Origin of the sequence: Kitasatospora sp. NPDC057500 (genome assembly GCF_042802195.1) — a bacterium.
Lineage (GTDB): Bacteria > Actinomycetota > Actinomycetes > Streptomycetales > Streptomycetaceae > Kitasatospora.
The window spans coordinates 1-40,772 of the sequence record NZ_JBHVER010000056.1; the positions used below are offsets into that span (position 1 = coordinate 1).

Consider the following 40,772-nt stretch of genomic DNA (forward strand, 5'->3'; position numbering starts at 1 on the left):
GCGGTGCGCGGCAGGGCCCCTTCTCACAAGTCAGCGGCGGAACGGACCGGTGACCTCGTAGGTGATGCCGCCGGAGGAGCTGCCGCTGGTGCCGCGCTGGCTGGAGAAGTACAGGCGGGTGCCGTCGGGGGAGAACGCCGGGCCGGTGATCTCCGAGGAGGACTGGCCGGTGATCCGCAGGAAGGGCGCGACGACGTCGTCCGGCGTGATGACGCAGATCTCCATGTTGCCGCCGTCCTCGGCGACGTACAGGTCGCCGAAGGTGGAGCCGGTGACGTTGTCCACGCCGGTCAGCGGCGCGGTGCCGGGGCTGACCAGCGAGTCGTCGTAGGCCAGCTCGTAGGTGCCGGCGGCCAGGTTGACCTGCCAGACCCGGTTGTCGCCCTTGGTGGTGAACCAGACCGTGTCGTTGGCGTAGTGACAGCCCTCGCCGCCGTTGAAGCGCTTCGCGCCGGTGACCTGGTTGCGGGTGGTGGTCGGGGCGCCGTCCGGGTCGGGGACGGTGGCCCAGGTGAAGGTGCCGGAGGTGGCGGTGCCGGCCTTGAGGACCTGCAAGGTGCCGGCGGACAGGTTGCCCCAGGTGGTCGGGACGAACCGGTAGAAGCAGCCGTCGCTCTCGTCCTCGGTCAGGTAGACCACCCGGCGGACCGGGTCGGCGGCGGCCGCCTCGTGCTTGAACTTGCCCATCGCGTCACGGCGGACGGCGGCGTTCACGCCGAACGGGTCGGTCTCGTAGACGTAGCCGAGGCTGACCTCCTCGCAGGACAGCCAGGTGTTCCACGGGGTGGCACCGCCCGCGCAGTTCTGCCGGGTGCCGGACAGGATCCGGTACGCGCCGGTGACCGAACCCGAGGAGTTGAACCGCAGGGCGCTCGCACCGCCGGAGGGGTTGATCTCCGAGTTGGAGACGTAGATCCAGCCCGTCCCGTCGGTGAAACAGGCACCGCCGTCGGGCGCGCTGTGCCAGGCGTACGAGGTGCCCGTGACCACCTGGCCGGAGCGGGCGACGACCCGGCTGGTGAAGCCGGCCGGAAGCTGGATGCCGTTGGCGTCGGCGGCGCCGAGCGCCCCGTACGGGCCCGGCCCGTTCTGCGCGGGGGCCGCGTAGGCGGCGCCCTGCGTCAGGGTGCCGACGAAGGCCGCGGCCGAGGCACCGGCGACGGCGCCGCGCAGGAAGGTACGTCGTTCCATGCTGACTCCCAGGGGGAAGCGTATGGTCCGCCGTCCGGTCGGACGGCGGGGACGCGCGCCCGAAGGCTAGGGAGCGGGGGTGGCCGTACCGGCAACGAGCGGTGAACGGCTCGCCCGTCCCCCGGGAACAGCGCTGTTCACCGTCCACCGACAGTGCGGCCACGCAGTGTCACCGAAAGAGGGGCCGCGGACACCGGAAGGGCCCGCCCCACCGGTACGTCCGGCGGGGCGGGCCCTTGGTGCGTGACGCGACCGCCCGGGATCAGCCCCAGGTGATCAGGCGCTTCGGGTACTCCAGGATGCCCGCGATGTCGGCCAGCACCTTGGAGCCCAGCTCGCCGTCGACCAGCCGGTGGTCGAAGGAGAGCGCCAGCGTGGTGACCTGGCGCGGGACGACCTTGCCCTTGTGCACCCACGGCAGTTCCCGGACCGCCCCGAAGGCGAGGATGGCCGCCTCACCGGGGTTGAGGATCGGGGTGCCGCTGTCGACGCCGAAGACTCCGACGTTGGTGATCGTGACCGTTCCGCCCTGCATGTCGCCGGGCGCGGTCTTCCCCTGCCGGGCGGTGTCGATCAGCTCGCCGAGCGAGACGGCCAGGGCGGAGAGGGTCTTCGCGCCCGCGTCCTTGATGTTGGGGACGATCAGGCCGCGCGGGGTGGCCGCGGCGATGCCGAGGTTCACCTGGCCCTTGATGACGATCTCCTGGGCCGCCTCGTCCCACTGGGCGTTGATCCCGGGGTTGCGCTTGATCGCGGTGAGCAGCGCCTTGGCGACCAGCAGCAGCGGGCTGACCCGGACGTCCCGGCCCAGCTCGCCGCTCTCCTTGAGGCGGCGGACGAACTTCATCGTCCGGGTGACGTCGACCTGGACGAACTCGGTGACGTGCGGGGCGGTGAAGGCCGAGGCCACCATCGCCTGCGCGGTCGCCTTGCGGACGCCCTTGATCGGCACCCGGACGTCGCCCGCACCGGGAACGGCCACCGGGGCGGCGGCCGGCTCGACGGCCTGCTCGACGACCGGTGCCCCCGCCGGGGCCGGGGCGGCCGCCGCCGCGTGGGCGTGCAGGTCCTCGCGGGTGATCACGCCGTCCGGACCGGTCGGGGTGACGGCCCGCAGGTCGATCCCGAGGTCCTTGGCGAGCTTGCGCACCGGCGGCTTGGCCAGCGGCCGGTCACCGCCCACCGCGACCGGCGCGGGGGCCGGGGCGGCGACGGGGGCGGCAACCGGCACGGGGGCCGGAGCCGCGACGGGGGCGGCGGCCGTACTGCGCCGGGCCCGGCGCTGGCTGCCGCCGGTCCGCGGGCCGTAGCCGACCAGCACCTCGCGCCGCTCGGGCTCGGCCGCCTCCGCGGGAGCGGCAGCGGCAGCCGGAGCCGGGGCGGCGGCCGGAGCCGCGGGCGCACCCGCCTCGCCGGCCACCGCGACCGAGATGATCGCGGTGCCGACGTCGACCGTCGCGCCCTCCGGGAAGAACAGCTGCTCGACGACCCCGTTGAACGGGATCGGCAGCTCCACGGCGGCCTTGGCGGTCTCCACCTCGCAGACGACCTGCCCGTCGGTGACGGTGTCACCGGGCTTGACGTACCAGCTGAGGATCTCGGCCTCGGTGAGGCCCTCGCCCACGTCGGGCATCTTGAACTCGCGGAGCGAGCGAACTTCGGTGGTCATCATCGCTCCCCTGGATCAGTACGCGAAGGCGCGGTCGACGGCGTCGAGCACGCGGTCCAGGTCGGGGAGGAAGGCCTCCTCGACCCGCGACGGCGGATACGGCGCGTAGTAGCCGCCGACCCGCAGGATCGGCGCCTCCAGGTGGTAGAAGCACCGCTCGGTGAGCCGGGCGGCCAGTTCGGCGCCCATGCCGAGGAACACCGGTGCCTCGTGCACCACGATGCCGCGCCCGGTCCGCTTCACGGACTCCTCCAGGGCGGCGAAGTCGACGGGGGTGAGCGAGCGCAGGTCGACGACCTCCAGCCGGCGGCCGTCCTCCTCGGCGGCCGCGGCGGCCTCCAGGCAGACCTTGACCATCGGGCCGTAGGCGATCAGCGTGGCGTCGGCGCCGGGGCGCACGATCCGCGCGTCGTGCAGGCCCAGGTCGGCGGCGTCGCCGACCTCGCCCTTGTCCCAGTAGCGGCGCTTGGGCTCCAGGAAGATCACCGGGTCGTCCGACTCGATGGCCTGGCGCAGCATCCAGTGCGCGTCGTGCGCGTTGGACGGGCTGACCACCCGCAGACCGGCGGTGTGCGCGAAGTACGCCTCGTGCGACTCGCTGTGGTGCTCGACCGCGCCGATGCCGCCGGCGTAGGGGATGCGCACGGTGACCGGCATCTTGACGTGGCCGAGCGCGCGGGCGTGCATCTTGGCCAGCTGGGAGACGATCTGGTCGAAGGCCGGGTAGACGAAGCCGTCGAACTGGATCTCCACGACCGGGCGGTAGCCGCGCAGCGCGAGGCCGATCGCGGTGCCGACGATGCCGGACTCGGCGAGCGGGGTGTCGATCACCCGGTCCTCCCCGAAGTCCTTCTGCAGACCGTCGGTGATCCGGAAGACGCCGCCGAGCTTGCCGATGTCCTCGCCCATCAGGACGGTCTTCGGGTCGCTCTCCAGCGACTTGCGCAGAGCGCTGTTGAGCGCCTTGGCGATGCTGAGCTGACCGGCCATCAGAGGTTCTCCCCCGCCTCGAAGGAGGCCGCGTACTCGACGTACCCGGCCCGTTCCTCATCGACCAGCGCGTGCGGCTCGGCGTAGACGTGGTCGAAGATCAGGGTGGGGTCCGGGTCCGGCATGCCGCGCACGCCCTCGCGCACCCGCAGCCCGAGCCGCTCGCTCTCGGCGTCGACCGAGGCGAAGAACGCCTCGTCGGCCAGGCCCTCCTTCTCCAGGAGGGTGCGCAGCCGGGCGATCGGGTCCTTGGCCTTCCAGGCCTCGGTCTCCTCGGCGAGCCGGTAGCGGGTCGGGTCGTCGGAGGTGGTGTGCGCGCCCATCCGGTAGGTGAACGCCTCGACCAGCACCGGGCCGTTGCCGCTGCGGGCGTGCTCCAGCGCCCAGCGGGTCACCGCGAGGCAGGCCAGCACGTCGTTGCCGTCGACCCGTACGCCGGGGAAGCCGAAGCCGGAGGCGCGGCGGTACAGCGGGATCCGGGTCTGGGTGGTGGTGGGCTCGGAGATCGCCCACTGGTTGTTCTGGCAGAAGAACACCACCGGGGCGTTGTAGACCGAGGCGAAGGTGAAGGCCTCGTTGACGTCGCCCTGGCTGGACGCGCCGTCGCCGAAGTACGCGATCACCGCGTCGTCGGCGCCGTCCTTGGTGATGCCCATCGCGTAGCCGGTGGCGTGCAGGGTCTGCGCGCCGATCACGATGGTGTACAGGTGGAAGTTCTTCTCGTTCGGGTCCCAGCCGCCGTGGTTCACGCCGCGGAACATGCCGAGCAGGTTCAGCGGGTCGACGTCGCGGCACCAGGCGACGCCGTGCTCGCGGTAGGTGGGGAAGGCGTAGTCGCCGGGCCGCAGCGCGCGGCCGGAGCCGACCTGGGCGGCCTCCTGGCCGAGCAGCGAGGCCCACAGGCCAAGTTCGCCCTGGCGCTGCAGGGAGGTGGCCTCCGCGTCGAACCGGCGCACCAGCACCAGGTCACGGTAGAGGGCTCGAAGCTCGTCCGGCTCCACGGTGAGCGGGAAGTCCGGGTGCTCGACCCGCTCGCCTTCCGGGGTGAGCAGCTGCACGAGCTCCGGCTGGGCGTCCTTACCCGTGGCGCGGAGGGTGTCAGGGACGCCGGGGGCCGCCTTCTTGCGAGCCCTCGCCGTGCTTTTGACGGTCACGTTCACTCCTCGGTCTGTCCGGCCGCCCGGGGTCGCCGGTGACCGGTCCGGTCACCGCCTCGCGGGGCGCGCGTGGGTGTGCGCTCCCATCTGCGGGGCAGGTGGTGATCCTGTTCCGACGGCGTCCCTCACGAGAACGTTACCCAGCGTCCGCCCTTGGCGCGTCTGCGCTAGGACGTCCTACTTGTTCGGGGCCTACAAACGCTTATGTGGCGCAGCTCTCAATTCGGTCGCCTTCAGGACACCTGCGCACGTTATCCGGGCAGAGGCTCCCGCGTAAGGGGGTTACCGGCATCGGTTTCCACCGCTCTGGCCGGATCGTGACCCCGGTCCGGTGCGGGCGAGAGGTCTTTCGTAGGGTGATATGGGAGGCTTTGCGCGTGACTGATAAGGGACAAATCAGGGTATTCCTCCTCGACGACCACGAGGTGGTCCGCCGGGGCGTCCATGAACTGCTCTCGGTCGAGGACGACATCGAGGTGGTCGGGGAGGCCGGCACCGCCGCCGAGGCGCTGACCAGGATCCCGGCCGTCGGCCCCGATGTCGCGGTCCTGGACGTCCGGCTGCCGGACGGCAACGGGGTGGAGGTCTGCCGGGAGATCCGCTCCCGGCTGCCGGGGATCAAATGCCTGATGCTGACCTCGTTCTCGGACGACGAGGCGCTGTTCGACTCGATCATGGCGGGCGCCTCCGGCTACGTGCTGAAGGCGATCCGCGGCACCGACCTGATCACCGCGGTCCGGGACGTCGCGGCCGGGCGCTCGCTGCTCGACCCGGTCGCCACCAGCCGGGTGCTGGCCCGGCTGCGGGACGGCGGCGAGAAGGAGGACGAACGGCTCTCCCAGCTCACCAAGCAGGAGCGCCGCATCCTGGACCTCATCGGCGAAGGGATGACCAATCGTCAGATCGGCAACGAGCTGCACCTCGCCGAAAAGACGGTGAAGAACTACGTCTCCAGTCTGCTCTCGAAGATGGGGATGGAGCGCCGCACCCAGGCGGCCGCCTTCGTCGCCCGGCACCAGGCGGACCACCAGCACGGATAGGGCGGATGCACAGAACTGACGAGCTGTCAAGGACCCCCGCCGAGAGGTCCTAACCTCTGGCTGTGACTTTCAGCCAGACCCTTGCCCTCGCACCAGCCCGTCCCGACCTCACCGCCCCCCCGATAGGAACCCTCAGCCCGCCCGTCCCCCACGCCGCGCTCGCCGAGGTCCTGCGCCGCTACCGGGTGGGACGCCTGCTCACCGCCGAACCCGTCGCCGAAGGCCTGCTGAACCGCGGCTACCGGGTCACCACCGAGGCCGGCGGGTACTTCCTGAAGTGCTACGTCGACGCCGCGACCGCCGGCCGCGAGGCCGTCGCCGCCCACCACCGCGCGATGGCCGCGCTGGCCGCCCTGGGCCTGCCCGTCGCTCCCCCGCTGCCCCTCTCCGGGCGGTCCGGCACCATCGCCGCGTTCGGCGGCCGGCTGTTCGCGCTCTTCCCCTGGGTGGAGGGCCGGCACCGGCACGGCACCGAGCTGGCCCCGCCGAGGTGCGCCGAACTGGGCACGCTGCTCGGCCGGCTGCACGGCGCGCTCGACGAGGTCTGCGCGCCGGTCGCACAACCCTCCGGCTACCGCAGCGCCGACCCGATCGACAGCTCCGTACTCGCCCGCGAGCTGCGCCGCCGGGCCCGCGAGCACCAACCGCACGGCGAGCTGGACGCCCTGGTCGAGCGCCGGCTGACCGAACGGCTGGACCTGCTCGCCGAGCACGCCCACCGCCGCCCGCTCCCGCAGGCCGCCCCGCCCACCGGCTGGACCCACGGCGACTTCCACGGGCTCAACCTGCTGCACCGGGGCGAGGCGGTCGCGGCCGTCCTGGACTGGGACAAGCTCGGGCCGCAGCCGCGCGCCGAGGAGGCCGTCCGCGCGGCCACCCTGCTGTTCAACGACCGCGTCACCGGGGTGCTCGACCTCGTCCGGGTCCGGCACTGGTCGCAGTCCTACCGGGCCACCGGCGCCGCCACCGCCGAGCACCTGGCCGCCGCCGCGCACCGGGTCTGGTGGGAGCGGCTGAACGACTTCTGGATGCTCCAGTGGCGCTACCAGCGGGCCGACCACCGGGCCGACCCGCTCTACCCCGCCTCGGCGGGCCAGTTGGCGTGGTGGTGCCAGGAGTACGAGCAGGTCCTGGACGCCTTCGCCAACTGACCCGACGGGTCAGGGCGTCGAGGTACCACCGGCCGCCGGCTGCGTCGGCTTGGGCGTGGTCCCGCTCCCGCCGCCGGCCGGCGGCGGCGTGCTCCCGCCCGTCGGCGGCGGGTTGGTCGCCGGCTGCGTGGCCGGGGCCGTCGTCGCGCCGCCGCCCGTCCCCGTGGTCGGGGCCGTGGTCGGAGGGGCGGTGGCCGACCCGGTCGTCGTCGTGGACGGCGTCGGCGGCTTGCTGTCGGCCGTGGTCGGCGGCGCCGTCGGGCTCGGGGTGTTGTGCTTGCCGGTCTGCTGGGTCGGCTGCTGGTTCTGGTTGCCGCCGCCGCCGTTGTTGTTGTTGTCCGTCGGCTGCTGCGTACGCCGGGGGCTCTGGGAGGTCGGACCCGGGGCCGTGGTCGTACCGGAGCTGGGCGCGGTGGTCTCCGGCGCCGTCGACACCACCCCGGCGGACGGACTGGTGTCGCCCGTCTTCGGGTCGGGGCCGTCGCCGCCGCCGCTGAGCGCCAGGGCGATGCCGGTACTGGCCGCGACGAGCACCGCCGCGATGCCGGCCACCCAGCGCCACGGCCCGCGCCCGCCGGAGCCGCGCCCGTGCCCGCCGCCGTGCGCGTCGCCGGAGTCGCCGCCGCCGTACGGCCCGCCGGCCGCCGGGTAGGGCGAGGCCGGCGTGTGCGGTCCGCCCGGCACCTGGTAGGGCAGCACCGCCGTCGGGTCGCCCGGGACACCGGCCCCGAGCACCGCCGTCTCGTCCGTGCCGACCGCCGGCAGCCCGCCGCCGTGGACCGGCCCGCCGGCCGCGCCGACCGGGGCGCCGATGACCCAGCCGCCGGTGCCGCCGGTCAGCTCGCGCAGCGCGTGCTCGATGTGCGCGCGGAACTCGTCGGCGTCCTGGAACCGGTCGTCCGGGTTCTTCGCCAGTGAACGCAGCACCAGCGGGTCCAGCCCGGCCGGCACCCGCGGATTGGCCTGCGAGGGCGGCACCGGGTTGTCCTGCACGTGCTGGTAGACCACCGACAGCGGGGTGTCGCCGGTGAACGGCGGGCGCAGCGTCAGCAGTTCGTACAGCATGCAGCCGGCCGCGTACAGGTCGGAGCGGTGGTCGACCGGCTTGCCCAGCGCCTGCTCCGGCGAGAGGTACTGCGGGGTGCCCATGACCATGCCGGTCTGGGTCATCGTCGAGGCCGTGCCGGTGAGCGCCCGGGCGATGCCGAAGTCCATCACCTTGACCGCGCCGCTGTTGGTGATGATCACGTTGGCGGGCTTGATGTCACGGTGCACGATGCCGTGCCGGTGGCTGTAGGACAGCGCCTCCAGCACGCCCGCGATGATGATCAGCGCCTGGTCGACCGGCGGCTCCGCCTCGTCCACCAGCAGCTCGCGGACGGTCCGGCCCTCGACCAGCTCCATCACGATGTACGGCGTCGACTCCTCGCCGACGAACTCCTCGCCGGTGTCGTACACCGAGACGATCGCGTGGTGGTTGAGCGCCGCGACGGCGTGCGCCTCCCTGGTGAAGCGCAGCCGGGCGATCTCGTCCTGCGCCAGTTCGCCGCGGAGCAGCTTCACCGCCACGGTCCGGCCGAGCCGGACGTCCTGGGCGGCCAGCACCTCGGCCATGCCGCCCCGGCCGAGCCGGTGGGTCAGCCGGTAGCGGCCGTCGCCGACCGTGCCCAGCGGGGCCGTGGTGCCGCGGCCGGGCGTCTGCGGCCCCGGGCCCCCGTACGGCGGGAACGCGGTGGTGGCGGCGTCGCTCCCGGGCTCGGGCGTCCTCGGGGCCCCGCCGGCCGGACCGGCCGCCCAGGCCCCGTCGTCGTCCGGATGATGCGTCTGTGCCATCGCTCCTCGCCCCGGGCCTTCGCTCGGATCGCGGTGCCCTGTCGCTCGTGTCCCCGAACGCTACCGTCTCCGGCCGACGCCTGTAGCAGGCGCGATCCGGACGGAACGCGTCAGAGCAGGCCATTCCGGTCGGCCGGACCGTCCAGGTGCAGCACCGTGGCGATCTCGCCCGAGACGCGCGAGTTGGTGTCGGAGGTCGTGTCCCGCTCGGCCCGGTTGACCACGATCGCGATGATGATGACCGCCAGCACGATCACGCCGACGATGATGCCGATGATCACCAGCGCGGTCGAGCAGCCGCCGCTGTTGGACGCCGGGGCCGGCTGGAACGGCGGCGCCGGCATCGGGTGCGGCGGCGGGGTGTGCGCCTGCTGCGGCCCCTGCTGGTGCAGGAACTGCGGCTGGGGGGTGTGCGGGGCCTGGAAGGCCGGGGGCGGGGTCTGGAACGGCTGCGGCTGCGGCGCGGCGAACGGCTGCGGGGTCTGCGGCGCCTGGAAGGCCTGCGGCGTCTGGAAGGGCTGCGGCTGCGGGAACGGCTGCGGCGTCTGCGGGGCCTGCGGCGCCGCGTGCACCGAACGCGGCCCGTCGGTGATCACCAGCGGGTTGCTGGCCGCCAGCGGGCTGCCGCCGCCCTTGGCCGCGCCGATCAGCCGCTCCGCCTCGTCGCGCATCGCCGCCGCGCTCGCGAAGCGGTGCGCCGGGTCCTTGCGCAGCGCCGTGGCCACGAACTCGTCGACCGCCGGGCTGATCCGCGGGTTGAGCGTGGACGGCGCCGGCGGCTCCTCCTGGACGTGCTTGTACGCGATCGAGAAGGCCGAGTCGCCGTCGAAGACCAGCTGCCCGGTGAGCATCTCGAAGAGCATCACGCCGACCGAGTAGAGGTCGGAGCGGGCGTCCACCGGCTTGCCCAGCGCCTGCTCGGGCGAGAGGTACTGCGGGGTGCCGACCACCATGCCGGTCTGGGTCATCGAGGTGACCCCGGTCTCCAGCGCGCGGGCGATGCCGAAGTCCATGACCTTGACGACGCCCTTGCGGTCGAACATGACGTTGCCGGGCTTGATGTCGCGGTGCACCAGACCGCGGTCGTGGGAGGCCTCCAGCGCGTTCAGCACGCCGACGGTGACGCGCAGCGCCTCCTCGGCCGACATCGCGCCGTGCTGGGCGGCCGCCTCGTTGATCGCGTCCCGCAGGCCCTTGCCGTCGATCAGCTCCATCACGATGTACGGCGTGCTGGAGCCGTCGGGCGCGACGTCCTCGCCGCTGTCGTAGACGCGGACGATGTTGCCGTGCTCCAGCTTGGCCACGGCCTGCGCCTCGCGGCGGAAGCGCTCCTTGAACGAGGCGTCCCGGCCCAGCTCGGCGTGCATGCTCTTGAGCGCCACCGACCGGTCCAGCACGCTGTCGTACGCGAGGTGCACCGAGGCCATGCCGCCTTCGCCCAGCACCCGCTGCAGCACGTACCGCCCGTTGCCCAGGGAGTAGCCCTCGACCGCCGCGTTGCCGTGCTCGCTCATGGTCCTCTGCTCCCCCTCGGTGCGGCCCTGCCGCCGCGACCGTGACGTTCGGTCTCGTCCGTGCGTGTGCGGGCCCGGCCCGCTGGCCTGCCCGGCCCCTGTCGTGGCGTTCGCCCGGCCCTCGACAGGGGCCCAGGGTATCGGCTCGCGACGACACCGACCGGTCCAGGGCCGACACTGTGTCCAGGTCGCGACCCGGTACCGGCCGGTAGTGCGTGCGGCACCGGGACGCCCCGTCGCGCCCGGTGCCCCACGGTCCCGGCGGGACCGTGGAGGTACGGGTACGGCCTACAGGTACGGGCCGGAGCGGATGCCGCGGCCCTCGCCCGGCTCGTCGCCCTCCGGCTCCCCGCCGTGCAGGCCGGGCGGCAGCGCCCGCCGCATCTGCTCCAGCTGCGCCCGCGCCGCCATCTGCTGGGCGAACAGCGCCGTCTGGATGCCGTGGAACAGCCCCTCCAGCCAGCCCACCAGCTGCGCCTGCGCGATCCGCAGCTCGGCCTCGGTCGGGATCGAGTCCTCGGTGAACGGCAGCGACAGCCGCTCCAGCTCGGCGACCAGCTCGGGGGCCAGGCCGAGCTCCAGCTCCTTGATCGAGCTGGCGTGGATGTCCTTCAGCCGGGCCCGGCTGGCCTCGTCGAGGGGGGCCGCCCTGACCTCCTCCAGCAGCTGCTTGATCATGCTGCCGATCCGCATGACCTTGGCGGGCTGCTCGACCATCTCGGTCACCGGCAGCTCGCGCGGGCCGTCCCCGTCGTCGCCCCCGCCCATGCCCATGCCGACCGTTCCCTGGCCCACCGGCAGCCCGTCCGGTCCGACGATCAGCACCTTCTGGCCGTCCTGCGGCTGCCCGCCCATGGCCTGGTGGAACTCCTGCGACGAGCGCTCGTTCATCGGATTCGTCATGAACCACATTCTCCCTCACTGGGGTTGCCCGGGTGGAGGCCCCCGGCCACCCGGGCACGACGCTACGCCCCGGGAGCGGGCGGCGGTATCCGTACGGATACTCAGTCCGCCCGGGTACCGGGACGGAGTTCGGCAGGGCGGCTCGGCGGGGCGGCTCGGCGGGCGCGCGGTCAGCCGCGCCGCAGCCGCAGGCCGATCAGGCCCAGCCCGAAGCCGATCAGGCCGAGGCCGGCGCCGAGCGGGAGCTGGCGGGTGGAGGCGTCGTCCCACCGGGTGGGCAGTACGACCGGGCCCACCGCCACGGTCGGCTGCCCGGGCCGGCCGAGCGCCAGCGTCTCGCTCCCGGTGCCGTCGGCGGGCTCGGCCGGGGCCGGGGTGTCCGCGGCGGGCTCGGCCGCGGTACCGGCGGGCCGCTCCGGCGCCTGCTCGGCGGGCCGCTCGGGGGCCCGCTCGGGCGACTGCTCGGGTGCCCGCTGGGTGCGCTCGGGGGCGGAGGCCGGGTGGTGCCGCTGCCGGCGCTGCTCCCACTCGGCCCAGGGGACGCCGGGGCGCAGGTGCCCGGCCCGCTGCCGGTCGGGCGCACCGGCCGGCACCAGCGCGGAAGCGCCGACGGTGCTGGACGTGGTGGACGTACTGGACGTACTGGTCTCGGTGGACTTGGTGGCCGCGGTGTCCGTACCGGCGGTCGCCGAGTCCTCGGCGGAGGCCCCGGGGGGAGGGGACGCCTCCACGGAGGCCTCCGCAGGCGCCTCCGCAGGCGCCTGCGCCGGTGCCTCCGGGGAGGCCCCCACGGACGGCGAGGCGGACGGCCGCCCGGCCGGCCCGGTCGGCGCGGCCACCGCCGCCGCCGGGCCGACGGCCAGCGGAACGGCGAGACCGAGCGCCGCCACCACCAGCAGCCGTGCACGCCACTCGGCACGGCGGGAGGACGGCGGCGGCGGTGCTGCGGGCAGCGGCCCGAGGAACGCGGACGAAGGTGCGAACACGGTCGAGGTCCTTCCGCGACGGCCGACCGCGCGGGGCGGGGTCGGCGGCGGGACAGCTCCCGTCCAGCGTCACACAGTCCGACATTCCAGGCATGTCGGATGGTCCGGACCGGCACCCCGCCGCCGCCCGCCGGGCGGGCTCAGGCCCGCAGCACCACCTTGCCGACCTGTGCCCCGGCCTCCAGCACCCGGTGCGCCTCGGCGGCCTCGGTCAGCGGCAGCACCCGGTCGACCACCGGCTTCACCACCCCGGAGGCGACCAGCGGCCAGACGTGCTCGCGCACCGCCGCCACGATCGCCGCCTTCTCGGCCAGCGGCCGCCCGCGCAGATTGGTCGCGATCACCGCGCCGCGCTTGCGCAGCAGGGTGTTGAGGTTCAGCTCGCCGCTCACCCCGCCCTGCAGCCCGATGATCACCAGCCGCCCGTTGACCGCCAGCGCGTCCACGTTCCGCTGGAGGTACTCGGCACCCATGATGTCGAGGATCACGTCCGCCCCGGCGCCGCCGGTGGCCTCCCCGAGCACCTCGACGAAGTCCTGCGCGCGGTAGTCGATCAGCACGTCGGCGCCCAGTTCCGCGCAGCGGGCCAGCTTCTCCGGCCCGCCCGCCGTCACCGCCACCCGGGCGCCGACCGCCTTGGCCAGCTGGATCGCCATCGTCCCGATGCCGCTGGCGCCGCCGTGCACCAGCACCGTCTCGCCCGGCCGCAGATGCGCGGTGAGGAAGACGTTGGACCACACCGTGCAGGCCACCTCGGGCAGCGCGGCGGCCTGCTCCGGGGTCAGCCCCGGCGGCACCGGGAGCAGCTGGCCGACCGGCACCGCGACCCGCTCCGCGTAGCCGCCGCCGACCAGCAGCGCGCAGACCTCGTCGCCGACCGCCCAGCCGGACACCCCGGGGCCCAGCGCGGCGATCCGGCCCGCGCACTCCAGACCGGGGTAGCGGGGGCTGCCGGGCGGCGGGTCGTAGAAGCCCTGCCGCTGCAACAGGTCGGCGCGGTTGACGGCGGTGGCCGCCACCTCGACCAGGACCTCGCCCTCCCCGGGCACCGGGTCCGGCACCTCGGCCCAGACCAGTGCCTCGGGCCCGCCGGGTTCAGGAATCGTCATCGCATGCATGGCCCGACGCTACTGCGCTCCGACGGCCCGACGGGCGGGCGACCCGCCCCGTCAGCCGGCCAGGTCGGGCAGCGCCACGGCGCCGGGCAGCGCGGCCACCGCCCGGCCCGGCAGGATCAGCTTGCCCCGCCGCCGCCCGCTGCCGACCAGGACGAACGGGGCCGCGGCCACCGCCTCGTCGACCAGCAGCGGCCAGCCGGCCGGCAGGCCGACCGGGGTGATGCCGCCGTACTCCATGCCGGTCGCCTCGACGGCGGTGTCCATCGGCGCGAACGAGGCCTTGCGGGCCTCCAGGTGCCTGCGGACCGTCCGGTTGACGTCGACCCGGGTGGTCGCCAGCGCCAGGCAGGCGGCCAGGGTGGCCTCCCCGCCGCGCTTGGCGGCGACCACCACGCAGTTCGCCGAAGCCTCCAGCGGCACGTCGTAGGTCTCGCAGAAGACGGCGGTGTCGGCCTTCTCCGGATCGGTCTCGACGTACAGCACGGACCGGGCGGCCTCCCGGTCGTCCCAGTTCTTCAGCGCCTCCGCCACCGGGACGGCCAGCCGGTCCACCACCTCCAGCGCGGGGGCGGCGAAGTCGAACGTGCCGAACGGGAGCTGCGGTTGACCGGTCATGACGGGAACCCTACGCCCCCTCGGCGGACTTGATGACGATCACCCGGTCGGTGAGCTGGAGCGTCTGCGCCTCCGCCTCGGTGTAGTTGATCACCCGCCGGCCGCGCACCACCGCCACCACCACGTCGTCGAGTTCGCGCGGGTTGTGCCCTGCCTCGGCCCGGGTGATCGGGCGCTCGACCACGTCCAGGCCGTTGCCGTAGGTGAGCAGGTCCTCCATCACCGCGCCGGCGTGCGGGCTGAGCATCGACATGCCCAGCAGCCGGCCCGCCGAACTGGAGCTGGTGACCACCACGTCGGCGCCGCTCTGCCGCAGCAGCGGGGCGTTCTCGTCCTCCCGCACCGCCGCGACGATGGTCGCCGAGCGGGTCAGCTGGCGGGCGGTCAGGGTGATCAGCGCGGCGGTGTCGTCCCGCTCCGGCGCGACCACCACCCGGGCGGCGGTGGGCAGTCCGGCGCGCAGCAGCGTGTCGGTCCGGGTGGCGTCGCCGACCACGCCCACCAGGCCCTGCTGGGCGGCCTGGTCGATCACCTTGCGCTGCGGGTCGACCACCACGATCTCGTCCTTGCGCACGCCCTGCCCGAGCAGGGTGTCGATGGCGCTGCGGCCCTTGGTGCCGAAGCCGATCACGACGGTGTGCTCGCGCACGGTGGACCTCCAGCGGTTCAACCGCCACTGCTGACGGGTGCGTTCGGTGAGCACTTCGAGGGTGGTGCCGACCAGGATGATCAGGAAGATCACCCGCAGCGGGGTGACCACGAAGATGTTGGTGAGCCGGGCGCTGTCGCTGAACGGGGTGATGTCGCCGTACCCGGTGGTGGAGAGCGTCACGGTGGCGTAGTACGCCGAGTCCAGGAAGCTCAGCCCGCCGCCGGCGTTGTCGTTGTAGCCCTCCCGGTCCAGCCAGACGATCACCGTGGTGGCCAGCAGGACGCCCAGCGCCAGCAGCAGCCGGGAGCCGACCTGCCGCACCGCGGGGGCGGTACGGCGGGCGGGCAGCACGATCCCGGAGTCGGCCCAGGGCTCGGTGCCGGGCGTGACCGGCCCGGCCAGCCGCTCGCGGACGCGTCGGACACTCACGGGGCCTCCAGCAGTTCGATCTCGTCACCGGCCGCCGCGCCGCCCGGCGGCACCACCGCGAGCGCCTCGGCCAGGGCCAGGCCGCGGAGCATCGCCGGCCCGTCGTACGGGAGGTGGACCACGCCGCGGGCGGTCCGGCGGACCGGCAGCAGCCGGGTGTCCACCGGGTGTCCCGGCAGCGGATCGACGGCGGCGGCCAGCACCGGCTCGCCGGCGCTCCGCCCGGCCAGCGCGTGCAGCAGCGGCAGGGCGAGCGTCACCGTGCCGGCGACGGCGGCCAGCGGGTTGCCGGGCAGGCCGACCAGGAACCGCCCGCCGGGGAGTCCGGCCAGCACCATCGGGTGGCCGGGGCGGACGGCGACGCCGTCCACCAGCAGTCGGGCACCGCACTCGGCGAGCGCCCGGTGCAGGAAGTCCACCGGGCCGGCCGCCGTCCCGCCGGTGGTGACCAGCACGTCGGCGGCGGAGTCCCGCAGGGCGTCCCGGAGCAGCCCGGCGTCGTCGCGGACGGCGCGCGGGTCACCGGTCTCGGCGCCGGCCGCGCGCAGCCACGGCGGCAGCAGCGGACCGAGCGCGTCCCGGACCAGGCCGGGCCGGGGCAGACCGGAGCCGAGCAGTTCGTCGCCGAGCACCAGCACCTCCACCACCGGGGCGCGGCGGACGGCCAACCGGTCGTGGCCGCAGGCGGCGGCCAGCCCGAGCACCGCCGGACCGACCGGGGTGCCGGCCGGCAGCAGCAGCTCGCCGCGCCGGCACTCCTGGCCGCGCGGCCGGACGTCCTGGCCGGCGGTCAGCGCGCCGGGGGCGCGCTCGGACAGCAGCGGCCCGCACGGCTCGCCGTGCTCACGGCGGAGCACGGCGGTGGCGCCGGGCGGCAGTTGGGCGCCGGTGGCGATCTCGACGGCGGAGCCGTCGGCCAGCGGGCCGGCGGCGGGGCGCCCGGCGAGCAGCCGGCCGGTCACCTGCCAGGGGCCGGGGCCGGCGACCGCCCAGCCGTCCATCGCCGAAGTGTCGAAGGCCGGCAGGTCGGTGAGCGCGGTGAGCGGCTCGGCGAGGGTGCGGCCGAGCGCGTCGTCCAGCGGCAGGCTCAGCGGCGGCAGCGCGGGACGGCCGGCCCGGCGGGCGGTCTCCCGGGCCGCCGCCCAGCCGACCGGGCGGACCGGGGCCGGCACGGCGCGTTCCTCCATCACCCTCACGGCTGCCCCGGGTCGTCGGCCCCGGCCGCGGCCCAGCGCTCGGCGAGCGCGGCGGTGCGCCGGGACGCCTCGGCGACCGCCTCCGGGCCGCCGCCGTGCCGCGCGGCGGCGTAGCCGATCAGGAAGGCGGTCAGCGGGGCGGCCGGCCGGTCCACCCCGTGCGCGACCACCCGGGCCAGGTCGAGCAGGCCGCGGACATCGACGTCCAGGTCGATGTCCAGCTCGGCACGGACCTCGGCGATCCAGTCATCCAGCGTGCGCTCCATGCGAACATGCTGCCCGATCGACGGTTTCCCCGGGATGTTTGTCCGGTGAGCGGCGCGCGTCGTTTCGCTCACGTCCGGATGCCGGCCCGGTGAGCGGGCCGGTCCGGACGCGGGGTCAGTCCCGGGCCCCGGCGCGCTCGCGGGCCCGCTCCAGGTCCTCCCAGGTGTCGCAGTCGCGGCCGGCGTCCCCGGTGTCGGCCAGCCGGAGGGTGGGCAGCGCACCGGTCAGCCGGCGCAGCGGCAGCCCGGCGGGGTCTCCGGCGGCGGCCAGGGCGGCGCGCAGGGCGGCGGTGCGGTAGGCGGCGGCGAGCGGCTGGTCCCGGCCGGCGGAGTCGACCAGGACGGCCGCCGCGGTGTCCGGTCCGGCCGCGTCGAGGGCGGCGACCAGCCGGTGGACGGTCCGCCGGTCCAGGAACGGCAGGTCGGCGGCGAACAGCAGGACCAGGTCGGCGGTCACCTCGGCGAGGCCGGCGGCGACGGCCGCCACCGGGCCGCCACCGGGCGGGCGCTCGCGGGTCCACCGGATCCCGGGGCGGGCGGTGGGGCGGGGCGGGCCGACCACCACCGTGGTCCGGGCGTCCGCGCAGGCGGCGAGCACCCGGTCCAGCAGGGTGGTCCCACCGACGGTCAGGCCGGGCTTGTCGGCCCCGCCGAGCCGCCGGGCGGCGCCCCCGGCCGGGACGATCACGTCGTAGGGCGTCATGCCGCCAGTATCCGTCGGCGGGCTCAGCCGGCGGCCCCGTCCTTCCCGGGCTCCGGCCCGGCATCCGCACCGTCCGCGTCGTCGGGCTCCTCGGGTTCCTCGGGCTCCTCGGGCTCCTCGGAATCGTCCGGCCCGCCGGGCTCGGGGACAGTTCCCGGCTCGGCTTCGGCGTCCGGCTCCCCGTCGGCGCCCTCGACGGCCGGGGCGGCCGTGTTGGCGGCGGCGCTCAGCTCCAGCACGACCGGCAGGGTCAGCTCCCCGTACCGCTGGTTCACCGCCGCCACCAGCGCCTCCGCGTCGTCCGGGTGCTCGGCCAGCAGCCGGTCGAAGTCCTGCAGGTACTCCCCGGTGAACGCCAGCACCCGGTCCGCGTCGTCGCCCTGGTCGGGCGCCCGGTGCCCGGCGATCACCCGCTCCGCGCCGAGCTCACCGATCCGGCCCAGGTTGCGGACCCACTCGGTGCGCTGTTCCGGCGTGGTGTCGGCGGTCCAGACGTGGGTGCCGTTGTACGCGAAGTCGCCGGCCACCACGGTGCGGATGCTGGGCACGTGCACCACCGTGGAGCCGCCGCAGTCGCCCTGCCCGAGCAGCAGCACCGGGATCACCTGCCGGTCGACCATCAGCGGCTGGGGCAGCAGCGGCGCCGGGACCAGCGGGTGGTCCGGGATGTCGTCGCCGAACACCGGCTTCCACTGGGCCACCTTCGCGGCGGCGGTGCGCAGGATGCCGTCGACGACCGGCGGGGCGGCCAGCAGCCGCGCCTCGGGGAAGAGCCGCAGCACCTCCTCGGCGCCGAAGTAGTGGTCGGGGTGCTGGTGGGTGATCACGATGGCGAGCAGGCGGCGGCCCTTGCCCGCCACCCACTCGGCCAGCTCGCGGCCGGCGCTGCGGGTGAGCTGGGCGTCGACCAGGATCGCCGTCTGCTCGCCGAGGATCAGCGTGGAGGTGGCGAAGAAGGCCGACTCGGGGCCGGTGAAGACGTCGATCTCCAGCGGCCGGACCGGCGCCCCGGCGGCGGACGCCGCGTCGACCGGGTCCGCGCCGGCGTTCTCCTCGGACTCCTCGGACGGGGACGACGTCACTGGCTGCTCCCTCTGGTTCGGCGGCTCGCGCCCTACAGCATGGGAGCACGGCGTGCGGAAAACGCGGGAGGCGCGCCCGGCGGGGGCGCGCCTTCCCGATCACGTGTCCGGATGGTGACCTCCGCGGCGGAGGTCGGCCCCCCGGCTCAGCCCTTGCGGCCGGTCAGCCTGGCGAAGCGGTCGGCGACGCCCCAGGAGGTGACCCGCCAGAGCGCCTCGACGACGATGTTCCGGCTCATCTTGGACGCGCCCAGCTCCCGCTCGACGAAGGTGATCGGCACCTCGGCGACCTTGAAGCCGGCCTTCACCGTCCGCCAGGCCAGGTCGACCTGGAAGCAGTAGCCGGCCGAGGCGACCTGGTCCATGCCGAGGCCGAGCAGGGTCTCCTTGCGGAACGCCCGGTAGCCGCCGGTGACGTCCCGGATCGGCACGCCCAGCATCAGCCGCGAGTAGGTCGAGCCGCCGCGCGAGAGCAGCAGCCGGGACTTCGGCCAGTTCACCACCCGGCCGCCGGGGACCCAGCGCGAACCCAGCACCAGGTCGGCGCCGCGCAGCGCGGTGAGCAGCCGGTCCAGTTCCTCGGGGCGGTGGGAGCCGTCGGCGTCCATCTCGACGAGCACGTCGTAGCCCTCGTCGATGCCCCAGCGGAAGCCGGCCAGGTAGGCGGCGCCCAGCCCCTCCTTGCCCTTGCGGTGCATCACGTGCACCTGGGGGTCCTCGGCGGCCAGCTTGTCGGCCAGCTCGCCGGTCCCGTCCGGGCTGTTGTCGTCGGCGACGAGGACGTGCACCTCGGGGACGGCGGCGCGCACCCGGCCGACGATGCGCTCGACGTTCTCCGCCTCGTTGTAGGTGGGGATGATCACCAGCACCCGGCCGAGATCGGCAAAACCCTGCTGGTTGACGGTCACGTACTAACCTCTCGGCCGGTGGCGGGACGTGCCGGTCACCATTGCCCGCACTCATCGGAAGACACAGTCCCGGCCGACACCCCGCCGGCCCGGACGACACCGTGGAAAACACTGGGTCCTGGCATCCTACTACCGCGTCCTCGGGCCGACCCTCCTCCCGAGGCACTCCCGGCCCGCGCCCGCCGTTTCCCCCGGGGAGGTGCGGGTCGGCTAGGGTCGATGCCCGACCTTTGCCCGGATGCCCGAATCCGTCCGCCCCCGCCCGCGGCCGCCCGACGGCGGCGAGGCCCACCAGCCACTGCAGCAAGGAGCAGGACCGCGCCCATGGACAAGCTCGTCAACACCGTCCGCCCGTACGCCTGGGGTTCGGTCACCGCGCTCCCCGAGCTGCTCGGGCAGGAGCCGACCGGCGAACCGCAGGCCGAGCTGTGGATGGGCGCCCACCCCGGCGACCCCTCCCGGGCGGACCGGGGCGACGGGCCGCGCCGGCTGGACGAGCTGATCGCCGCCGACCCGGCGGGCGAGCTGGGCGCCGCCTCGGTGGCCCGGTTCGGCCCCACCCTGCCGTTCCTGCTCAAGGTCCTCGCCCCGGGCATCCCGATCTCCATCCAGGCCCACCCCTCGCTCGACCAGGCCCGCGCCGGGTTCGCCGCCGAGAACGCCCTGGGGATCCCGCTGGACGCCCCGCACCGGAACTACCGGGACGCCAACCACAAGCCCGAACTCATCTGCGCGCTCGGCGACTTCGACGGCCTCTGCGGCTTCCGCCGGCCCGCCGACGCGGCCGCGCTGCTGGCCGGTCTCGGGGTGCCCGCGCTGGCGCCGGTGATCGCCCTGCTGGGCGCCGAGGACGAGTCCGAGGCGCTCAGCGGCGCGCTGGCCGCCGTCCTCACGCTGTCGGGACCGGCTGCCGCGGAGGCGGTCCGGGACACCGCCGAGGCGGTCGGCAAGGCCGCCGCCGACGACCCGGACGGGCCGTACGCGCCGTACACCCGGATCGCCCGGGACTTCCCCGGGGACGTCGGGCTGATCGCCGGACTGCTGCTCAACCACGTCCTGCTGCGCGCCGGCGAGGCGCTCTACCTGGGCGCCGGCGTCCCGCACGCGTATCTGCACGGCGTCTGCGTCGAGCTCCAGGCCAACTCGGACAACGTGCTGCGGGCCGGGCTCACCCCCAAGCACATCGACGTGCCGGAACTGCTCAAGGTGGTCGAGTTCGCCTCCTGCTCGCCGTCCCCGCTGCTGCCGGTCGCGGTCGGGGGGACGCCCGGCGAGGAGCTGTACCCCGTGCCGATCGACGAGTTCCGGCTCTCCCGGTTCGTCCTGGACGGCCGGGAGCGGACGGTCGGCGGCGACGCCCCGCAGATCCTGCTCTGTACCGCCGGAGCCGTCCGCCTGACCTCGGCGGACGGCTCCGTCCTGGACCTGCTGCGCGGCGAGTCGGCCTACCTCGCCGCCTCCGGTGCGGCGACCGTGCTGAGCGGCACCGCCGCCACCGTCTTCCGGGCGACCGTCACCCTCTGACGCCGGCGCCCCCGGGCGCCGCCGGCTCGGGCTCGGCCTCGGGGGCCGGTTCCGGCGCCGGAGCGGCCGCGCGGTCGGACGGGACCGCCGTGCCCGGCGTCCCGCCCGCCGCCGCGAGCCGCTGCGCGGGCCAGCGGGCGTCCACCGCCTTGGTCACCCGGCGGCCCAGCTTCTGGAACGGGATCTCGACCAGCCGGTACAGCAGGTAGCTCGCCAGCACCGTGGCACCGAGGAACTCCGCGGTCCAGAGCACCTTGCCGAGGGTGTCGGTCGGCAGCGGGGGCACGCCCAGGATGGGCCGGATGGTGTGCAGGATCGGGTTGTGCAGGAGGTAGACCGAGAAGCTGATCGCGCCGAGCCAGGTCAGCACCTTGGGGAACCTGCGCTCGCGCAGCGCCATCCCGATCCCGAAGGTGAGCCAGGCGCCCAGGTACGAGGCGGTCCAGGCGATCCAGCTCGCGGTCCAGGTGTTGTTCTCCATGCCGTCCTTGTTGTACATCCACCCGACGGCCGCGCCCGCGACGATCACGAAGCCGATGCAGAACCAGGCCGGGAGGCGCTCCATCTGCCGGTGCTGGGCCCGGTAGACCACGGTTCCGGCGAACATCGTGGCGAAGATCATCCAGGTCTCGTAGGCGGGCGCCCGGCTGTTGAGGAGCACCAGGACGAGACCGAGGCCGGCCAGCAGGAGCGCACCGGTGCGGGCCAGCATCGCGTTGCCGCTGAGCATGCAGGCCAGGCCCATCACCACGATCAGGCCGGACGCCGCGACGAGGTTGCGGATCTCGCCGATGCCCCCGGTGAGCTGCGCGCTGGCGATCGAGGTGCCGAAGACCAGCGCCACCGCGGCGAGGCCGACCGCGATCGCACCGCTCCTGCGGTGCCAGTTGACGGTGAACAGCGCGGTGACCACGAAGTAGAAGACCATCTCGTAGCAGAGGGTCCAGGTCACGGCCAGGCCGTTGTACACGCCCAGGAAGTCCTGGAGCATCGTCCCGTTGGCGATCAGGGCGATCAGGTTGTGGCCGGTACGGAAGATCGTCACCGAGCCGTCGTCCGCGGGCAGGATCAGCATCGAGACCGCGATCCCGAGGATCAGCGCCGGATAGATCCGGAAGATCCGGCCGATCCAGAACGCCCTGACGTCACCGCGCCGTTCGAGCGAGGCCGGGATGATGTAGCCGCTCACGATGAAGAACAGCATGACCCCGTAGAGCCCGAAGTCGAAGTGCCACCAGATCTGCCCGCCCAGCGGGGACGGCAGGATGTTGACAAGTTCGAAGTGGTGAAGGGCCACCATCAGCGCGGCGATGCCGCGCAGCGCGTCGAGCCAGCCCAGTCTGCTCCCGGCTGCCGCCCGGAGCGCCGTGCCCTTGTCGCCCGCTGCGGGGCGTGTTCTCCGTATCCTCACAGGTGCGGACCCTAGCCGCCCACCCGGTCCGCACCACAAACCGGCCCCCCCGGCGGCGGACCGGGTGACCGGCCGTCAGTCCCGGGTCATGTCGACGAAGCGGGAGTAGTGGCCCTGGAAGGCCACGGTGATGGTCGCGGTCGGACCGTTGCGGTGCTTGGCGACGATGAGGTCGGCCTCGCCCGCGCGCGGGGACTCCTTCTCGTAGGCGTCCTCGCGGTGCAGCAGGATGACCATGTCGGCGTCCTGCTCGATCGAGCCGGACTCTCGCAGGTCGGAGACCATCGGGCGCTTGTCGGTGCGCTGCTCGGGACCTCGGTTCAGCTGGGAGAGCGCGATCACCGGCACCTCCAGCTCCTTGGCCAGCAGCTTCAGGTTTCGCGACATGTCGGAGACCTCCTGCTGGCGGTTCTCGGCCCGGCGGGAGCCGCCGGACTGCATCAGCTGGAGGTAGTCGATGACGACCAGCTTGATGTCGTTGCGCTGCTTGAGCCGGCGGCACTTGGCGCGGATCTCCATCATCGACAGGTTCGGCGAGTCGTCGATGAACAGCGGCGCCTCGCTGACGTCGGGCATCCGGCGGGCCACCCTGGTCCAGTCGTCGTCCGTCATGGAGCCGGAGCGCATGTGGTGCAGCGCCACCCGGGCCTCGGCGGAGAGCAGACGCATGGCGATCTCGTTGCGGCCCATTTCGAGCGAGAAGATCACGCTCGGCAGCTTGTTGTGGATCGAGCAGGCCCGGGCGAAGTCCAGCGCCAGGGTGGACTTGCCCATCGCGGGACGGGCCGCGATGACGATCATCTGGCCGGGGTGGAGCCCGTTGGTCAGCGCGTCGAAGTCGGCGAAGCCGGTCGGGACACCGGACATCTGGCCGTTGCGGGAGCCGATCGACTCGATCTCGTCGAGGGCGCCCTCCATGATGTCGGCGAGCGGCGCGTAGTCCTCGTTGGTGCGCTGCTCGGTGACGGCGTAGATCTCAGCCTGGGCCGCGTTGACGATCTCGTCCACGTCGCCCTCGGCGGCGTAGCCCATGCCGGCGATCCGGGTGCCGGCCTCGACCAGCCGGCGCAGCACCGCGCGCTCGTGCACGATCTGCGCGTAGTACTCGGCGTTGGCCGCGGTCGGGACGGAGTTGACCAAGGTGTGCAGGTAGCCGGGGCCGCCGACGCGCTGGAGCTCGCCGCGCTTGGTCAGCTCGCCGGCCACGGTGATCGGGTCGGCCGGCTCGCCGCGCGCGTACAGGTCGAGGATCGCGCCGTGGATCAGCTCGTGCGCGGGCCGGTAGTAGTCGGCCGGCTTGAGCACCTCGACCACGTCGGCGATGGCGTCCTTGGAGAGCAGCATGCCGCCGAGGACGGACTGCTCGGCCGCGAGGTCCTGCGGGGGGACGCGCTCGAAGCCCTCCAGGCCGCCCTCGGAGCGCTCGTCCTCGCCGTCCTGGCGGCGCTTGCCGCCGTCCCGCTTGAAGCCGCCGGAACCGCCGGGGCCGCCCTTGCCGCCCTTCTGGAAGCCGCCGCCCTGGCCCTGGCCGTTGCCGCGGCCTCGGGAGACCGGCAGCCGGTCGCCGGGGCCGTCCGGGAACGGGGCGTCGGCGAAGGCGCCGACCGGGAAGGGGTCGTCGGCGCCCTGCCAGTCGTCCTCCGGCGGCGGGGCGTCGTGGTCGTCGTACTGGGGGCCGGTCACGCGTGTTCCCCGATCAGCGAGTGGTGCGAGTTGGAGCGGGCCTTGCCGGTGGCTGGGACGGTGCGGAACCCGACTCCGCGCCACCGCATTTTCTACGCCACCGCACCGACAAATCGGACGCCGGGGCGGATGGGAGTGTCGGACGGAGGGCCCACGCTAAGGCGCCGGACGGCCTTCAGCCAAGGCGGTTATCCACAGGGGGTGTGGACGAGTGGCCCCTGACTGTGGAGAAGTGCCGCAAACCTGTGGACGCCCCTGTGGAAAGCCCTGTGGATAACCAGACCATCGATCCACCGTCAACGCGCTGACCTGCGCTTCCCCCGTCCCGGGCCTGTGCATGAGAAATTCTTCACACACAGCCGGGTGGCGGTGGACACACACACGGACGGCCCAGTCGTTCGCCCGTACGAGTAAGTGGTCCAATGCCATGGTGTCTCTTACCTGTGGATGAGTAGCCTGGTTCCCATGACCCTCACCACCGACCGCCGCCGGCACGACCGGGAGATCCTCGCCCTCGCCGTCCCCGCCTTCGGCGCCCTGGTCGCCGAGCCGCTCTTCCTGATGGCCGACTCGGCGATCGTCGGCCACCTCGGCACCGCCCAGCTGGCCGGCGTCGGCGTCGCCTCGGCCGCGCTCACCACCGCCACCGGGGTCTTCGTCTTCCTCGCCTACGCCACCACCGCCGCGGTCGCCCGCCGGATCGGTGCCGGGGACCGCCGGGCCGCGATCCAGCAGGGCATCGACGGCATCTGGCTGGCGCTGGCGCTCTCCGCCGCGGTGGTCGCGCTGACCCTGCTGCTCGCCCCGCAGGTGGCCGACCTGCTCGGCGCCTCGCCGACGGCCGCCCCGTACGCCGTGACGTACCTGCGGATCAGTGCGCTCGGCATCCCGGCGATCCTCATGGTGATGGCCGCCACCGGCGTGCTGCGCGGCCTCCAGGACACCCGGACGCCGCTGTACGTGGCCGTCGCCGGGTTCGCCGCCAACCTCGGGCTGAACGTCGGTCTGGTCTACGGCGCCGGGCTCGGGGTGGCCGGCTCCGCCTGGGGCACGGTCATCGCCCAGACCGGCATGGCCGCCGTCTACGTGGTCGTGGTGGTCCGCGGCGCCCGCCGGGAGCGGGCCTCGCTGCGGCCGGACCCGGCCGGGATACGGGCCAGTGCCCGGGCCGGCGGACCGCTGATGATCCGCACCCTGAGCCTGCGCGCCATCCTGATGATCGCCACCGCGGTGGCCGCCGGGCTCGGCGACGACGAGATCGCCGCGCACCAGATCGCCATGACGGTCTTCCTGTTCATCGCCTTCGCCCTGGACGCCATCGCGATCGCCGGCCAGGCCATCATCGGCCGCTACCTGGGCGCCGGGGACGTCCCGGGCACCAGGGCCGCCACCCGGCGGATGATCGAGTGGGGCATCGGCTCCGGCGTGCTGCTCGGCCTGCTGGTGGTGCTCGCCCGGCCGCTGTACGTCCCGCTGTTCACCCCGGACCCGGCCGTGCAGCACCAGCTCAACACCGTCCTGCTGCTGCTCGCGCTCTGCCAGCCGGTCTCCGGCCTGGTCTACGTCCTGGACGGGGTGCTGATGGGCGCCGGGGACGGCCCGTTCCTGGCCTGGGCGATGCTCGCCACGCTGGCGGTCTTCGCGCCCGCCGCGCTGGCCGTGCCGGCCAGCGGCACCGGACTCGCCGGGCTCTGGTGGGCGATGAACCTCTTCATGCTGGTCCGCGGCGGCTTCCTGGCCTGGCGGGCCCGCGGCGGCAGGTGGCTGGTCACCGGCGCCGTGCGGAGCTGAACCGCCCCGGGCCCGGGAACGACCGAGGGCCGGCCCCCCGGGAAGGGGGCCGGCCCTCGGGCCACTGCTACGGAGCTGACGCTACCGAGGCGTGGTCGTGGCTCAGGCGGCGACGACGGCGACGTCCAGGTTGGCCTGGACGTCCGAGTGCAGCTTGACCGAGACCTTGTGGGTGCCCACGGTCTTGATCGGCGAAGCGATCGCGACGGCGCGCTTGTCGACCGCCGGGCCGCCGGCGGCCTTGATGGCCTCGACGACGTCGGCCTGGGTCACCGAGCCGAACAGACGGCCGGCCTCGCCGGAACGAACGGCCAGCTTGACCTGGACGCCCTCCAGCTTGCCCTTGACCTCGTTGGCGGCCTCAAGGGTCTGGATCTCGTGGATCTTGCGGGCGCGACGGATGGCGTCGACGTCCTTCTGACCGCCCTTGGTCCAGCGGATGGCGTAGCCACGCGGGACCAGGTAGTTGCGGGCGTAGCCGTCCTTGACCTCGACGACCTCGCCGGCCGAGCCCAGGCCCGGCACCTCGTGGGTGAGGATGATCTTCATTGTTCGGTCACCCTCTCTTAGCGCGCGGTGCTGGTGTAGGGCAGCAGCGCCATCTCACGGCTGTTCTTCACGGCCGTGGCGACGTCACGCTGGTGCTGGGTGCAGTTGCCGGTGACCCGGCGGGCACGGATCTTGCCGCGGTCGGAGATGAACTTCCGCAGCAGGTTCGTGTCCTTGTAGTCAACGTAGTTGACCTTGTCCTTGCAGAAGACGCAAACCTTCTTCTTCGGCTTGCGAGCAGGCGGCTTCGCCATTGTGTGCTCCATTGGGGTTCACGGCCGGGCGGGCGTCTCGCGACGCCCGCGGCCAGGCCGCACGAAATCTGTCAGCTCTTAGAACGGGGGCTCTTCCGAGAAGCCGCCACCGGACGACGGGGCACCCCAGCCGCCGCCACCCTGGTTGCCACCAGAGGGAGCGCTGGACGCCCAGGGGTCGTCGGAGGGGCCGGACTGGCCGCCGGAGTTTCCACCCCAGCCGCCGCCCTGCTGGCCGCCGCCACCGCCCTGGCCGCCCCAGCCGCCGCCCTGGCCGCCGCCCTGCGGGCCGCCGCCGAAGCCGCCGCCCTGGGGACCGCCGGACCGGTTGGCACGGGTGACCTTCGCGGTCGCCGAGCGCAGGCTCGGACCGACCTCGTCGACCTCGACCTCGAAGACCGTCCGCTTCTCGCCTTCCTTGGTCTCGTAAGACCGCTGGCGCAGGCGGCCCTGCACGATGACGCGCATGCCGCGCTGGAGCGACTCGGCGACGTTCTCCGCCGGCTGCCGCCAGACGTTGCACGTGAGGAAGAGGCTCTCGCCGTCCTTCCACTCGTTGGTCTGGCGGTCGAAGGTGCGGGGAGTGGACGCGATGCGGAACTTCGCGACCGCCGCACCCGACGGGGTGAAGCGCAGCTCGGGGTCGTCGACGAGATTGCCGACGAGGGTGATGACGGTCTCGCCTGCCATGGTGGTGATGACCTCTCGGGAAGATGTCCGTTCACCGCTGTTTCACGTGAAACAGCGGTCGCGAGCTACCCGAGACCCGAAGGCCTCAGAGGTGGCTCAGTGGGTGTCCGGGCGCAGGACCTTGGTCCGCAGAACCGACTCGCTCAGGCCCAGCTGGCGGTCGAGCTCCTTGACGACCTCAGGGGTGGCCTGAAGGTCGATGACCGAGTAGATGCCCTCGGACTGCTTGTTGATCTCGTAGGCCAGACGGCGGCGACCCCAGGTGTCGATCTTCTCGACCTTGCCACCCGCGTTGCGGACGACAGCCATGAAGCTCTCGATCAGGGGGGAAACGGCGCGCTCCTCGACCGAGGGGTCGAGGATCACCATCACCTCGTAGTGACGCATGAGTAACCCACCTCCTTTGGACTCAGCGGCCACGGTCTCTCCGTGGCAGGAGGGTTGTGCAGCGTCGGCACCGGAGCAGTGACGACACGGCCACCGTAGCGGCCGGGTACGACAGCCCGTCCACGTTCACCCGGAAGAGGGCAGAGGAGGGCACAACTACACCAGTGCAGACGACACACCCTACCCGCACCCGGACGGACGAACAAAACGCATAGGGGTTGTGAGACCCGCCCAACCGCCGCAATCTGGACGGAACGGGTTTCCCGCCCGTTCGTCTCCACGCCGGAGGTGGGACTCATGGCCCAGACCGTCCACCGCATGCCCGCCCTCACCCTGAACACCGACGGACACCCGCACCCGCGGGAGAACACCCTGGTCGGCCTCACCGCCGTCCTCGGCGCGATCTCCTTCATCACGTCGTTCTTCCACAACCTGCACCTGCTGACCTCGTGGACCGGCCTCTTCGGGATCGTCACCGGTCTGCTGGGGATGTACGTCTCCGTCACCACGGCCGAGCGCTTCGTGCTGATGATCACGCTCGGCGCCTCGGCGATCGGCTTCTACCTCGGCATCGCACGCGGCGGTCTGTGGGGTTAGCCCCGCCTCCGCGAGGAACCCCGGGCGCCCCCGTGGCGTACTTGTCTTCAGGTGACGGGTACGCGGCGGGGGCGCCGCCGTGCCCGCCGCCGCCGGGAACCCGGACGATAGGGTCACCCCGAGAAGACGGGGCCCACCGCAGCCCGACCGACGAGGAGCACCGAGCATGAGCCTGCGCCTGAGGACGATCACCCGCGAGGAGCACCTCGCCTTCATCAGGAGCCGCGCCTCGGCGAGCCACATGCAGGTGCCGTCCTGGGGCGACGTGAAGGCCGAGTGGCGTTCCGAGTCGATCGGCTGGTTCGACGAGGCCAACCAGCTCGTCGGCGCCGGCCTGGTGCTCTACCGGCAGCTGCCCAAGCTCAAGCGCTACCTGGCCTACCTGCCCGAGGGCCCGGTGATCGACTGGTTCGACCGCGACCTCGACCGCTGGCTCCAGCCGATGCTGTCGCACCTGAAGTCCCAGGGCGCGTTCTCGGTGAAGATGGGCCCGCCGGTGGTCATCCGCCGCTGGAACGCCCCGACCATCAAGGAGGCCATCGCCGCCAAGCAGGCCAAGCGGCTGCGCGACGTCGAGGCCGACTGGTACGAGCCGCGCGCCTTCGAGGTCGCCGACCGGCTGCGCAAGGCCGGCTGGCTCCAGGGCGAGGACGGCGGCGCCGGGTTCGGCGACGTCCAGCCGCGCTACGTCTTCCAGGTGCCGCTGGCCAACCGCTCGCTGGACGACATCCAGAAGGGCTTCAACCAGCTCTGGCGCCGCAACATCAAGAAGGCCGAGAAGAGCGGCGTCGAGGTGGTCCAGGGCGGCTACGACGAGCTGCCGGTCTTCCACCAGCTCTACCTGGTGACCGCCGAGCGCGACAAGTTCACCCCGCGCCCGCTGGCCTACTTCCAGCGGATGTGGAAGGCCCTCACCGCCGAGGACCCCAACCGGATGCGGCTGTACATCGCCTACCACGAGGGCGAGCCGCTGGCCGCGACCACGATGCTGGTCGTCGGCGAGCACGTCTGGTACTCCTACGGCGCCTCGGCCAACCACAAGCGCGAGGTGAAGCCGTCGAACGCCATCCAGTGGCGGATGATGCGCGACTCCTACGCCCTGGGCGGCGGGGTGTACGACCTGCGCGGCATCTCCGACACGCTGGACGAGAACGACCACCTGTTCGGCCTGATCCAGTTCAAGGTCGGCACCGGCGGCCAGGCCGCCGAGTACCTCGGCGAGTGGGACTTCCCGCTCAACAAGCTGCTGCACAAGGCCCTCGACCTCTACATGTCGCGCCGCTGAGCAGCCCGCTCCGAGCCACCGAGCAGCCGTGCCCAACACCCCCTGGGAGATGACCCGATGACGCTGTCGCTCTACCTCGACACCGAACGCTGGCGCACCCACCAGCGCTCCGTCCTGGCCGAGTTCCCCGGCCTGGTGCCGGTGGCGAAGGGCAACGGCTACGGCTTGGGCAACCACCGCCTGGCCGAGGAGGCGACCCTCCTCGGCACCGGGGTGCTGGCGGTCGGCACCGCCTACGAGGCCGCCGACGCGGCCGAGTGGTACGGCGGCGAGCTGCTGGTCCTCACCCCCTACCGGCTGGGCGAGGAGGCGCTGCCGCTGCCGCACGCCCGGGTGATCCGGACGGTGGCGAGCGTGGACGCCCTGCGGGCGCTGCACGGCGCCCGGGTGGTGCTGGAGTGCATGACCACCATGCGCCGGCACGGCGTCTCGGCGGCCGACCTCACGACCGTCGCCGCCGAACTGGACGGCGTCGCCTTCGAGGGCCTCGCGCTGCACCTGCCGATGGACCGGCCGGACGGCTCCAGCCCGGTCGAGGAGGTCGCGTACTGGGTGGAGACCGCCCGGGCCGCCGGCGTCCCGGTGCACACCGTGTTCGTCAGCCACCTCGGCGCCGCGGGCATGGAGCAGCTGGCCCAGCGCTTCCCGGACACCGTCTTCCGGGCCCGGATCGGCACCCGGCTCTGGCTGGGCGACCACGGTGCGCTGGAGGTCCGGGCGACGGTGCTGGACGTCACCCCGGTGCGCAAGGGCGACCGCTACGGCTACCGCCAGCACCCGGCGCCCTCCGACGGCCACCTGCTGGTGGTCGCCGGCGGCACCGCGCACGGCATCGGCCTGGAGGCGCCCAAGTACGTGCAGGGCATGTCCTCGCGCGCCAAGGGCATCGCGCGGGCCGGTCTGGCGACCGTCAACAAGACGAAGTCGCCGTACCACTGGGCCGGCAAGCAGCTCTGGTTCGCCGAGCCGCCGCACATGCAGGTCTCGCTGCTCCTCCTGGACGGCGAGGCCGAGCCGCCGGCGGTCGGCGACGAGCTCGGCCTCCAGGTGCGGCACACCACCACGCACTTCGACCGCGTGGTGGACCGCTGAGTCCTGCCGGTCAGTCCTTCCCGGCCGGCTCCGTGGCGGGCGGCTCCGCGGCGGGCGGCTCCTCCAGCCACCCCTCGGGGCCGGCCGGCGCGTATCCGGCGTAGCTCTCCTCCTCGCGCAGCCGGCGGGCGGTGCCGAGCACGAAGACGTCCGGGGCGCCGTCGAGCACCCCGCCGGACGGGTCGTCGCTGCCGTCCCAGCGCACCGGGTCGCGGTCCGGCAGCAGGATGTCCCGGATCACCATGACGACCAGGTAGAGCGTGCCGAGCAGGTGCAGCACGATCGCGAAGTGGTACCAGGACTCGCCGATGCCGTGCTGCTTGGGCCCGGTGACGAAGCCCAGGTGGGACCAGATGCCCAGGGTGTAGAGCACCTCGCAGGCCTGCCAGATCAGGAAGTCCCGCCAGCGCGGCCGGGCCAGCACCGCGAGCGGCAGCAGCCAGAGCACGTACTGCGGCGAGTACACCTTGTTGAACACCACGAACGCGGCCACCACCAGGAAGGCCAGCTGGACCACCCGCGGCCGGCGGGGCGCCGAGAGGCCGAGCCACGCTATCCCCGCGCAGCTCAGCACCATCAGGACGGCGATGAAGGTGTCGAGGTTCGCCAGCCCCACGCCCCGGTTCTGCATGAGGACCAGCCACAGCGAGCCGTAGTCCTCGGTGCGGTGCTTGCTGAAGACGTAGAAGGTCGACCAGCCCTGCCAGTTGGCGACCATGATCGGCAGGTTGACCAGCAGCCAGGCGCCGACCGCGCCGCCGATCACCGACCGCAGGTCGCGCCAGCGGCCGGCCCGCCAGCAGAGCACCAGCAGCGGGCCGAGCAGCAGCAGCGGATAGAGCTTGGCCGCGGTGGCCAGGCCGATGAACACCCCGGCCCAGACCGGCCGCGAGCCGGACCACCAGGCCAGCGCGACGGCCGCCAGCGCGACGGCCAGCAGGTCCCAGTTGACGGTGGCGTTCAGCAGCAGGACCGGCGCCAGGGCGAACATCAGCGCGTCCCAGGGGCGGCGCCGGTGGGTGCGGGAGAGCGCGACCACGGCGACCACCGCGCAGGCCATCAGCAGGCCGGCGTTGATGGTCCAGAACCACCGCTCCTGGTCCTGCAAGGAGCCGCCGCCGGGCGTCAGCCAGGCCGCGATCTGCATGAACAGGCCGGTCAGCACCGGGTACTCGAGGAACTGGAGGTCCCCGGTGGTCCCCGGGATCCGGTCCACGTACGGGTGCAGGCCGGCCGCGAAGCCGCGCCCGGAGAACAGGTGCGGGATGTCGCTGTAGCAGGCGTGCACGTACTGCGGCGAACCGGGCTGGAACCAGGCGGCGTCGTAGCAGGGCAGCTTCTGCGCCATGCCCAGCACCGAGACCACGATCACCACCAGCGCCAGGAAGCGCGCCGGGATCCACCAGGAGACGCCGAGCAGTGCTCGCCGTCCGGGCGGGCCGCCGATGACCTCGCTGCCGGCCGCCGCGACCGGATCCTCGTCCGCCGGCACCACCACGGTGTTGGCCTGCGGACCCGCCGCCGGTGCGGCCGGGGCCTCTTCGTCACGAACGCTGGACGTCATGGCGGACATCCTGCCGCACCCCGGCCGCCCGTACGAGGAGGCCCCTGCCCCTTTTCCCCGACCGGACGGCGGTCACCGCTCCGCGGGTCACCGGGGTACCGCCACGAATCGCTCCGAATGCGGCGAAACGGCGGTGGGAGGCTCCGGAGAGCCTCCCACCGCCGTTCGGATCACCGTCCTACGGGGCCGCCGCGACGCCGCCCGGGGGCACCGAGGGCGAGGTCGTGGGCTTGGGCGGCTTGGTGGTCGGACCGCCGGTCGCACCGCCGGCGCCGCCGCCCGGATCGGTGGTGGGCGGCTGGGTCGGTGTGGAGCAGCCGAGCGGGCCGATCAGGCAGGTCGGCGAGGGGGTGGTGCCACCCGTGCCGCCGCCGCTGCCGCTGCCGCTGCCGCCGGTGCCGGCTCCACCGCCGCCGCCGGTCTCGCCGCCGGTGCCGCCACCGACGGTGCCGCCGCCGGTCCCTCCGCCGGTGCCCCCACCGACGGTGCCGCCGCCGGGGTTGGGGTTGGTCTTGGTCGGCGCGGGCTGGGTGGGCACGGTGCCGGGGCAGTCGACGCCCGGGACGCAGGCCGGCTCGGGGACCGTCGGCTGGGTCGGCTGCCCGGCGTTCGGGTCCGGCGGGAGGGTGGGCGCGGTCTCGGTGCTGGTCGGCGTCGGCGTGGCGCTCGCCGTGCTGGGCGCGCCCGAGGAGTCGACCTGCGAGCCGACCGGCTGCGGGGTCGGGAAGTCCATCTTCTTCTCGTTGGCCAGCGCGGCCTTCATGTACCGGGTGAAGACGTCCGCCGGGACGTCACCACCGTGCACCGAGTCCTTGCCGCCGGTGCCGTTCAGCGAGAGCCGTCCGGGGTGGGCCGAGTCCTCGCGCCACATCGCCACGCTGGTGGAGAGCTGCGGGGTGTAGCCGACCCACCAGGCCGACTTGTTCTCGTCGGTGGTACCGGTCTTGCCGGCCACCGGTCGGCCCAGGGTGTTGGTCTTCTTGCCGGTACCGTTCTTCGCCACGTTCACCAGCACGTCGGTGACGTTGTCGGCGACGGCCGGCTCAAGGGCCTGCTTGGTCTCGTGCTTGCCGAAGCCGGGCCGCTCCTTGCCGTCCATCAGGACCTTGGTGACCGAGTACGGCTCGGCCTGCTTGCCGCTGGCGGCGAAGGTCGCGTAGGCGTCGGCCATCCGGATCGGGCTGACGGTGGAGACGCCGAGCGGGAAGGTGGCGGTGTGCGCCTCCTTCTCGATGGACTCCTTGCGCACGCCCATCGACTCGGCGAGCTGCATCACGTTCTGGCCGCCGACGTCCTGGTTCAGCTGCACGAAGGGCACGTTGTAGGAGTACTGCATGGCCATCCGCAGCGAGACGTAGCCGCGCTTGCCCTTCTCCTCGTTCTTCTGGCGGTAGGGCTTGCCGTCGTCGCCCATCACCAGTGAGCCGTCCGGCTTGCGGATCTCCGACATGTCGTCGGAGAGGTAGCGGCTGTCGGCGTTGATCCGCTTCGGCTTGCCCTTGTCGTCGGTCGCGGTCTGCACGCCGGTCTGCATCGCGGCGGCCAGCACGAAGGGCTTGAAGGTCGAGCCGACCTGGACGCCCTGGGCGTCGGCGTTGTTGTCGTGGTGGCCGTTCTCCACGCCGTCACCGCCGTAGATGGCGACGATCGCTCCGTCGTTGGGCACCACGCTGGCCGCGCCGAACTGGACGAAGTTGTCGTTGTCCGGGCGCTTCTGCGGGTTGAGCGTCTCGGCCTTGACGTCGTCCACGGCCTTCTTCAGGGCGTCGACCTTGTCCTTCTGGAAGGTCGTGTAGATCTTGAAGCCGCCCTTGTCGATCGCCCGCTGGTCGATCGTCGGGTCCTTGGCCATGACGTACTTGTTGGCGGTCTCGACCAGGTAGCTGATCTGGCCGTTCATGTTGGCCGGCGGGATCGGCTTGATCGGCTCGGGGAAGGCGGTGCACTTCGCCCGCTCCTCGGGCGTGGTGTTCTTGGTCTCCACCATCCGGTTGAGGATCCAGGTCCAGCGCTCCTCGGCGCGGGCGCGGTTGGCCGTGATCGTCGGGTCGTAGAACGAGGCGCCCTTGAGCAGGCCGGCCAGCATGGCGCTCTGGCACAGGTCGAGGTCCTTGGCGTTGACGCCGTAGTACGCCTGGGCGGCGGCCTGGGCGCCGGTCGCACCGCGGCCGAACCAGCTGGTGTTCAGGTAGCCCTTGAGGATCTCGGGCTTCTCGAACTCCTGGTTGACCTTCAGCGTGATGAAGAACTCCTTCACCTTGCGGGAGAGCGTCTGCTCCTGCGTCAGGTAGGCGTTCTTCACGTACTGCTGGGTGATCGTCGAGGCGCCCTGGGTCTCGCCGCCCTTGGCCATGTTGACGACCGCGCGCATCATGCCCTTGGGGTCGATGCCGCTGTCGGTGCGGAAGGTCGCGTTCTCCGCCGCGATGACCGCGTTCTGCAGGTTGGGCGAGATGTCCGCGAGCTCGACGATCTGCCGGTTGGTCTCGCCCTTGCGGACCATCTCGGTGCCGTCGGCCCAGTAGTAGATGTTGTTCTGGTCGTCGACCAGGGCGTTGAGCTTGGGGATCTCGGTCGTCTGGTAGACGAAGAAGATCCCGCCCACGCAGGCCGCGACGAAGAGCAGCACGGCGCTCAGCCACTGCCGCCAGGACGGCAGCCAGCGGCGGACGCCCTGCTTGCCGAAGCGCGGGTAGTCGATGAAGCGCTTCTTGCCGGGGCCGCCGTTCCGTCCGGCCGCCGCCACGGCGCCGGCCTCCCCGCCGCGCCGGCCGCCCTTCTGGGCCGCCTTGCGCAGCTCGGCGCGGGTCATCCTGGGCTGCTGCGCGGTGTCCCGCCCGCCCTGCGGTCTGCGCCGGCCGAGGCCCTCCGAGCCGAGTTCGTCCCGCCCGGCGCCCGCCGGACGCCCGTTGTCTCCACCCGGGGGACGACCGTCGCCACCTGGCGACCTGCGTCGTCGTTCGCTCATGTTCCAGCTACTCCTCGCCAGGCCGGTCGAGCCTGAAGGCAGGGTCCACGTCCGATGCCCGCAACCGCCCTAACCCCGGAGGTGGTCCTCGTGCACACGCGACAGCGTACGCAGCCCGGAAACCGAACTAATCGGGCATCAAACGCCAATAGCCACAAAACGGCGGCAGATCATTACACGCCCGTTGCCAAGCCCACCCGCGCGTCGCCTTGTGATCACATTCACGCGAGTCCCCCTTGCCGGTTCGGGGAGCCAGGCTTACTGTTCTCGATATATCGAGCCGATACATCGGAGCGACATACCGCCGACACCGGGCGGGTCGCGGACCGGCCGGGGAAGGGAGGACGACGGCAATGGGCAGGCGCTCAGGAGTGCTGGAGTTCGCCGTTCTCGGGCTGCTCCACGACGCCCCGATGCACGGGTACGAGCTGCGCAAGCGGCTCAACGTCCTGCTCGGCTCGTTCCGCGCGTTCTCCTACGGGACGCTCTACCCCTGCCTGAAGAGCCTGGTGGCCCAGGGCTTCCTGGTCGAGGACAACCCGGAGGCCGAGTACGTCCCGGCCACCGCGCTCAACGGCAAGCGGTCCAAGATCGTCTACCGGCTCTCCGCCGAGGGCAAGCAGCGGTTCGAGGAGCTGCTCGCCGACTCCGGCCCGGACGCCTGGGAGGACGAGCACTTCGGCGTGCACTTCGCCTTCTTCGGCCAGACCGACCGGGCCGTGCGGATGCGCGTGCTGGAGGGCCGCCGCAGCCGGCTGGAGGAGCGCCTGGAGCGGATGCGCAACTCGCTCGCCCGTGCCCGCGAGCGGTTCGACGACTACACCGTCGAACTGCAGCGGCACGGACTGGAGTCGGTGGAGCGCGAGGTCCGCTGGCTCAACGAGCTGATCGAGACCGAACGGGCCAACCGCTCCGGTCGCCCGGGCCAGTCGGCCGACGCGACCGGCCCCGCAACACCCAAGACTTCGGACGGCCGAGGCCAGGAGGACGGGTCCGTGGACCCGCCCGGGCCACCGCACGACCGCCCGGGGCGCTCCTCCCAGGAGCGCTGACACCGCGTCAGCCCTGTGCCGCGCGGCAGGAGTGGGCGCGTCACGCGCCCGTCAGCAGTCATCGAAGAAGCAGGACGAGTCCCGCCGACCCTCGGCGGCGCTCATGAGATCACAGGGAGCAACCGGAATGGGTTCGGTTCGCGTAGCCATCGTGGGTGTGGGCAACTGCGCCACGTCGCTGGTGCAGGGTGTCGAGTACTACAAGGACGCCGACCCGGCCGGCAAGGTCCCCGGGCTGATGCACGTCCAGTTCGGTGACTACCACGTCCGTGACGTGGAGTTCGTCGCCGCCTTCGACGTCGACGCCAAGAAGGTCGGCCAGGACCTCGCGCACGCCATCACGGCGTCCGAGAACAACACCATCAAGATCTGCGACGTGCCGCCGACCGGCGTCACCGTCCAGCGCGGCCACACCTTCGACGGCCTGGGCAAGTACTACCGGGAGACCATCGAGGAGTCGGACGAGGCCCCGGTCGACATCGTCCAGGCCCTGAAGGACGCCCAGGTCGACGTCCTGGTCTGCTACCTGCCGGTCGGTTCCGAGCAGGCCGCCAAGTTCTACGCCCAGTGCGCCATCGACGCCAAGGTCGCCTTCGTGAACGCCCTCCCGGTGTTCATCGCCGGCACCAAGGAGTGGGCGGACAAGTTCACCGAGGCCGGCGTGCCGATCGTCGGTGACGACATCAAGTCCCAGGTCGGCGCGACCATCACGCACCGCGTGATGGCCAAGCTGTTCGAGGACCGCGGTGTCATCCTCGAGCGCACCATGCAGCTGAACGTCGGCGGCAACATGGACTTCAAGAACATGCTCGAGCGCGAGCGCCTGGAGTCCAAGAAGATCTCCAAGACCCAGGCCGTCACCTCGCAGATCCGCGACCGCGAGCTGGGCTCCAACAACGTCCACATCGGCCCGTCGGACTACGTGGCCTGGCTGGACGACCGCAAGTGGGCCTACGTCCGCCTGGAGGGCCGCGCGTTCGGCGACGTCCCGCTGAACCTGGAGTACAAGCTCGAGGTCTGGGACTCCCCGAACTCCGCCGGTGTCATCATCGACGCCGTGCGCGCCGCGAAGATCGCCAAGGACCGCGGCATCGGCGGCCCGATCCTCTCCGCCTCCTCGTACTTCATGAAGTCCCCGCCGGTCCAGTACTTCGACGACGAGGCCCGCGAGAACGTCGAGAAGTTCATCCGCGGCGAGGTCGAGCGCTGAACCTGAGCACCGCCGGGCAGTGAGCCCGGTCCGCTCGGGCACCGGACGGGCCCACGGTCGACGACCGTGGGCCCGTTCACCTTCCGCGCGTGGATGTTTCACGTGAAACACCGGCCCGTTCCATGGCACTCTGGGCACGTGGCGATCACCGAGAACGGCAGTACCCACCGGACCGCGCACCGCGCCACGCTCCTCGACCTGCTCCGCGGCCGCGACTTCCGCCGGCTGCTGACCGCCCGGGTGCTGTCCCAGCTCTCCGACGGCGTCTTCCAGGTCTCGCTCGCCGCCTACGTCGTGTTCTCCCCGGAGAAGCAGTCCTCGCCCGCCGACATCGCCTCGGTGCTGGCCGTGATGCTGCTGCCGTTCTCGGTGGTCGGCCCCTTCGCCGGCGTCCTGCTGGACCGCTGGCGCCGCCGCCAGGTGCTCTACCTGGGCAACCTGGCCCGCTTCGGACTCGGCCTGGTCACCGGCGCCCTCCTCCTGGTCCAGGCGCCGAGCTGGCTCTTCTTCGCCTCCGCGCTGCTGGTCACCGCGCTCAACCGGTTCATCCTGGCCGGCCTGTCGGCGGCGCTGCCCCGGGTGGTGCGCGGCGAGCAGCTGGTCACCGCCAACGCCCTCTCCCCCACCCTGGGCACGGTCGCGGCCGCCTGCGGCGGCGGGCTGGGCTTCCTGCTGCACCAGCTGATGCCCCCCGGGCCGGCGGCCGACGCCGCCCTGGTCTCGATCGCCGCCCTCCTCTACCTCTCCGCCTCGCTGGCCGCGCTGCGGATGGACCGGGACCTGCTCGGTCCCGGGCACCACCCGGGCCGCCCCCCGCTCGGCCGGGCGCTGGTCCAGGCGGCCCAAGAGCTGCGCGCCGCCGTCACCCACCTGGTGCACGACCGCCGTCCGGCGGCCCACGCGCTGGCCGCCGTCACCGCGGCCAGGTTCTGCTACGGCGTGCTGATCGTGGTCGTGGTGATGCTCGCCCGGTACACCTTCAACGACCCCGCCGACAGCGCGGCCGGCCTGGCCACCCTGGGGCAGGCGGTCGGACTCTCCGCGGCCGGGTTCTTCATCGCCGCGGTGATCAGTCCCTGGTGCAGCCGGCGGCTCGGGCTGGCCGGCTGGATGACGCTCTGCCTGGCCGCTCCGGTGGTCTTCGTGCCCGCGCTCGGCCTCACCTTCGGCCTGGTGCCCTGCCTGATCGCGGCGCTGCTGCTGGGCGTCGTCACCCAGGGCACCAAGATCTGCGCCGACACCGTGGTGCAGGAGTCGGTCGAGGACGACTTCCGCGGCCGGGTCTTCGCCATCTACGACGTGCTCTTCAACGTCGCCTTCGTGGCCGCCGCCCTGGTGACCGCGCTGGTGCTGCCGCTGTCCGGCCGATCGGTGCCGGTCGTCCTGGGCGTGGCCCTGGTGTACGCGGTGTCGGCCGTGCTCTACCTGCGCTCCGCACGCCGGACCGGCCCGCTCCCGGGGGACGTCGGCGCGAGTCGCTAAGGTACGTCAGATCTGTCGCAGCGACAGCAGTCGGTCTCGGGGGACAATCTGATGAGCACACCACCGAATACGTATGGACCACCGCAGCCGTACGGCGCGCCGCAGGCGTACGGAGCACCCCAGCCGGCGCCCGCCGGATACGGCGCCCCACCGCCGCCGCCCCCGCCCCCGCCCGGCTACCCGGCCGCCCAGGCCGCACCCCAGCCGGCTCCCCCGTACCCGCAGCAGACCCATCCGCAGCAGCCGTACCCGCAGGCCCACCCGCAGGCCCCCTACGGCCCGCCCTCGCCGCACGGCTACCCCCCGGCCGCGCCGTTCCCGGTCGGCGCACCGGCCGCGAAGGGCCGCGGCAAGGCCCGGCTGAAGGCCGTCGGCCTGGTCCTGGGCGTGATCGCCCTGGTCGTCGGCTACTTCGTCTCCGGCCCGAGCGTCAGCAGCGCCAAGGCCGGCGACTGCGTCAAGGCCTCCGGCTCGCGCGACGTCTCGGTGGTCAAGTGCACCGACGGCAAGGCCAACCACAAGGTGCTGGCCAAGTTCGACTCCACCACCGACACCACCCTGTGCCGCGGCACCGCGGGCACCACCAGCACCGTCTCGGGCAAGAGCGGCCGCCGCTGGAACAAGAAGCGGTACGTGCTCTGCCTCGGCCCGCTCGCCGGCGTCCCGCCGGTCAAGAAGTCCTGACCGCCCGCCACCCGACCTTCCTCCCGGGGGATCCCCTTGTCCGTTCCGCCGCCCCAGATGCCGTACGGCTCGACGCCGCCCGCCGACGGCGCCAACCCGTACGCCACCGGAAACCCGTACGGCGCACCGGCCCCGCAGCCCCCGGCCGCACCCGCGCCGGCCGGCTACGGCTACCCGACCGCCCCGCCGCCGGCCGCGCCGCCCGGGTACGGCGTGCCCGCCCAGGCCCCGCCCGGCGGCGGCTACGCCTACCCGCAGGCGGGCGGCTACCCGGCGCAGGCCGGCTACGCCCACCCGGGCGGCCCGGTCTGCCGGTTCTGCGGCGGCTTCCCGGCCGTCGACACCACCGTCCGGGGCCACCAGGGCATCATCATCATCATGCGGTTCCTGAAGCAGCCGGGACCGTTCTGCCGCACCTGCGGCACCGCGGTGGTCCGCGACATGTCGGCACGCACCCTGGTCCAGGGCTGGTGGAGCTACCTCTCCGGCATCTTCACCGTGGTCACCCTGCTGCGGAACCTCGCCGCCCACAACCGGATCAAGGACCTGCCGCCGCCCGCGCCCGGCACCCACGGACCGCAGCTCGACCCGGGCGTGCCGCTCACCAAGCGCCCGCACATCTTCATGCTGCTGCTGCCGGTGCTCGGGATCGGCTCGACGATCGTGCTGATCGCGACCGGTGCGTTCCTCGGCGCCCGGCACGCCGACGACCCGTACCGGCCGCTGGTGCTGCCCACGCCGACCACGGTGACCATCCCCGTGCCGACCTTCTCGCCGACCTACTCGGTGCCGCCGGTCCCGGCCCCGACGGTCACCCTGCCGACGCCGTCCGCCAGCTCCAAGGTGCCCGGCGACATCGACTACGCCAAGGCCGGCGACTGCCTGCGCAACGAGAACGGCACCGCGGCCACCCACGACGCCAACCCGCGGATCACCATGCTGCCGTGCACCGACAGCCGGGCCCAGTACAAGGTGATCAAGAAGGTCTACGCGACCAGCGACAACGAGAAGGCCTGCGAGAACGTCGCCGGCACCGAGAGCACCTACACCCGCGACTCCAGCACCGAGGCGCTGAGCTTCGTCCTCTGCCTGAAGAAGCTCTGAGCCCCGAGGCGGGGCGGGGCGGCCCCGGGTTCTCCCCGGGAC

35 protein-coding genes and 1 pseudogene are annotated in these 40,772 nt (G+C 73.0%); 12 read left to right on the plus strand and 24 right to left on the minus strand.

The window, feature by feature from the left end:
* Positions 1 to 30: 30 nt before the first annotated feature.
* The 4 genes from ACFU74_RS14880 to pdhA all read right to left on the minus strand — a co-directional run bounded on the left by ACFU74_RS14880 (position 31) and on the right by pdhA (position 5,004).
* Positions 31 to 1,191: an alkaline phosphatase PhoX gene (locus ACFU74_RS14880; protein WP_380756431.1), complete on the minus strand. Its 1,161-nt coding sequence runs from the start codon at positions 1,189 to 1,191 to the stop codon at positions 31 to 33.
* Between the two features lie 262 nt (positions 1,192 to 1,453).
* A complete protein-coding gene (locus ACFU74_RS14885; protein WP_380756433.1) occupies positions 1,454 to 2,860 on the minus strand; it encodes a dihydrolipoamide acetyltransferase family protein in 1,407 nt (468 codons plus the stop codon).
* A 15-nt stretch (positions 2,861 to 2,875) separates the two neighbouring features.
* The gene (locus tag ACFU74_RS14890) at positions 2,876 to 3,850 is read right to left on the minus strand and encodes an alpha-ketoacid dehydrogenase subunit beta (RefSeq protein WP_380756435.1); all 975 of its coding nucleotides are present in this window, start codon (positions 3,848 to 3,850) and stop codon (positions 2,876 to 2,878) included.
* Complete coding sequence (gene pdhA / locus ACFU74_RS14895) at positions 3,850 to 5,004, minus strand: pyruvate dehydrogenase (acetyl-transferring) E1 component subunit alpha (RefSeq protein WP_380756437.1); 1,155 nt, start codon at positions 5,002 to 5,004, stop codon at positions 3,850 to 3,852. The genes ACFU74_RS14890 and pdhA overlap by 1 nt, the downstream gene beginning before the upstream one ends.
* A 380-nt stretch (positions 5,005 to 5,384) precedes the next feature.
* Between pdhA and ACFU74_RS14900 the strand changes: the two genes are divergently transcribed.
* Entirely contained in the window at positions 5,385 to 6,047 is a 663-nt protein-coding gene (locus ACFU74_RS14900) for a response regulator (protein WP_380756440.1), read from the plus strand.
* 62 nt (positions 6,048 to 6,109) lie between these two features.
* On the plus strand, positions 6,110 to 7,198 hold the full coding sequence (locus ACFU74_RS14905; protein ID WP_380756442.1) for a phosphotransferase enzyme family protein: 1,089 nt from the start codon (positions 6,110 to 6,112) through the stop codon (positions 7,196 to 7,198).
* 9 nt (positions 7,199 to 7,207) lie between these two features.
* Here ACFU74_RS14905 and ACFU74_RS14910 read toward each other — a convergent pair whose 3' ends face one another.
* From ACFU74_RS14910 to ACFU74_RS14965, 12 genes and pseudogenes are all read right to left on the minus strand, one after another.
* Positions 7,208 to 9,031 (minus strand): protein kinase, encoded by a 1,824-nt coding sequence (locus ACFU74_RS14910; protein WP_380756444.1) that lies wholly within the window; start codon positions 9,029 to 9,031, stop codon positions 7,208 to 7,210.
* 110 nt (positions 9,032 to 9,141) lie between these two features.
* Positions 9,142 to 10,545 (minus strand): protein kinase, encoded by a 1,404-nt coding sequence (locus ACFU74_RS14915; RefSeq protein ID WP_380756446.1) that lies wholly within the window; start codon positions 10,543 to 10,545, stop codon positions 9,142 to 9,144.
* Between the two features lie 288 nt (positions 10,546 to 10,833).
* On the minus strand, positions 10,834 to 11,448 hold the full coding sequence (locus tag ACFU74_RS14920; RefSeq protein WP_380756448.1) for a bacterial proteasome activator family protein: 615 nt from the start codon (positions 11,446 to 11,448) through the stop codon (positions 10,834 to 10,836).
* Positions 11,449 to 11,618: 170 nt separating this feature from the next.
* Positions 11,619 to 12,434, minus strand: a complete 816-nt coding sequence (locus ACFU74_RS14925) for a hypothetical protein (protein ID WP_380756450.1) — start codon at positions 12,432 to 12,434, stop codon at positions 11,619 to 11,621.
* Between the two features lie 140 nt (positions 12,435 to 12,574).
* Positions 12,575 to 13,552 carry an NAD(P)H-quinone oxidoreductase gene (locus tag ACFU74_RS14930; RefSeq protein ID WP_380756452.1) on the minus strand — a complete coding sequence of 326 codons (978 nt, stop codon included), beginning with the start codon at positions 13,550 to 13,552 and terminating at the stop codon, positions 12,575 to 12,577.
* A 51-nt stretch (positions 13,553 to 13,603) separates the two neighbouring features.
* Positions 13,604 to 14,167: a YbaK/EbsC family protein gene (locus ACFU74_RS14935; RefSeq protein ID WP_380756454.1), complete on the minus strand. Its 564-nt coding sequence runs from the start codon at positions 14,165 to 14,167 to the stop codon at positions 13,604 to 13,606.
* Positions 14,168 to 14,177: 10 nt separating this feature from the next.
* Positions 14,178 to 15,221: a potassium channel family protein gene (locus ACFU74_RS14940; RefSeq protein WP_380756494.1), complete on the minus strand. Its 1,044-nt coding sequence runs from the start codon at positions 15,219 to 15,221 to the stop codon at positions 14,178 to 14,180.
* Between the two features lie 23 nt (positions 15,222 to 15,244).
* Positions 15,245 to 16,435 (minus strand): molybdopterin molybdotransferase MoeA, encoded by a 1,191-nt coding sequence (locus ACFU74_RS14945; protein ID WP_380756456.1) that lies wholly within the window; start codon positions 16,433 to 16,435, stop codon positions 15,245 to 15,247.
* Between the two features lie 5 nt (positions 16,436 to 16,440).
* Positions 16,441 to 16,698, minus strand: a pseudogene (locus tag ACFU74_RS14950) (DUF6457 domain-containing protein); the annotation flags it as partial.
* Between the two features lie 127 nt (positions 16,699 to 16,825).
* A complete protein-coding gene (locus ACFU74_RS14955) occupies positions 16,826 to 17,413 on the minus strand; it encodes a molybdenum cofactor guanylyltransferase (RefSeq protein WP_380756458.1) in 588 nt (195 codons plus the stop codon).
* Between the two features lie 23 nt (positions 17,414 to 17,436).
* Positions 17,437 to 18,495 (minus strand): MBL fold metallo-hydrolase, encoded by a 1,059-nt coding sequence (locus ACFU74_RS14960; protein WP_380756460.1) that lies wholly within the window; start codon positions 18,493 to 18,495, stop codon positions 17,437 to 17,439.
* Between the two features lie 146 nt (positions 18,496 to 18,641).
* Positions 18,642 to 19,403, minus strand: a complete 762-nt coding sequence (locus ACFU74_RS14965; protein ID WP_380756462.1) for a polyprenol monophosphomannose synthase — start codon at positions 19,401 to 19,403, stop codon at positions 18,642 to 18,644.
* Positions 19,404 to 19,727: 324 nt separating this feature from the next.
* Between ACFU74_RS14965 and manA the strand changes: the two genes are divergently transcribed.
* Positions 19,728 to 20,927, plus strand: a complete 1,200-nt coding sequence (gene manA, locus ACFU74_RS14970; protein ID WP_380756464.1) for a mannose-6-phosphate isomerase, class I — start codon at positions 19,728 to 19,730, stop codon at positions 20,925 to 20,927.
* On the opposite strand, the gene ACFU74_RS14975 is transcribed toward manA, so the two are convergent.
* Together ACFU74_RS14975 and dnaB are read right to left on the minus strand one after the other, a co-directional pair.
* A complete protein-coding gene (locus ACFU74_RS14975; protein WP_380756467.1) occupies positions 20,917 to 22,338 on the minus strand; it encodes an acyltransferase family protein in 1,422 nt (473 codons plus the stop codon). The two genes, manA and ACFU74_RS14975, sit on opposite strands and share 11 nt — an antisense overlap.
* Positions 22,339 to 22,413: 75 nt before the next feature.
* On the minus strand, positions 22,414 to 23,895 hold the full coding sequence (gene dnaB, locus ACFU74_RS14980; RefSeq protein ID WP_380756496.1) for a replicative DNA helicase: 1,482 nt from the start codon (positions 23,893 to 23,895) through the stop codon (positions 22,414 to 22,416).
* Positions 23,896 to 24,486: 591 nt separating this feature from the next.
* On the opposite strand from dnaB, the gene ACFU74_RS14985 reads away from it, so the two are divergent.
* Positions 24,487 to 25,812 (plus strand): MATE family efflux transporter, encoded by a 1,326-nt coding sequence (locus tag ACFU74_RS14985; RefSeq protein ID WP_380756470.1) that lies wholly within the window; start codon positions 24,487 to 24,489, stop codon positions 25,810 to 25,812.
* 102 nt (positions 25,813 to 25,914) lie between these two features.
* On the opposite strand, the gene rplI is transcribed toward ACFU74_RS14985, so the two are convergent.
* From rplI to rpsF, 4 genes are all read right to left on the minus strand, one after another.
* Positions 25,915 to 26,361, minus strand: a complete 447-nt coding sequence (rplI, locus tag ACFU74_RS14990; RefSeq protein WP_380294405.1) for a 50S ribosomal protein L9 — start codon at positions 26,359 to 26,361, stop codon at positions 25,915 to 25,917.
* Positions 26,362 to 26,378: 17 nt separating this feature from the next.
* The gene (gene rpsR / locus ACFU74_RS14995) at positions 26,379 to 26,615 is read right to left on the minus strand and encodes a 30S ribosomal protein S18 (protein WP_030304537.1); all 237 of its coding nucleotides are present in this window, start codon (positions 26,613 to 26,615) and stop codon (positions 26,379 to 26,381) included.
* Between the two features lie 78 nt (positions 26,616 to 26,693).
* Entirely contained in the window at positions 26,694 to 27,305 is a 612-nt protein-coding gene (locus ACFU74_RS15000) for a single-stranded DNA-binding protein (RefSeq protein WP_380756472.1), read from the minus strand.
* A gap of 96 nt (positions 27,306 to 27,401) precedes the next feature.
* Complete coding sequence (gene rpsF / locus ACFU74_RS15005; RefSeq protein WP_350570360.1) at positions 27,402 to 27,692, minus strand: 30S ribosomal protein S6; 291 nt, start codon at positions 27,690 to 27,692, stop codon at positions 27,402 to 27,404.
* 297 nt (positions 27,693 to 27,989) lie between these two features.
* Here rpsF and ACFU74_RS15010 point away from each other — a divergent pair, with 297 nt between their 5' ends.
* The 3 genes from ACFU74_RS15010 (at position 27,990) to ACFU74_RS15020 (ending at position 30,666) form a co-directional block, all read left to right on the plus strand.
* Positions 27,990 to 28,289: a hypothetical protein gene (locus ACFU74_RS15010; RefSeq protein ID WP_350543136.1), complete on the plus strand. Its 300-nt coding sequence runs from the start codon at positions 27,990 to 27,992 to the stop codon at positions 28,287 to 28,289.
* 166 nt (positions 28,290 to 28,455) lie between these two features.
* Positions 28,456 to 29,574, plus strand: coding sequence for a peptidoglycan bridge formation glycyltransferase FemA/FemB family protein (locus ACFU74_RS15015; protein ID WP_350570356.1), 1,119 nt, complete (start codon positions 28,456 to 28,458; stop codon positions 29,572 to 29,574).
* 57 nt (positions 29,575 to 29,631) lie between these two features.
* The gene (locus tag ACFU74_RS15020) at positions 29,632 to 30,666 is read left to right on the plus strand and encodes an alanine racemase (protein ID WP_380756475.1); all 1,035 of its coding nucleotides are present in this window, start codon (positions 29,632 to 29,634) and stop codon (positions 30,664 to 30,666) included.
* Positions 30,667 to 30,676: 10 nt separating this feature from the next.
* Here ACFU74_RS15020 and ACFU74_RS15025 read toward each other — a convergent pair whose 3' ends face one another.
* Both ACFU74_RS15025 and ACFU74_RS15030 read right to left on the minus strand, forming a co-directional pair.
* A complete protein-coding gene (locus ACFU74_RS15025; RefSeq protein WP_380756478.1) occupies positions 30,677 to 32,230 on the minus strand; it encodes a glycosyltransferase family 87 protein in 1,554 nt (517 codons plus the stop codon).
* Between the two features lie 178 nt (positions 32,231 to 32,408).
* Complete coding sequence (locus ACFU74_RS15030) at positions 32,409 to 35,198, minus strand: transglycosylase domain-containing protein (RefSeq protein WP_380756481.1); 2,790 nt, start codon at positions 35,196 to 35,198, stop codon at positions 32,409 to 32,411.
* Positions 35,199 to 35,551: 353 nt separating this feature from the next.
* On the opposite strand from ACFU74_RS15030, the gene ACFU74_RS15035 reads away from it, so the two are divergent.
* The 5 genes from ACFU74_RS15035 (at position 35,552) to ACFU74_RS15055 (ending at position 40,730) form a co-directional block, all read left to right on the plus strand.
* Positions 35,552 to 36,250, plus strand: coding sequence for a helix-turn-helix transcriptional regulator (locus ACFU74_RS15035; RefSeq protein ID WP_380756483.1), 699 nt, complete (start codon positions 35,552 to 35,554; stop codon positions 36,248 to 36,250).
* 127 nt (positions 36,251 to 36,377) lie between these two features.
* On the plus strand, positions 36,378 to 37,460 hold the full coding sequence (locus tag ACFU74_RS15040; protein WP_380756485.1) for an inositol-3-phosphate synthase: 1,083 nt from the start codon (positions 36,378 to 36,380) through the stop codon (positions 37,458 to 37,460).
* 138 nt (positions 37,461 to 37,598) lie between these two features.
* Positions 37,599 to 38,942 (plus strand): MFS transporter, encoded by a 1,344-nt coding sequence (locus tag ACFU74_RS15045; protein ID WP_380756488.1) that lies wholly within the window; start codon positions 37,599 to 37,601, stop codon positions 38,940 to 38,942.
* 51 nt (positions 38,943 to 38,993) lie between these two features.
* The gene (locus ACFU74_RS15050) at positions 38,994 to 39,626 is read left to right on the plus strand and encodes a hypothetical protein (protein WP_380756490.1); all 633 of its coding nucleotides are present in this window, start codon (positions 38,994 to 38,996) and stop codon (positions 39,624 to 39,626) included.
* Positions 39,627 to 39,662: 36 nt separating this feature from the next.
* Positions 39,663 to 40,730: a hypothetical protein gene (locus ACFU74_RS15055; protein ID WP_380756492.1), complete on the plus strand. Its 1,068-nt coding sequence runs from the start codon at positions 39,663 to 39,665 to the stop codon at positions 40,728 to 40,730.
* Positions 40,731 to 40,772 lie beyond the last annotated feature (42 nt).

Excerpts from the sequence above, each read along its gene's own strand:
- ACFU74_RS14880 (WP_380756431.1), bottom strand. The coding sequence starts at position 1,191 with ATGGAACGACGTACCTTCCTGCGCGGCGCCGTCGCCGGTGCCTCGGCC.
- ACFU74_RS14885 (WP_380756433.1), bottom strand. The coding sequence starts at position 2,860 with ATGACCACCGAAGTTCGCTCGCTCCGCGAGTTCAAGATGCCCGACGTG.
- ACFU74_RS14890 (WP_380756435.1), bottom strand. The coding sequence starts at position 3,850 with ATGGCCGGTCAGCTCAGCATCGCCAAGGCGCTCAACAGCGCTCTGCGC.
- ACFU74_RS14910 (WP_380756444.1), bottom strand. The coding sequence starts at position 9,031 with ATGGCACAGACGCATCATCCGGACGACGACGGGGCCTGGGCGGCCGGT.
- ACFU74_RS14915 (WP_380756446.1), bottom strand. The coding sequence starts at position 10,545 with ATGAGCGAGCACGGCAACGCGGCGGTCGAGGGCTACTCCCTGGGCAAC.
- ACFU74_RS14920 (WP_380756448.1), bottom strand. The coding sequence starts at position 11,448 with ATGACGAATCCGATGAACGAGCGCTCGTCGCAGGAGTTCCACCAGGCC.
- ACFU74_RS14930 (WP_380756452.1), bottom strand. The coding sequence starts at position 13,552 with ATGCATGCGATGACGATTCCTGAACCCGGCGGGCCCGAGGCACTGGTC.
- ACFU74_RS14935 (WP_380756454.1), bottom strand. The coding sequence starts at position 14,167 with ATGACCGGTCAACCGCAGCTCCCGTTCGGCACGTTCGACTTCGCCGCC.
- ACFU74_RS14945 (WP_380756456.1), bottom strand. The coding sequence starts at position 16,435 with ATGGAGGAACGCGCCGTGCCGGCCCCGGTCCGCCCGGTCGGCTGGGCG.
- ACFU74_RS14955 (WP_380756458.1), bottom strand. The coding sequence starts at position 17,413 with ATGACGCCCTACGACGTGATCGTCCCGGCCGGGGGCGCCGCCCGGCGG.
- manA (WP_380756464.1), top strand. The coding sequence starts at position 19,728 with ATGGACAAGCTCGTCAACACCGTCCGCCCGTACGCCTGGGGTTCGGTC.
- ACFU74_RS14985 (WP_380756470.1), top strand. The coding sequence starts at position 24,487 with ATGACCCTCACCACCGACCGCCGCCGGCACGACCGGGAGATCCTCGCC.
- rplI (WP_380294405.1), bottom strand. The coding sequence starts at position 26,361 with ATGAAGATCATCCTCACCCACGAGGTGCCGGGCCTGGGCTCGGCCGGC.
- rpsR (WP_030304537.1), bottom strand. The coding sequence starts at position 26,615 with ATGGCGAAGCCGCCTGCTCGCAAGCCGAAGAAGAAGGTTTGCGTCTTC.
- ACFU74_RS15000 (WP_380756472.1), bottom strand. The coding sequence starts at position 27,305 with ATGGCAGGCGAGACCGTCATCACCCTCGTCGGCAATCTCGTCGACGAC.
- rpsF (WP_350570360.1), bottom strand. The coding sequence starts at position 27,692 with ATGCGTCACTACGAGGTGATGGTGATCCTCGACCCCTCGGTCGAGGAG.
- ACFU74_RS15010 (WP_350543136.1), top strand. The coding sequence starts at position 27,990 with ATGGCCCAGACCGTCCACCGCATGCCCGCCCTCACCCTGAACACCGAC.
- ACFU74_RS15015 (WP_350570356.1), top strand. The coding sequence starts at position 28,456 with ATGAGCCTGCGCCTGAGGACGATCACCCGCGAGGAGCACCTCGCCTTC.
- ACFU74_RS15020 (WP_380756475.1), top strand. The coding sequence starts at position 29,632 with ATGACGCTGTCGCTCTACCTCGACACCGAACGCTGGCGCACCCACCAG.
- ACFU74_RS15025 (WP_380756478.1), bottom strand. The coding sequence starts at position 32,230 with ATGACGTCCAGCGTTCGTGACGAAGAGGCCCCGGCCGCACCGGCGGCG.
- ACFU74_RS15030 (WP_380756481.1), bottom strand. The coding sequence starts at position 35,198 with ATGAGCGAACGACGACGCAGGTCGCCAGGTGGCGACGGTCGTCCCCCG.
- ACFU74_RS15035 (WP_380756483.1), top strand. The coding sequence starts at position 35,552 with ATGGGCAGGCGCTCAGGAGTGCTGGAGTTCGCCGTTCTCGGGCTGCTC.
- ACFU74_RS15040 (WP_380756485.1), top strand. The coding sequence starts at position 36,378 with ATGGGTTCGGTTCGCGTAGCCATCGTGGGTGTGGGCAACTGCGCCACG.
- ACFU74_RS15050 (WP_380756490.1), top strand. The coding sequence starts at position 38,994 with ATGAGCACACCACCGAATACGTATGGACCACCGCAGCCGTACGGCGCG.